Source organism: Rhodopseudomonas sp. AAP120 (genome assembly GCF_001295845.1).
Classification (GTDB): domain Bacteria; phylum Pseudomonadota; class Alphaproteobacteria; order Rhizobiales; family Xanthobacteraceae; genus Rhodopseudomonas.
In genome coordinates this window covers 1-56,413 of the sequence record NZ_LJIC01000018.1, presented here as the reverse complement: position 1 = coordinate 56,413, position 56,413 = coordinate 1, and the positions used below count along the sequence as shown (strand labels likewise).

The window sequence follows — 56,413 nt, the reverse complement described above, 5'->3', positions numbered from 1 at the left end:
CTTCTTGCGCTCCTCCAGCGACGGCGCGTTGCGCTCCTTGTCGAGCACCGCGTCGATCTCCTTGTCGACGATGCCGGTGATGCGCTTCGACGACGAGTGGAAGTGCGTGCGCAGCACGAGGTCGGGCTCCGGCGAACCGGTGCACCAGCCGCAGTCGATCATATTGCCTTCGCCGCCGCCGGGCTTGTCGTACAAAAGGTTGCCCCAAGCCGCGACTTCCAGCGTCTGCAGGTTCACCTTGAAGCCCTGCTCCTGCAGCATGCCGGTGATCAGCTCGGCGTATTCCTTGGTCTTCGGATAGAAGCCGACCGAGGTGTAGTAGGTCAGTTCCGGCAGGCCGGCGCCCTTCGGGAAGCCGGCTTCGGCGAGCAGCTTCTGCGCCTTGTCCGGATCGTATTCCGGATAGTCCGCGACCTCGGCATAGCCGAACTTCACCGGCGAGATGTGCGCCTTGGAATAGGTGCCCGAGACGCCGAGGATCTCCAGGATCTGCTTGCGGTCGATCGAGTGGCAGGCGGCGAGCCGGATGCGCGGATCGTCGAACGGTTTCTTCGAGCAGCGGAAGAACAGATATTTGTTCTCGACCGAGATCGCTTTGTGGATGTTGAAGCGCTTGTCCTTGGCGATGGTCTCGACCTGCTCCTGCTCGAGTCGCTCGATGATGTCGGCCTCGCCGTTGAGCAGCGAGAGGGTGCGGGTCGTGGTGTCGCCGACGAACTTGTACTCGACGCCGGGGATCTTCGGCGCGCCCATGAAGAAGTCCGGATTGGCCTTCAGCACCGTGGTGTCGCCCTTCTGCTCGACATACATGAATGGGCCGGTGCCGTTCATGCGCGCCGAGAGCTGCGCCTTGTTGGCGACGTCCTTGGCCGACATGATCGGCAGGAACGACGACAGGTAGTAGAACAGCGTCGCCGGATAGCCCTGCTCCTTGGTATTGATGCGGCAGGTGAAGTCGTCGACGATGTCGACCTTGACGAGTCCGGGGTACCACTGCGCCGGACGGTCGGGCAGACAGCCGTACTCATAGGTCGCCTTGACGTCGGCGGAGGTGAACGGCGCGCCGTTGTGGAACTTGACGCCCTTGCGCAGCTTCACTTCCATGGTGAACGGATCGATCGGCGTCAGCGACTCGGCGAGTTCGAAGATCAGTTCGTCCGGCTTCTCGGGCTTCATCGGCGCGCGGGTCAGATAGCCGAACACGAAGCCTTCGACGATCAGTTGGCCGAGATTGGTATGCGTGGTCGGATCCCAGTTGCCGGTCAGGGCTTCGGCGCCGAGGAAGCGCAGCGTGCGCCCTTCCGCCGCGAAGGCGGAGTTGAACAGGAAGTTGGGATCGACGCGGCCGAATCCCAGCGCGGCCGCCCCCGCGGCGCCGCCCAGCAACAGGTTTCTGCGATTGATCATGGTGCCCTTTCCCCTCGGGGTGCTAATCAGGTGACGCCGAATGCCGCGAACCGCGGTCAGTCGCTTCGCTCGCAGAGCAAGGACACCGGGGCGGCATCGTCCCCGTGACAATGTGAAGCCTAGACCAACTGCCTGCGCGGCCTGATACCCGCTGCTCCACGATTCCGTTGCTCACGCTTCTCCCGCAGGCATTGCTTGGAATCCGGGCTATATCGGTTGCTGCAGTGCGGCTCATTGCACGCGCACACCGCCTTTCCGGCGGGCAGAACATGAACGGTGCATGGGCAGAAATGGCCTGACCGACGGCCCTCGCCTATCGTCCCGGGGATCATGAGCAGAAGGAGACTCGACTTGGCTGTGGCCGGCGACGACAAACGGGCGATCCGGGGCATCATCTCGGATCTCGACGGGGTGCTGTATCGCGGCGATCAGCCGATCGCGGAGTCGGTGGAAGCCTTCAAGGCCTGGCACGCGCGCGGCGTGCCCTACGCCTTCGTCACCAACAACGCGACTAAATCCGCCGCACAGTTCGCCGCAAAGCTCGAACGCATGGGCGTGCCGACCACGGCCGCGCAGGTGTTCAACGCCGTATCTGCCACCGCCAGCCTGATGCAGCAGCGCTGGCAGAATGGGACGCGCGTTTTCGCGATCGGCGAAGCGCCTCTGTTCGAAGCGATCGAAGCGAGCGGCTTCACGCTCGCGGGCGACGATGCCGAGGTCGTCGTGCTCGGCTTCGACTACGCACTGAGTTACGACAAACTACGCACTGCAGTGCGCGCGGCGCTGAACGGCGCCAGCGTCGTCGTCACCAACCCCGACCTGCTAACTCCCGCCGACGACGGCTTCGAACCCTGCGTCGGCGTGCTGGCCGCTGCCGTGACCGCCGCGGTGCCGGCGGTCGTGCCGATCGTGGTCGGCAAGCCGCAGCCGTTCATGGTCGAGGCCGCGCTGGCGCATGTCGGGACAGACGCATCCGAGACGATCATGATCGGCGATCAGGTCGCAACTGACATCATCGCCGGCCAGCGCGCCGGCCTGCGCGCGTTTCTCGTCACAACCGGCATGGCCCATGTGGCGGTCGACGGTGTGACGCCGGACCGGGTGATCGACAGCCTGAGCGAGTTGGTCCACGAAGTGAGCGCCTGGTAGCCCGACGGGACGCTAACGCATCAGGTGCTGATAGATCCGCGGCAGCGCCGACGGCAGCCGCTCGACTTGGCCGACGATCGCGTAGCCGGCGCGGCCGAACAGCGGTGCGAAATAATCCTGCGCGTCGACATCGATGGTGACGCCGAACACCGCGACGCTGCTGCGCCGCGCCTCCTGCACCGCCTTGCGGCTGTCTTCGAGCGCGAAGCGGCCCTCATAGTGATCGATATCGTTGGGCTTGCCGTCAGTGAGCAGCAGCACCAGCTTTTTGTGCTGCGGCTGTGCGGCGAGTTCGGCCGTCGCGTGGCGCAGCGCGGCACCGATCCGCGTATAGTAGCCGGGCCGCAGCGCTGCGATGCGTTGCTCCACCAATGCGCCCATCGGCTCGCCGAACGCCTTCACGGTTTCCACCCGCACCCAGTCTCGGCGGCGCGACGTAAAGGTCAGGATGCTATGCGCATCGCCGCAAGCGGAAAGACCATGCGCCAACACCGTCAGCGCCTCCTTCTCGACGTCGAGCACGCGGCGATTGTCGATCCACGCATCGGTGGACAAAGACACGTCGACCAACAGCGTCACAGCCAGATCGCGCGCCTGCGGCCGCGCGGCGAGATGCAGCCGCTCCGAACCGGCCCTGCCGGCGGACAGATCGCAGCGCGCCCGAACCAGGGCATCGAGATCGAGATCGTGGCCCTCGGGCTGCGCGCGCAGCAGCTCGTGGCGCGGCCGCAGCGTTTCGAATTGCCGCTTCACGCGCTTGATCAACGCGCGCGTAGCCTCGCTACATTGCCAGGCTTCGCCCGTGGCCGAGGCCGGCGCAGCGTGAACGCGGCAATGATCCGGCAGATAGGCGCCGCGCTTGTAGTCCCACTCCGGATACAGCTTCCCGGTCGAGAGCCGCCCGGCTTCGACCGCCTGCGGCGGCAGGTCGAGGTCGAACCGGAACTTGCTCGACGGCTTCTTGCTGGATTTGCCGAGCGTGATCTCGTCGAGATCGTCGGCGGCCTTGTCGGCGTGCTCGTCGTCGTCTTCGTCGGTCGGACGATCGACGTCAACCATCTCGGCCATCGCCAGGATCTTCTCGAACCGATTGAGCGCCAGCGGATCACGCTGCGGACCGTCGTTCGATTTGCGCTTGGCGGACTTGCGACGCGCTTGGGAGGTTTGGCGCGAGGCGACATCGCTCGGTTCGTCGGCCTCGCCGCGCGCGGCGCCCTCCGAACGAGCCCACACCTCGCCCCACAGCGGGCACGGTAGAAACGTCTGATAACCGGGCGGTGCCTTGGGCGGCAAGTCCGCGTCGCCGACGATGATCCGCCACAATGCAGGATCTGGTCGCGCGTCAGCGCCGAGCAGCGCCAGGATCAGCGTTTCGATATCGCGCTCGGAGCGAGACAGCGAGCGCCGGGGCCGCGCTCGGGCAAGCGCTCCGCCAAGCTTAGCGTGCGCGGCAGCGAGGCCGGGAAACTTCGCCAGCACTGCACGCGTCGTTCGCTCCGCCCGACGCAGCGTGAATAAGTCCCGACGCAACGGATCGCTCTCGCTGATCGCCCCGTCCGACGCCACGGCGAACCAGGCCGCAAGCCAGCGATACAGCGCGCGATTGAGCGCCGCGTCAGCAAACAGCGCGATCCGCTCGGGCAGGAACAGTGTCGCTTCGTCTCGCACAGGCTGTGCCAGCCGCTCCTCACCAAGGCCGATGCGTTGCTTCCAGCCGAGACTGTGGCCGGAGGTCCTTGCGCCGGCCGGCGCGATCTGCACGCCGACTTCGCCACCGAGCCCGCGATACATCACGCCCAGCGCGGTGCGCTCGTTGCTCAACAACGCGGCCGCCTCCGGATAGTCCGGATAGCTCGCCGCCCGTCCGACCATACGGTGCCACGCGCGGCCGACGGTTTCTTCGAGTTCGAGGATGTCGAGCATGGTTGGCCTCTCACGCAAGTTGGAATCAGACCATCGCCCCGTCCTTGCGAGGAGCGGAGCGACGAAGCAATCCAACGCCATGCGCCGGGCTGGATTGCTTCGCTGCGCTCGCAATGACGAGGAGAGACATCACCCGATCACCGCGTTGGCCACTTCGATCAGCGCCGCCTTGACGTCGGCATCGTCCGTCAGCGGCTCGATCATTGCCGCCAGCACGGCGTCGCGCAGCGGCAGGCCTTCGGCGATCAGGCTCGCGCAGTACACCAAGAGACGCGTCGAGACGCCCTCTTCGAGATCGTGGCCCTTGAGCTTGCGCAGCCGCGTAGCCAGCGTCACCAGAGGAGCGACCCGTTCGGGCGACAGCCCGCTCTCGGCTGCGACGACAGCGACCTCCTGGTCGTGCGGCAGGAAACCGAATTCGATCGCAGCGAAGCGCTGCCGCGTCGATGGCTTCAGCGTCTTGAGCAGGCTCTGGTAGCCGGGATTGTACGATACCACGAGCATGAAATGTGGCGGCGCGGCGAGTTCCTCGCCGGTGCGCTCCAGCGGCAGCACGCGGCGATCGTCGGCGAGCGGATGCAGCACCACGGCAACATCCTTACGAGCCTCGACCACCTCGTCGAGATAGCAGATGCCGCCCTGCCGCACCGCGCGGGTCAGCGGGCCGTCGACCCACACCGTTTCGCCGCCCTTGAGCAGATAGCGGCCGGTGAGATCGGCGGCGGTGAGATCGTCGTGGCACGACACGGTGAACAGCGGCAGGCCGAGCTTGGCCGCCATATGAGCGACAAAGCGCGTCTTGCCGCAGCCGGTCGGACCTTTGACCAAGAGCGGCACGCGGCGCTTCCAGGCCTGTTCGAACAGCGCGCATTCGTGGCCGGCCGGCGCGTAGTAAGGCGGCGGCGGGACGACGGCTTCGACGGCATGCAGAGCGGGCTTCATGGCGGTGTCTCCCAAGGAGGAAAAGGCTGGCGGCCACGGCGTCATCGTGGCCGCCAGTTGGGCCTATTCGGCCGGCTGCAGGGCGCTGCCGAGGGCAGCCTGCTTGGTGCGCCCGGGGACCAGGATCGCCCAGACGAACATCAGTGCGGAGATCAGCACGCAGACCCCGGAGCCGAGCCGCACCCAGTAGAACAGCGCAAGCTGATCCTGCACATCGATGAAGCTCTGGCCGAGCACGCGCTGCAGGTGTACCTGGATGACGCCCGCGAACGTCAGCGCGAAGGTCATGACGCTCATCGCGGTGCACATCAGCCAGAACGAGGCGATCGACAGCATCTGGTTGTACGGCGCGCGGCCGCGCAACTGCGGGATCGCGTAGGTCATCATCGCCAAATTCAGCATCACATAGGCGCCGAAGAAGGCGAGATGGCCGTGCGCCGCGGTGACCTGGGTGCCGTGGGTGTAGTAGTTCACGCTGGACAGCGTGTGCAGGAAGCCCCAGACGCCGGCGCCGAAGAAGGCCATCACCGAGCAGCCGACCGACCACAACAGCGCGGCGCGATTCTCGTGCTTGCGGCCGGCCTTCCAGGTCATCTGCACGGTGAAGATCACCATGGTGAAGAACGGCGCAACTTCCAGCGTCGAAAACAGCGAGCCGATCCACTGCCAATAGCTCGGCGCGCCGATCCAGTAATAGTGATGGCCGGTGCCGAGGATGCCGGAGAACAGCGCCAGGCCGATGATGACGTAGAGCCACTTCTCGACCACTTCGCGATCGATGCCGTTGAGCTTGATCATCAGGAAGGCGAGCACCGACGCCATGATCAGCTCCCAGACGCCCTCGACCCAGAGATGGACGACGTACCACCAGTACATCTTGTCCAGCCCGAGATTGGCCGGGTTGTAGAACGAGAATAGAAAGAAGATCGCGACGCCCCACAGCCCGAACAGCAGGATGTTGGTGACGGTGGTCTTGCGCCCCTTCAGCACCGTCATGGTGATGTTGAACAGGAACATCAGGCAGACCACGACGATGCCGATCTTGATCACGAACGGCTGCTCGAGGAATTCGCGACCCTCGTGATAATGGAACAAATAGCCGACCACCGCAGCGCCGGCCGCACCGAAGAACAGCCAGAACTGCAGCTTGGCGAGAAACGGACTGAACAGCTCGTTTTCGCTTTCTTCCGGCACCAGATAGTAAGTGCAGCCCATGAAGCCCATCAGCAGCCACACGATCAGCGCGTTGGTGTGGATCATGCGGACGATGTTGAAGGGCAGAAGCTCGGACAATGTGTTGGGCAGCACGTAGATCGTGCCGGCCAGCACGCCGAACGAGACCTGGGCGAGAAACAGCGTCAGCGCGCCGTAAAAATACAGCAGCGCGACCTTCTGGGTTTGGTATTTGATCATGATGGTGTTTCCGATGACGGGCGTTTAATGGCGATCAACCGGCGCTATTCGGCGGCCACGACTGGGTCTTGATCCGACTGGTCCATTCCAGGAAATCGGCGAGGTCGTTGACCTCCTGATCGCTCAGATGGAATTGCGGCATCTGGCGGCGGCCCTCCACGCCGGAGGGCTGTGACGCCATCCAGGATTTCAGCATCTCGCGCGCCTGCGCCGGGTCCTTGTCGCCGCCCCACCGCACCCAGACGTTGCCGACCTCGGGCGCGTAGTAGGCGCCCTCGCCGAGCAGGGTGTGGCAGTTGATGCAGGAGTTCTTTTCCCAGACGTGCTTGCCGCGCGCCACGGAGGCGGTCAGCGTCGAAGCGTCGGTCGACCGCGTCGCGATGTAGTAATGGCTGTGTGCGGTGAGGCCGACGAAGATCGCGAAGAAGAAGGCCGAGCCGCCGAAGAAGACGTTGCGGGCGGCGGACTTGGTGAGGCGCTCAGCCATCACGTGGTTCCTTTCGATGCGGGAGGATGCGGAGCTTGCAGCTTCGCAACCGATGCTATCAAAGGCGGTCAAAGCGACGTTGTGCTGGCACAACGTTCAGGGCGATCAGCGCAGCAGTTGCGCGGCACCGGGGATCAACGCGGCGAACGTCACGAAGCCGATCCACGCGAACAGGATTGCACGCCACGGGCCGGCGGAGTGCCGCAGCCCGAAGTAATCGAGCACGAGCAGACGGGCCTTGAGGGCCGCGATGGTGATCAGCAGCGCGCCGCCGGCGAATGCGGCGGCCGAACCACGGCTGAGCGTTATGGTCGCAGCGGTGAGGATCAGCAGCAGCAGCGCGGCACGGTCACGGCGATGAATCGGCCCGGTCATATTTTCACCGGATCAGATAGATGATCGGCACCAGCATCAGCCACACCAGGTCGACCATGTGCCAGAACGCGGCGCCGGTCTCGACGCCCTCCGCATCGGCGCGCCAAGCCACGACGGCGAGAATGACGAGGCCGAGCACGACGTGCAACAGATGGAAGCCGGTGAGCAGGAAGTAGAGCGTGAAGAAGGTGCTGGTCTCGAGATCCAGACCGCGGCCGATCTCGTCGGCATATTCAAACAACTTCAGCCCCACGAAGACGAGGCCGAGTACGGCTGCGCCGGTGAGCCAGCTCCGCGCGGCGGCGCGTGCACCCCATGCCGCCGAGGCGCTGGCGCGAGCGGCGCACCAGCCGCTGCTGACCAGGCAGATCGTATTGACGGCCGCGATCAGTGGATCGAGCTGCGCCTGCCCGGCCGCGAACGTCGCAGGATCGAGCGCCCGCGCTACCGAGAATGCCGCCAGCAGCGCACCGAACGCGGCGAGTTCACTGAAGATCAGCAGCCAGATCATTGGATGGCCGGGCAGCGAATCCAGCACAGACGCTTCGGGATCGACGGACCGAAGGGCATCGACCGTCGCAGCAGAAGGATTGGTCATGCCGCACCCTAAAGGGCGCCAGGCGGCGCCGTTTGTCGGGGCACAACCTCACGGCACTTTCTGCCGATCGCCACGAAGGTTGTGCTGCGGCAATCATGGCGCGGAAGCGGTCGCTATCGTCAGGGCATGTCAGACCGAGGGGAGACCGCCATGACCGAAGCGCAATGGGGGTTGATCGTCGTCACCGCCATCATCATCGTGTTCACGGTGGCGATGCGTTCGGTCGGCGCATTGCGGACCGCCAGCACCGCGACGGCAATCGTCGTCACGGTGGTGATCGCAGCATCGCTGCTCCTGACGCAGTGACGGCGCGACTACGCGCCGATCCGCACCACCATCTTGCCAAGCGCCGCGCGCGTCGTCATCGCCGTGAAGGCATCGCGAAATTCCGCGAACGGGAATACCTTGCCGACAACCGGCACAAGCGCGCGATCGCGCAGCCAGGCAAAGAGCTGCCGCATCGCCTCGTCGCGTATCGCGGGCTCGCGGCGGCCGATCTGCGCGAGATCGACGCCGAGCAATGCGCCCCCCTTGAGCAGCGGCAGGTTGAACGGCAGCGCCGGGATGGTGCCGGCCGCAAAGCCGACCACGAGATGGCGGCCGTTCCAGGCGATCGAGCGGAAAGCCTGCAGGCTCACCTCACCGCCGACCGGATCGTAAATCACATCGGGACCGTGCCCCGCCGTGAGCTCTTTGAGTTGATCGCGCCAGTCGGCGCTGGTGTAGTCGACAGCCTCATCGGCACCGTGCTTCAGCGCGAACTGGCGCTTCTCCTCGCTCGAAGCCGCGGCGATGACGCGTGCACCGAGCAGCTTGCCGATCTGAACGGCCGCAATGCCAACGCCACCGGCGGCGCCGAGGACCAGCAGGATGTCTCCGGCCCGCAGTTGCGCCCGATAGCGCAGCGCATACAGCCCGGTCAGATAGTTGGCGAAGAACGAGGCGCCGATCTCCGGCGCCAGTCCATCCGGCGCCACCATCAGATCCGTCACCGGCACGCAGATGTATTCGGCCAGAGCCCCATTCCGCGCCATGCCGATCACCGGCGTGCCCGGCGCGGGCGCCTCGACTCCGTCCGCCACCTCTTCGACGACGCCGGCGAACTCCGATCCTGGCGTGAACGGCAGCGGATCCTTGGTCTGATACAGGCCCTGAACCTTCAGGCCGTCGACGAAGCCCACCGCGGCCGCCTGGATACGCACCCGCGCCATGCCGGGGCCTGGCGAAGGCTCCGGCGCCTCCCTGATGTTGATGTTCTCGATGCGGCTAAAATCGTCGACCACGACTGCTTTCATGACATCCTCTTCGCGAGACCTGACACTGCATAGCCCGAAAACGGCACGCGTGCACAGGTTGGAAGAGCAGGTGGCATGACAACACGAACAGGCCGTCACCGCGGCCGAAAACCGGGAGCGAGGAGCCGCCTGCGTCCGTGGCTCGCCGTCGGACGCAGGCTTCGGTGAGGTGACACACACCGGCGCTTGGCGGATCTCAATCCAGCCGTTTGAACTGCAGATTGAGGAAGTCCCCTCGGGGATCGAGTGTGACGCCGGAGTACGGCTCGCTGAGGTTGCTCGGCACCCTCAGATTGCGCGGCGGCGATGCGAACACGCGATCCGTCACGGCGGCGAAATCGACGACCGACGCATCGACGGGAGTTGGAGCGTGATCCCACCACACGAGCCAGTCTGCGGTCGCCGAAAACACTGCGGCGTCGAGCGGCGTCCCATCCCTCTGGATATTTCGGACGATTGCGGCGAGGCCCTGCAGATAAGCCTCGGCCGTCAACGACGGCTTTCGCGTTCCGATATAGAGCCTGCTGCTCCCGACCTGCCAATCGACCGAACGTTCGAACAGATGATAAGGCTGATCGGCGGCGATCGTGTCGGTGGCAAGCAATTGCGGGAATCCGCTGTGGCTTTGGGCCATGTCGAACGCCAATTCGTGCATCTCGCTGTAGGCGCGCCCGCCGATGCATCGCTTGGCCTCGTGATAGCAATCCTGCGTGCGATAAAAGACGAGCGCGACCTCGTCCGGAAGCGTGCTGCCAGCTGCGACCGGCACGACGGCAGGCAGATATGCGCTCAATCCGTAGAGCCGCTGGACCTGGATCGTCATCGGCATGAAGACCTCGCCGAGCCGATGGACGAATCCTTCGCGTCCACTCTCGGCTTTCTTTCGCCCCCGGAAGACGCGGACTGCATCAGCCGGCACCGGCCGCACGCGCGCGGTCGATTTGGCCGGACGCAGCTGAGGCTCCGCGGCGCTCCCGGTTTCTCCCCATAACTTGCGCCAGCCTTCGACAAGCAAGCTGTCCAGCGCCGGAAGTCCGACATCGGCGCCAGCCGGATGATCGGCCAACTCCACCGCGGCGGCGGCGAGGGCGGCGGAGAGCTTTGCATCACGCTCCAACAGACGGCTCGCCAGGAAGCCTGCCTGAACGATCGCATGGATGCGCCGCACGCCCTCTTCGGTCGGCTTGCTTTCTGCCGGAAGGCGCGGATCGCGTTCGAACGGCGCGGTGACTGCCACCTTGGTGGCTGTGCTCGACGTACTGAAGATTCCGAACACCCGGCGGCGGGCGAGTTCGAAGGCCTGGCGCGCGGTGATCCCGCCGGACCACAGCACGTTCACGCCCAGCGTCCGGCCGTAATCGCGCAAGGCTGCGATCTGATCGACGGTAAGCACGCCGCCGGAACTGTCCGGCGACTGGACCAGCTTACGCGGCGTAACACGGTCCGGTGCATCGAACAGAACCGTGGTCGCACCGGCGCCGCGCGCCGCCTTCAGCCAGCGCCGGGCCGCCGCTTCGCACTGATTGACCTCGAAGACCTCGGTCGCAGTCACGAGCGGCGTATCGACATAGAATGCCGGGATCGCGCTCCACCCGGTCGTCCAGCGCGTGATCAACTCGATCACCTGTACCTGCTCTTCCAAAGTGAGCGGGAGGAGCCCGTATTTGCCGGCATCGAACCCTCCGGTGCGGGCCGATTGAAGGCCCGTCCAGATCGTCCGTGCGGCGGACTCGACGTCGACCAGATAGCGCGGAGCGAGTCGGACGCCGCGGGCTGTCGCCGCCTTCAGCAGCCGGTTGGCCGCAGCTACCCCGAGAACGTTGAGCAGGCCCTGCCCGCCCCAGCGCCGGCGCGCATAAGGCAACATCTCCCCGTCGACGGCGACCTCTGGGATAGCGAGATCGGCTGCCGCAGCGATCACCCGCTCGATCTCCGTAAGCTGTGCTTCGCTCTCGATCTCGGCGTTGAAGGCGACCAAGATCGAAAGCCGGTGCACGGCCGACGGTCCAATGCGGCCGTCGCGGCGCGCATTCTCGAGACGGGCGACAAGCGCGGCAAGCGGCGCGGTGTCCGCCCCCGGCGGCTGCAGCAGGCGAACCGTCAGCGGCCGCGGTCGGCGGTCCGGCGTGTCGAGAAACGGCTGAAAGGCGGCCACGATTGCATCCGCCGATGCTTCCACGGCGGCGAACTCCGGAAGCTGTCCGGTCAGCCGGACGTTGACGCGCGTCCCGACATTGGTGGTGAGCAGCAGCCGTCCCGCCGCCGCGTCGCGGAGCGCAGCGTATTCGGGCGGCCCGATCGGGACCTCGCCGGCGCTGGTCATTCGCTCGCCGTCGAGCACGACACCGAGCGCGAGACGTTGGGTCGCGCCCGCGATGGCTTTGGCGGAGGCGAAGGCGGCATCCACCACGACTCCGCCTGCGCTGCCGTCGTCGCTGACCGCAAAAAGCGGACCGTTCAGTTCGCTGTCGTAATCCGCCAAGAGCAGGCCGCTGACCGACCCGTGAGACTCCCAATTCGTCATCTCTGCCCCTCCAGCGCAAGGCGGTCGGGTCGGGGCTCCCGGCCCATGGAGCGTCGAATTGGACCGAAACCGTCAAGCGCGAGTCTGTGTGGTTCGGATTAGGCCTGTGGTCGCGGCGGATACTAACGCTTGCAGAATCGGCATTTCAACTATAAATTGATATTGCGTTCATTGACAACCATTATCATTTTCAGCTGAGTAATTCCAATAGGTTGAAGGTATCCGGCAACGCTGAATTGAGAGTGGTGCGCTCAATCGGATTGCCCCGCGCCTGGGGGAGCAGGCGCACGGCGTCTAACCGCGAGGGGTGCCTCATGAAGAAGCCGAAGCTTGGCCCGCCCAACCTGCTGCGTGATGCGCGCGTTTATCTTTCCGGACCGATGGACTTTGTCGCCTCGCGCGAGGACGAGAAGCGGTTCGGCTGGCGCAATCGCGTCAGTGAATTTCTCCGCGTGTTCGGCGTCACCGTCTTCGACCCGTGGTTCAAACCGCAGATCCGAGGGGTCGCCGAATATGGACGCGAGGACGAGACGACCGCCAAGGTCCGCACCCAGTGGAGCTTCGCGCAGGGCGCCGAAGGAGCAATGGCTCGAGCGAACTGCGCCGAGCATTTCTGGCCGGCTCTGCACATCGATCTGCGGATGGTCGATACCAGCGACTTTCTGGTCGCGTTCGTGCCGACCAATGTCTACAGCGTCGGAACGCCGCACGAGATCATCATGGCCCGCCAGCAGCGGAAGCCGGTGCTGTTCGTCAGTCCGCCGGTTGAATTCCCGACGCTGACGCAACTACGCGATCATCTCGCCAGCCGCGGCGACGGCGAGGGACAACGGCTTCTTACTGCGCTCGAAGCCGAGGTTCCGATCAAGCCGAATCCGACCGGCTCTCCCAGTCTCTGGTACATGCCGCTGATCGGCGGCGAGCACTTCTTCGACGGCTTCGGCTTCGGCCAGTATGCCAAATTGTTCGGATGGCCTCGCTCCGCGCTCGACGAGCGCGAGAGTAGAACGCCGCCGCAGAAGCCGCTGCTGCCATTCCTCGAAAGCCTCAACACCAAGCTGCCGCAGAAGTGGGACCGTGCCCGGAAGCAGTTCGGCCCCAACGACGATTGGCTGCTCTGGCAGTTGGAAGGCGGCACCGACGAGGGCGCGACCGTCAAGGGCGTCAATCTCGAAGCCGCGAAGCCGTGAGGTGCAGTGGCGCCCACTGAGTTTGGTTGATTGCGTTGCCGGCGTTCTGGAGTGATTGGGAGATCAGGCCATGCGCGTACGTCAAGCATCCGGTCCGTTGAGCGTCCATGCCATCGCGGGCGGCTACGTCATTCTGCTGGGCATCGACATGGAAGAGCAGGCCAGCAAAGGCCTGCTCGGCTTCGCCATCGAGCGGATCGAGCACGGACACGGCGACGCACGCGCCTGGCTACAGGCGCTCAAGGTCTTCGAGAACGTTGCGGTTCAGCCCGGCCCGGTTTCCACCGAGCAGCATCCGATCCAGGGCTTCTTCTGGGGCGACTACACCGTCCGCTACGGCCACGACTACACTTATCGGGTCGTCGCGATGCGAGGCGCTCCGGGCGCGCTTCAACCGGCCGAAACCGTGGAGGTTCGCATCGCCACGGAGGTGGAAGACGCCGGGACTCACGCGGTCTACTTCAACCGCGGCGTCGCAGGGTCACAGGCATACACCCGAAAATTCGGCGACAAGCGGCCGGACGAGGTCCCGAACCGTGAAGCGTACCGCTGGCTTTCGCGCGGACTGTTCCGCGCGATGCTGGATTTCATTCATCGCGCCGACAGCGCCGACTGGGGACTGCGCGTCGCCGCTTACGAATTTCAGCAAGGCGCCGTCCTCGCCGCCCTGAAAGGCGCCGCCGATGCCGGTGCCGACGTCAAGATCGTGTACGACGCCCGCGAAAAGGCCAACGGGCCTGCGCAGGCCAATCGGGACGCAATCGAGGCTGCCGGGCTCGCGGATCTCACGATCCCGCGCACCGCCAGTCCGAGCGCCATCTCGCATAACAAGTTCATCGTCCTGCTGCACAAGGACGAGCCGATCGAGGTCTGGACCGGCTCGACCAACTTCACCGACGGGGGCATCTTCGGACACTCCAATGTCGGCCATGTGGTGCGCGATGCCGCGGTTGCCCGCTCCTATCTCGACTATTGGAGCGCGCTCGCCGAGGACCCGGACATGAAGGATCTGCGGCCGCACGACGAGGAGGCGTTCCAGGTGCCCGAGGGTGCGCCGCCGATCGGGACCAACGCCGTGTTCAGCCCGCGCAGCAATCTGGATATGCTGCGCTGGTACGCCGAGCGGATGGACGCGGCCGGCAGTGCGGTGTTTTTCACCGCCGCCTTCGGTGTCAACGACCTGTTCGAGGAAGTCCTCGACCACAAGAAACCGTATCTGCGCTACGTGCTGCTCGAAAGCGCCGACCGCGACATGGAGCGGCTCGACCGCGACCACCTCAACCAGGTCGCCGTCGCGAACATCCTGCCGAGAAACGAATTCGAGCGCTGGCTCGAGGAACACCTGACCGGCCTCAACAGTCACGTCAAATACGTGCACACGAAATACATGCTGATCGATCCGCTTGGCCCCGATCCGCTGGTGATCACGGGCTCGGCGAATTTCAGCGACGCCTCCACCCGCAAGAACGACGAGAACATGCTGTTGATCCGCGGCGATGCACGCGTGGCGGATCTGTATCTGACAGAGTTCATGCGTCTGTTCGCTCACTTCCAGTTCCGCGGGCTGGCTCATGCCCGCGCCGCAGCCGAGCCGCAAAAGGCTCGTTCGTTCCTCAAACCGGACGACAGCTGGCGGCTGCGCTACTACGAGCCCGGTTCGCCGAAATGCCTCGAGCGTCAATACTTCGCCGGATGATGGGCCATGTCGCGTGAACAAACGATCCGGCAGGCGGCCGACAGGCTGCTCGGCTATCTGGAAAGCGAATTCGAACACAATGGCAGCTCGCGCAGCGCGCCGGGCGACGTGCAATTCTACTACAAGATGCCCGCCGTCTTTGCCCTCGGCGGCCGACGCGCGCTTGCCCATCGGACGCTGGCGCAGCTCACGAGCCGCTTCATGCCGAACGGCGTCTTCGACCTCTCGGCCGATCCCGTCGCGCACCCATGGACGCCGTATCTCGGTGGCTGGGCCGCGTGGGGGGCAGCGGCGCTCGGGCGTTTCGACATTGCCCGCCAGATCATGCGATCGGTGATCGCATTTCGTGATCCGGGCACGGGCGGCTACGGTTTCTCCGGACCGCAGGGCAAGACACTGCTCGACCTGGAGCGCAGCGGCGCCGCGCTGATGGGTGCCGTCTGGTCCGGCGATCTCGTCGAAGCCCACAGCGCCGCCCACTTCCTGCGCCGCGCCTTGGCTCACCAGCCCGAGCTCGACAAGGCATTCTATGCCTATCTCGATACGCACGGGCACGTCGTTCCTGACGCCTCCGACCGCAACGCCTATTTTGACCTGACGGATCCGTTCGCCCGGCCCGCGATGTTTGCGACCGGAATTGCCGGGCTGGTCTGGTTCGCGCGTGCCAGCGGTGATCCCGCCATCCTGGATCTGGCCGAGAACTATCTGCGCTTCGTGATGGCATATCACGGCGACGTCGCAGCGCTCCCGCTGTCGACCAAGCTGGGGTGGTCGGCCTTGATGCTGCACGCCCACCGGCCCGATCCGCGGCTGTCCGACCTGGCTCAACGGTCTGCTGACGACCTCATCGAACGTCAGAAGCCCGACGGCTCAATAGACTTCGACGCGCTGCCGGACGTTCCGAAACCGATCGAGAAGGTCTGGCTGGTCGGTTGGGGCTGCGACTGCGCCCTCACCCTAATGGCGGTCGCCGACGACGCGGCATGATCATTCTTTGGAGGACGACATGACCAACATGAAGCAAGGACCGTGGACGCGAATCCGCCCCCTGCAGATCGACGAGGTCGACGACAACACGGCTGCGGCGCTCAAGGCGGGCGAACTGACGTGGGGGCATTTTCCCAACAATCTCATCAAGGTGATGGCGTACTGTCCACGCCTTGCTCAGACCGAGGTCGAGTACTGCAACTCGTTCATCTTCGATCCGGTCACGACCTATGGAGACCTGCAGACGGCGGGCTTCAACGACCGCTTCCTCAAAGAACTGGTCATCTCACGGACTTCGCTGATCAACCGCTCGCGCTACTCGGTCACGCATCATTCCTTCATCGGCATGAAGCTCTACTCCGACGCCGGCCGGCGCGACGAAGCACACAGCAAGTATCTGCACCTGCACGAACACGAAAAACACCCGCAGGTGTACACCGAGCGGGAGCGCATCGTCCTCGACTATACGGCCAACGTCGCCCGGGACGCGCATCTCGTCGACGACAAGCAATTCTCCGACCTTCGCCGCGTACTTGCCGCGCACAACAAGGCCGATCCGCGCACCAGCACCTTGACGGAGACGGCGGCGGCTCGATTCGTCGACACTCAGATTGTCGAGCTGACCTGGCTGATCGGCCATTTCTGCCTGCTGAACCGATGGTTCACTGCGCTGCAGGTGCCGGACGAAGGCCCGGACGACGAGGCGAATTTCCAGGCCAGCTACGAGGAGATCGTCCCGCAGGATATCCGCGATCGTAACAGCAGAATTCTCGCAGGCGAGTTCTGATCGTGCGCGAGGAGACCTGCCGCAGGTCGCCGCGCTCGCGGCTGCGAGCAGCGTCTTAAAGTTTTCGACGGGCGGCGACTTCCGGTGGGCGGTCGCTGCCGCCCTTGGGGGCGGCAGACCGGCTTTGCAAAAAGACAACTCCAGCAGAAGGACGCGCGAGCAAGAGGTCGCGTAAGCAAACGGATACGTGAGTCGGGAGCTTCGGCATCTTCGCCGTTTCGCCGGCCATCACCTCCGCCCGGCGGTGACACAGCAGCGAACGGGCTTTGCGACTCCCAACTATCGCCTCGCCGCCCGCAGCAATTCCGCTCGGCTGTCGCGGTGCGAGAAGCGGGTCAGATGCTGAGCCACACCTCGAGTGACTTCGCCGGCCCGGAAGCCTTCGTGGCGCGGACGCTGCTGCGTCCAAGAGCTCGTAGATCGGCAGCGAGCACCTCGGCAGCGCGGCGATCCTCTTCGTTATCGGGATAGCGGACTTCGTTGAAGCCGCCGGCCAGCGCGGTTCGATCTTCGGCAGCGATGTCCCACCCGAGCATCTTCAGTTTGTCGTCGGTCGCTTTGACGTCGTTCCGGCGCAGACCTGCGAATCTCACCAGTATCGTCCGGCCGGATGCGAGGGACCAGTCGAGCTTCGGCTTCAGTCCGGCCATGAGCGTGCACGCTTGCGAAGTGTCTGCGCACCCGCCCAGCGCTGCCGCGGCGTCGGCGAGCGCACGCCGGGCGGTGGCTTTGATGTCGATCCAGCTCTCGCTGTCCCATCGCGTCTTGGGAATGGCGGCGAGCAGAGTGAGCATGTTGATCTGCGCTTCCGGACCAAGAGAAGCGAACGACTTCGCGATCGACGGAATGGCGTCCGCCAGCGGCCTCAGATCGCTCTCATGTCCCTGGAGATCGCGGATCGCCGCCATCAATTGTGTCATCGCCGATGCCCGCGCCTCCGCGTCGGCACCTTGCGCTTGAACGAGCAGAGCGACGAGATCCTTCCCGGTCTGTGTGGCCGGTATCGCCAACCGTGCCGTGGACGGCGAGGCGATGTCGGCAGCGCGCACCATCTCACCGAAATCGAGCTTGGCGAGCCGCTCGATCGCCGCAAGGCGCGTCCGGTAGGCCTCCGGCGAGAACGGCGCAGGCATGCTGCCGCCGTCCTGCGGAACCACATAACCCTCCACGATCAGACGTCCCGGGCTGGATGGATCGGATGCGATCAGCACCTTCCAGAATTGCTGCGGAACCCGCATCCCGTCGATCGTGGGATCATCGGCCCCGAAGATCGGCCCGGTGAAGATGATGATCCGGTCGGACTTCTCGCTGAACTGCTCGCGGGCATAGCGTTCGAAGCCGACCCAGGGGCCACGATTGAAGGCCGGATAGCGCGGCGTCACATTGGTCATCACATTCGTGACGCCAAAGGCGATCCGGCCGGCGCTTTCCGGATCGTCGGAGAACGCGTCGCCCCAGGCGATGTCGCGTGCGTTGACGAGGCGCCCACGGTCCAGATCGGTGCCGGCAAAGGCCTCCGGGGAAAGCTGAGCTTGTTCTGGTACTCGCGGGTCGACCTGGAACGTGCCGATCGGCCTCTCAACCGAGACGATCTTCGAGCGCTGCAGGTTGACCGCACTGAACACAGGCATACGCCGGACAGTATCGAGCACTACGCTGAAATTGATAGACGGCAGCGGACGCCCTCCCTCATAGGCGGTTTCGCGCCCCGCCGCCGTCAACGAAGGCAGCGGAATTGTGAATGTGCCGATGGCCCCCGCCTGAGATCTGTTGCGGACCAGCGACGTCTGCAGGAATCCGCTGTCGTAGCCGCGCATGAACTGGTCGACCGCCACCGGCGCAAGCGAGGGCGGTTGGTCGAGGGCGGCGACGAACGGCCTCAGGATCGTGGGGATCTCATCGGCATTGACCTGCCCCTGGTCACGCAGACGATGCAGCAGCTTCGCAACGTCCTGAAGAGCCGCCATTCGGGAATCGAGTTGATCCTGCCGCTCCAGCGCCTCCTTGGCCTGGTCGTTGAGGCTCTCCTGAAGCTGCTTGTTCAGATCATCCTTGGCGTCGGATGTCTCTTGCTCCGCACCGAGCGTCTGCTCGATCTCCCGCTGATTCTCTACGGCCCGGACCAGCAAATAAGTGACCACGCCGGCGAACACCAACAGGACGATCACCAGGGTGCTCAGGATCCCGATCTTGCGACGGCTTCGCTGAGTTTCGGCGATGCGACTCGCATCGACGAGCGCCCGAATGTCGTCGTCGTCGCGAACATATCGCTCGGCCTCGCGCAGAGCGTCTCCCTGCAGCAGCCAGCCGTCGTCGGTGCTCTCGCGCCACTGCCGCGCACTGGCCGAAATACGAACGATGGCGCGACTGCGTACTAGCTCCTCGTCGCTGCCGGCAACGCCGGCGGGCACCTGCTCCCTTGCGTCCGCCGCAGACTCGCGCTTCGGCTCAGCCGACTGGAGTTGCGGCCGCGCAAGCGCCGGAAGCGCCCAGTCGTTCACGCCGCGCGTGATCAGCTCGGCGGTCCAGAAGCGGATGATCTCCTGTGCCTTGCGTCGCTCCCGCGGGTCGATGATGAAGCGGCCGCTCGACGCGGCAGCGTCGAGGAATTCCTTGATCGTCGACGTCGCCACATCGGCAATCGTCGACGCCCCCGAACCTGGGTCAGGAAGCAGGCGCTGATGCTCCTCCTGCAACGCCTTCAGAGACGAAAATCCGCCCGCAATTGTTTCCATGGCATCGATCAGCCTTTTGTCACGACCCGTGCGAGCTCGGCGCAATTGCGCTTCAGCGCGCTGTCGATTTTCAAGAACTGCTGCTGCGTCTCAAATCGGAATTCGTCGAACGGCTCGAGCATCGCGGCCGCGAAACTGTCCTTGTCGCCGCTCCCCGTCGTGGACAAAGTCTTCTCCAGATCGACCAGCGCATTGTCGACGCGGCGGGCCAGCGCTTCCAGCTTGGCCGTGCCGACGCCCGAGTCGGAATCGGTGAGGATCGGAATCTGACGACGCGCGACGCCCCAGCGTCGCGTGAACTTCTTGAAGGCGCTTCCGGTATCCGCGCGGAACGCACGACCGAGTGACGACAGCGAATTGTCGACCTCCTGCCAGCGCGAGTGTTCAAGCACTCGCAGCCGCAGTGCCAGCCGCAGCGCATCCATCGCGTTGACCGCCGCCGGGCCGCCCTGGGCCTGGCGTTCCGCGAGCGCACGACGCAGCTGATCCAGAGGTCCGTCGAGCACACGTTTCGATTTGTCGACGATCAGTTGGTTGAACTCGTCCAGCATCGGATCGATGGTGCGGGCGGTGTCTTCGAGCGCGGCGTCCGCGGCGTCGATGTCGGCGTGCCACAGTGCGGCTTCGATCCGTTTGGCGCAGCCGAGGATCAATGTAATCCCCGGCTGCTGCGCGGTGCGCACCGGATTGTCCGGCGGCAGTTCGTCGAGCGCGTCCTGTAGCCGGCCCGCAGCGGTGTTCAGCAACGCCAGATATTGCCGAAGCTCCTGCTTGAACTCACGCGCCGTGGCAGGATTGTCGTCGTCCGACAGCCGCGGCAGCGGATTGTTCCTGACCTGATGAATCGCTTCGTGAAGACTTTTGTAGCATTTCAACTCCTTCACCGAGACGTCGAGTTGCGCCGCCAACGCCTTGTCGCCCAGCAGGGTGGACACCGCGCCAGCGTTCTGCGCGAGATACTTCGCCGCCGCGTCGACGGTGACTGCGAAAGGGCGGTCACAGACCTGCAATTCCGGAAACATCGCATTGGCCTTCTCACGCAGTTCGGCACTGCACCGGGCGCTCGCGAGCACGAAATGCAGGAACGCCACGGTGAGTTTCTCGCGCTCGACCAGGGCAATGCTCTGCATCGCCAGATCGCGCACCGTGGGAGGCGCATCGCTCGAGGCGGCGTAGAGGTCGAGCAGATCGCCGAAGCATTTCTGTAACGTCGCCTGCAGATCCGAGACTGACAGACAGGCCTCCATGGCGGCCGCCAGGCTCTCTTTCTGCGCTGCGTCCAGCGCGGCAGGATCCTTCGCCTCCCCGGCAGCTTGCGCCGGCTCGGCAACATCCGGCCGAGCCACGCTGGACCGGCGCGGCGTTGTCGCCGCCTCGTCGGCGCACTTGGCGAAGAACGCCGTCGGCTCGCCGAACATCTTGGTCTGAGTCGCCGCATTCCGCAGCCAGATCGCCAGCGGGATCTCCTCCCCCACCCATTCGTCCGTGCTCATCGTCTGCAGATCCGACAACGTTTGGTCGCCAGGGTTGGTCTTGATTGACAACCGGGCCACATATCCTGTCGGGACCCCGAACAGCAGCAGATTGCGTTTCTCGGCAGCGTGAAGTCCGGCCATGATGGCGCGTTGCTGGATTTCCGCGATCTTCTCGGCACCGAAAATCATGACGCACTCTCTCCGTCGCTACGCTCCCATGCTCGCCGCCACGCGCCCGAGACCCACAGCGGTCGGCTGCGATGACGATCGGCGCGATGCGCTTGCCGTTACACGAAGCGAATCTGCTCGACGGCCATCAATCGGGCCGGGATGCCGACGCTCTCCTCGCCACCTGCCAAAGGATCAAAACCGGCGAGCCGACCGAAGCTGACGCCGCTCCGGGCCTCGATCGAACGGATGGAGACTTGCGTCGCGACATGGAGCTGTGGGGACGAGAACGCCCCGAACACAAACTCCTGCTCGGACTGCAGCGTGCTTTCCTGGCTCATCTCGTAGCCCGTTGCGCACAGCTTGCCGGTCTCATCGTGAATGAATGCGATGACCTTCCAGAATGCCATGGGGATACGCACCCCGTACATCTCCGGATCGTGTTGACCGAAATACGGGCCGGTGAAGACCGAGATCTTCATGTCGTCTTCGCGCGCGTGCTGCAACGCGTAGTCCTCGAGCGCCAGCCAGATCGGCGAATTGAACGCCTGCATCTGCGGCGTCACGTTCGTGACGTGCATGGAGTCCTCGTTGCCGAGTTTGGCTTGATAAGGCTCGCCCCAGCCCGGATCCTCGCGCCGCGTCATGTGGCCACGGCTGAATTTCGGCGGGTTGCCGTAGCACTCCTTCATGATCTGCTGCGACTTCGGAATCCGCGGATCCCATTTCCAGGCGACCCGCGGACTCTTGCGGGATTGCTGGCCATCAATGTTGCACGCGCTGAAGAAGCACATCCGCCGGCTGCTGCTCATCACGACGGTAAAATGCTGATAGCGCAGCTCCGACTGGGTGACGCCTCCGATCTCGAACTGCAGCACGTCGCCGGCGTCACGGGTGACTTCCGGCAGATCGACCGCGAACCTGTCCCCGAGGAACGTCGGCACATAGCCGGCGCGGTCATTGTAGTCGGCGGCCACCGCCTCGGTCTCGGCGATGAATTCTGTCGGTTCAGCAGCACTCCAGGCAGCTTGGTTAGAGGCACGCGGCGTCTGCAACGCGCCGTCGAGCTCGATCGACACTTTCAGGGTCAGCGGAATGCTAAGCGTCGCGGCGCCCGCACCGCCACGCAGCGCCGCGGCCGGCGCCGCGCCGCGCTCATCGGCCCCAAGGCTCCCACCCGCCATCGACGTTCGAACAGGCACCGTTCGCCGCGGCACCGCCCGGCCAGCTCGTACACTGCCGAGAACGCGGCGCACGATGTCGGCCCGTACGGCGTAGTTGGTTGCCAGGAAGGAGCCGCTGAAATGCAGACCGATCGCATTGCCTTTGGCCAGATCGATCAACACCGACCCCGAACTCCCGCCGAGCGTCGTGCAGTTGTGCCAGACCCGCAACGGGTCGACGCGAGTCACGCCACCGGGCGACAATCGTTTTTTGTTGTAGATCTTGCCGTAGATCTGCTCCATCAGGTCCGTCTCGGGGATGCGGCTGTCAAAAGCCGGATAACCAATGGCTGCGGCATCTTCCGTCTCGTTGATCTCCACCGCCAGATCGATCGGTTTCGCCAGTTTGGCGTCTCCTGACAGCATTTCGATCTCGAAGAAGGCCAGGTCGGGGCCGCCGGCCTCCTCGATATGCAGCGGTCTGATCAGATTGAAGACGAGCTGTGCCGGATTGTCGATTTCCTGCAAGAAATCCACCGCGCTACTCATCGGACCGGCGACACCACTACGGAAGGTGAAGCCCTCGCCGCGCTGCGTGGCGAATTCAACAGCGACATGACGATTGGTGACGATGACGTTCTCGGCCACCAACCAGCCGGTGCCGACAAAGCCGAGCGGCGCACCGCGAAGATTGATCCGGCCGACGGCCGGGATCGCCGCATCCAGAACGTCCTTCGACTTCCTCAGCCGTTCACCCCAGATCTCGCTATCCGCCGGATCGACGAACACCAGTTGCGTTACGTTCTCCTTGATGGCCAGAACCGGGCGCTGCTTGCGCATCGCGATGCTTTCCAGCTCGAGCTGGCGTCCGATCTCTTCGGGCGGAGCCGCCGATTCAGTCACCACCGTGCCGCGCGCGACCCCGTCTCGGACCTCTTCTGCGAGTTTCGGATCACGATCCTGAACGGCTCTATTGTAACCTCGTAGAAGCGCTAGCTGTTCGTCCAAACCGCTCATTGCGCTCTCCCGACTCAAACCACGTCGCGATCGAATTAGAAGCTATCAGCGCAGGCATGTAGCTTATCAGTTGAATACTGTTTGTCGAGCACGCATGATGACATCATCATCTGCAGTATCTAATTGCCGCAGCGTTACAGATCGGGGGGAGCGATGCTGCTCACTGTCGACGACGTCTACGACATCCATCAGCAGGGGCTAAAGCTCGGCCTGCAGAACAAACGCGATCAATTGCTGTTCGGCGTCAATATCGAGTACATCGCCAGCCTGCCGACGCTGGGCAATCCGAGCGACCAGTTGCTGTCGGATCTCCAAACCATGAGTAGTGACGACCAGGTCGTCGGCGAGCTGCCGCTGGAGCGCTGGCTTCGTAATGCGGTCTATGCCACGAGCCTTCGACCCGACAAGCAGCAATTTTTTCGAGAACGTGCAGACAAGGTCGCGAAGGTTGCGAAGTTCGGGTCCGGGCCGTTGCCGCCACCGGCCGAACATCCCGAGCGTATCCTGTTCGAGAGCGATCTCTTGCCGTTCGGCTTTCTCGCCGGCGCAGCTCGCACCGGCCGCTCGGTGGCACGGCTGAGCGTGCCCCGTGTCGAAGATGGCCTGCCGAGATCGCTGCCGGCGTCGGGCAATCCCGTGCTCTATTTCGGCACCGGGTGGCTCATCGGCTCCAAATACGTGATTACGAACCACCATGTGATTCTGGCGAGAACGAACGGCGAGGCGCCCGCGAGCCCGGACGATCTGCAGCTTCAGGCGCGTGGCACGATCGTGCAGTTCGACTACGACGACGAGAGCACCGATGGTGACCGGATCGGTGTTGTGGCCCTCGTCGCCGACGACGCGCAACTCGACTATGCGCTGCTCGAACTCGAGCGTCCCCCTGTCGATAGGCGGCCGCTTCCGATCTGGGCGAAGCCGATCAACCTGACAAGCGGAGCAAGGCTGCCGGTCAATATCATCCAGCATCCTGGCGGCCATCCAAAGCAGATTGCAATCCGCAACAATCTTGCCGCAGCGCTCGATGACGGCGAGCTCAGATACTTCACCGATACGGCGGAGGGATCATCAGGCTCGCCGGTCTGCAACGACCAATGGCACGTTCTGGCGCTGCACAAGGCGGCAACCATGTCGTACGGCAAGTACAACTATCAAGGAAAAGACACCGCCTGGATCAACATAGGAACGACCATGGCCCGGATCGTCGATGATCTGCAGGCGAAGGATAAGTGGACCGGACTCGGGGCCGTCATGGTGTGAACGCCGGGATCTCGGAAGGAACAGCCGAGCGAGCTGCAGGACCGGAAACGGCTCATCGGCAGAGAGCCCGGTCCTTGCTTTCGTCGGCCGCCCGCGCGCTGCAGAACGACTCGCGCATATCGATCCGGAAAAGCCGAACCGCAGGCCTTCGGCCTGTTTACGACGCCAGAACGCCGCCGCTCGCCCGAGCGGCCAGACGTCCCGCAAACCATTTGGGGAGATGGAAATCTTGGTCGGAGTGGCAGGATTCGAACCTGCGACCCCTGCGTCCCGAACGCAGTGCTCTACCGGGCTGAGCCACACTCCGACAAGAGGCCCGGCTTATAGCGTCCGCTTTCCGGCTTCGCAAGCGTTCCAGTGTGGATATTGCGAAGGATTTTATCCAGCCGCCGCACTCCGGTCAGAGACGGCGGTTGGATGGGCCCCACTCACCGCAGGCGAGGCGCGAAGCCATAGAGACGGTGCGCGTTTTCAGTCAGAACGCGGTCCCGGGCGGCCGCATCTGGCACCCAATCGGCGAGCAGATCGAGCAGATCGCCGACATTCATCATGTGCTGCCAGGTCGCGACGTGCGGCCAATCGCTGCCCCAGACGCAGCGGTCCGGCGCGGTCTCGTGCAGCAGGCGCGCGAACGGGATCGTGTCCGCATACGGAAAGCCCGCGACCGTGTTGCGATAGGCACCCGACAGCTTGACCCAGGCGCCGTCACGCACCAGCGACACCAGCGCCTGGAAGCCCGGATCGTCGATGCCGCGGGACACCGGGAAATGGCCCCAATGATCGACGATGAAGGGCACCGGCAGCCGCCCGAGTGGCGGCGCCAGCGGCACGAGGTCTTTTGCGTCGATCAGGAACTGCAGATGCCAGCCCAGCTCCCTGGCGAGCGCGGCATATTCGCCGACGCGCTCGAATCCGATGCCGCCGCCGTACAGGATGTTGAGCCGCAGCCCGACGACGCCGAACTCCTTGAGCGCCGCGAGTTCGCTGTCCGGCAGGCCGAGCGGGATCACCGCGATGCCTTTGAGGCGCTCGCGATGAGCGCCCAGCGTCTCCAGCATCAGGCGATTGTCGGTGCCGTGCACGCTGACCTGCACCAGCACGCCGTAGGTCATGCCGGTGGCGTCCAGCATCGCCAGATAGGCGTCCGGGGTCGCCGCCGGCGGCGTGTAGCTGCGTCCCTCGACGAAAGGATAGGCCGGCGGCAGCCCGATGACATGCGCGTGGGTGTCGACGGCGCCCGGCGGCACGACAAAGCGCGTCGGCGGGCGCGGCGACGGATCGGGCCCCGGACACGCCGGAGCCGGATTCGTCGAAGTGCCGGGCTTACTCATCTGCATTCAGCACCGTGCCGCGTGTCTCCGGCAACGCATAGGCGGCGGCGAAGAACAGCACGTAGGCGAACATCGCGAACAGGCAGATCGCATTGGCGAGCGTGGTGACCTGCGACAGATAGCCGACCAGGAAGGGAAACAACGCGCCGACGCCGCGGCCGAAATTATAGCAAAATCCCTGCCCCGAGCCGCGCAGGCTAGTCGGAAACAGCTCGGTCAGAAACGCGCCCATGCCCGAGAAGTAACCCGAGGCGAAGAAACCGAGCGGAAAGCCGAGTACCCACAGCATTTCGTTCGAAAGCGGAAGCTGCGTATAGGCCAGCACCACCACCATCGCGCCGAGCGAGAAGGTGAGGAACAGGCTGCGGCGACCGAACCGATCGGCGAACCACGCGCCGACCAGATAACCGACGAACGAGCCGATGATCAGCGTCGCCAGATAGCCGGTGGAGCCGACGATCGACAGCTTGCGTTCGGTGGTAAGGAAGCGCGGCACCCAGAAGGTGATCGCGTAGTAACCGCCCTGACAGCCGGTGGCGACCAGCGACGCCAGGATGGTGGTTTTCAGAATGCGGCCCTGGAAAATCGCGAGGATCGAACGAGCGCCGCCGGCCGCCGTCACCTTGGCGCGGGCTTCGACGGCGACTTCCGGCTCCTTCACATAGGCGCGCAGGTACAGCACCAGCAGCGCCGGCAGCGCGCCGATCGCGAACATCCAGCGCCATGCCTGTTCGGGCGGCAGCAGCGAGAACAGCGCGGCCTGCGCCAGCACCGCCATGCCCCAGCCGACCGCCCAGCCTGACTGCACCGAACCGACCGCGCGGCCGCGATATTGCGGACGGATCGTCTCGCCGATCAGCACCGCGCCGGCCGCCCATTCGCCGCCGAAACCGAAGCCGAGCAGCGCGCGCAAGATCAGCAATTGCTCGAAATTCTGGGCGAACGCGCAGAGCAGAGAGAACAGCGAAAACCAGATGATGGTGAGCTGCAGCGTGCGGACGCGGCCGATCCGGTCGGCCAGGTAACCTGCCGCCCATCCGCCGACCGCCGATGCCAGCAGCGTCACCGTGCCGGCGAGACCGGCCGAGCCGGCATCGACCTTCCACAGCGCGATGATCGTGCCGATCACCAGCGGGTAGATCATGAAATCCATGCCGTCGAGCGCCCAGCCCGTCGCACACGCCCAGAAGGTGCGCTTCTCGGTGACGGTCATGTCTTTGTAGAAGCCGGTCAGGCTGGTGTCCGTGATCGGCGCGACCGTGCTCGAAGATGTCGTCATACGTATCCTCCCTCGCTCGCCTTCACCGGGCGACCGTCGTGTGCGACAAATTTATCAATCGCGAGAATGCGTCTGCCGAAAAATCGCCAGGCGACCGCCGAGTCCGCAGCTTTCTGTCGAAAAATTACTCGTGGCCGCGCTGCAGTCGGCGATAGCGCGCGGGACTTTCGCCCGTCACCTGGCGGAACGCGACGCCGAAATGCGATTGCGACGAGAAACCGACGCCCAGCGCGATTTCGACGATCGGCAGGTCGGACGTCTCGAGCAGCCGCCGCGCCGCGGCGACGCGCTGTTCCACCACGAACCGATGCGGGGTCATTCCCGTCGACCGCTTGAAGCTGCGGATGAAGTTGGACGGGCTCATGCCGGCGACCGCGGCCATCGCAGCCAAAGTAATCGGAGCGCCGGGATCGGCACGCACGAATTCGGCGATCCGGTCGCGCACCGGCGCGTCCAGCGGCGCAGACTGTTCGGCCACCGCGGCGCGCGAGCCCGAATAGCGATCCGTCAGATGCAGCGCGAGCGTGTAGGCCAGTTGCTCGGCGAGCAGCGCGTTCGGGCGGTCACCGCCTTCGCTGGCTTCGACGAGACGCTTCGCCGAGACTTCGAGCAACGGATCTTCGATGTCCCAGGCCGTATCGCGCAGCGTGATCGCGTCCGCGGAGCCGATCGACGTTCCGACCTCCTTGAGCAGCGGCTCGCCGAGATACAGCAGTAACAGCTTGCCCCATTGGGTGTCCGGCACCGCGTCCACCACCACCCGCCGGCGGGGCTGGCCGATTCGAAACCGCCCCGACCGCACCGGCGCATCGCGCCGGACCTTGCCGTTCTCGATCAGGACGTGACGACGGACGTCGTACAATGTGATCGCGACTGTGGGGACGGGCAGTTCGCCGAACTCATAGAGGTGCGGACCCGTCACTTCGCTCACAGCAGCGGCAAAACCGGTCGTCGACCAAAGATCGATCAGAGCGGATTGCCTGCGGCCGGTGACGCGTTCGGCATGAAGCAGCGGGTTGAGTTGCATCGGGTGAGCGCCTGTGTGAACAGACTATCCTCACTCTATATTGGAATGCGTTGCAAGCCCGTCGCGCAGCGCTGTTCTCGCCTCTTCCGACGGGAATTCTTCGGGTGCGCGAACACTCCCGGTACAACTCGATCGCGACCGCCCCCGCGTGTGATGCAGCGCAGCGCGTCGACTTTGCTACTTCGCATCTGCACGAATTGAGATATGAACCGGGCATGATGCTCGACCCGACCACCGCCAGGCTGACCGCTCAGGACGCGGAGACTGCCGCGCAGACGTTGCGCCGCGGCGGCCTGGTCGCGTTCCCGACCGAGACCGTGTATGGGCTGGGCGCGGATGCAGCCAATGCTGACGCCGTGGCCCGGCTCTACGCCGCCAAGGCACGGCCATCGTTCAACCCGCTGATCGCGCACGTCGCCGATCTCGCTGCGGCCCGCAAGATTGCCCGTTTCGACGACGTGTCCCTCCGATTGGCCGGCGCGTTCTGGCCGGGTCCTCTGACTCTGGTGTTGCCGAAGGCCGCGGATTGTCCGGTGTGCGAACTCGCCACCGCGGGGCTCGACAGCGTGGCGCTGCGCGTGCCGGCCCACCCCGTCGCCCAATCGCTCCTGCGCGCGTTCGGCGGGCCCGTGGTCGCGCCGTCCGCCAACCGCTCCGGCCATGTGTCGCCGACCACGGCGGCGCATGTCGCGGCCGACCTCGATGGCCGCATCGACGCCATCGTCGACGGCGGTCCCGTGATGGTCGGTGTCGAATCCACGATCGTCGGCTGTCTCGGCTCGCCGGTGCTGCTGCGGCCGGGCGGCGTGCCACGCGACTCGATCGAGCAAATGCTGGGGCGCGCTCTGATCGCACCAACGGCTGTTGCCGATGCAGGCAATGCACCGGTCGCGCCAGGGATGCTGGCGTCGCACTACGCGCCGCGTGCTCGCGTCCGTCTCGGCGCGACGCACGTCGTAGCCGGAGAAGCACTGCTGGCCTTCGGATCTGCCCTGCCGCCGGGTGCGGAGGCGGCCGTCGCAGTGCGCAACCTGTCGCTTCGCGGCGATCTCGCTGAGGCAGCGACCCATCTGTTCGGCGCGCTCCGCGAACTCGATGCAGTGGGCGCGGGCGCGATCGCGGTGATGCCGATCCCGCCGCACGGTCTCGGCGAAGCGATCAACGACCGCCTGCGCCGCGCCGCGGCGCCGCGCGCATGAATACTATTCGAACAAACCGTCGCGTTACGGCGACCGTCGCGAAGCAATCTCGAGATTCCTGACCCAAGCTCCTGATCGCTTCGTCGCTCGCCTCCTCGCAACGACAGGGAAGAGGAAACACCATGAACATCGTCAGCCCGCCCACGCCCGTCTCCTTGTCGCCCGAGCTGATCGCGCGTTTCGCCGCGATCGTCGGCGACAAACATGCGTTGACCGATCCGATCGAACTCGAGGCCTACGTCACCGAAGAGCGCAATTTGTATCACGGCCACTCACCGCTGGTGCTGCGCCCCGCATCGACCGACGAAGTTGCTGCAATCTGCAGGCTGGCTCACGAGCAGCGCATTGCCCTCGTGCCGCAAGGTGGCAATACCGGCCTTGTTGGAGGGCAGACACCGCACAATGGCGAGGTCGTGATTTCGCTGAAGCGGATGGACAAGGTGCGCGAGATCGACCTGGCGTCGAACACCATGACGGTCGAAGCCGGCGTCATCCTGCAGACCGCACAGGAGCGGGCTGCGAGCGTCGACCGGCTGTTCCCGCTGTCGCTCGGCGCCCAGGGGAGTTGCACCATCGGCGGCAACCTCGCGACCAATGCCGGCGGCACCGCCGCGCTGGCCTACGGGCTGGCGCGCGACATGGCGCTCGGCGTCGAAGTGGTGCTCGCCGACGGCCGGGTGCTGAACCTGCTGTCGAAGCTGAAGAAGGACAACACCGGCTACGATCTGCGCGACTTGTTCATCGGTGCCGAAGGCACGCTCGGCATCATCACCGCGGCGACGCTGAAGCTGTTTCCGAAGCCGCGCGCGGTCGAGACCGCGTTCGTCGGACTGCAATCACCCGAGGCCGCGCTGCAACTTCTCGGTATCGCTCAGCGAGAGGCCGCAGGCCATCTCACCAGCTTCGAACTGATTGCCGAAATCGCACTCGATTTCTCGGTACGCCACGCCCACAATCGCGATCCGCTGGAAAGCCGCCATCCCTGGTACGTACTGATGGAGCTGTCGTCGATGCGCGACGATGCGCGCGGCGCGCTGGAGGCGATTCTCGAACGTGGTTTTGAGGACGGGATCGTCGACGATGCGGCCCTTGCCGCGTCGCTGCAGCAACAGGAGGCGTTCTGGAAACTGCGGGAGGAGATCTCGCCGGCGCAGAAGCCGGAAGGCGGCTCGATCAAACACGACATCTCGGTGCCGGTCGCGGCGGTCCCGCAGTTCATTGAAGAAGCGAACGCCGCGGTGATCGATCTGATCCCCGGCGCCCGGCCGGTGCCGTTCGGTCATCTCGGCGACGGCAACATCCACTACAACGTCAGCCAGCCTCCTGGTGCCGACAAGGCGGAATTTCTCGCGCGCTGGCACGAGGTCAACAGCGTCGTCTTCGCGATCGTGCTACGCCACGGCGGCTCGATCTCGGCCGAACATGGCATCGGCGTGATGAAGCGCGACGAACTTCCCGGCGTGAAGGACGCCACGGCAATGGAGCTGATGCGCTCCATCAAGTCGCTGCTCGATCCGCATGGCATTATGAACCCGGGCAAGGTGGTATGAGGGCGCCAGCTAGCCGACCGAATGAGCTGTTAGAGCACGACGAATTGTAGACTAACCACGTAGATAGTATATGACCCATGTGTCGTCCACGTATATCACTTTGATTTCTTATAATGACCATTGTGACAACTTTGAAGGTTTTTAGGGAGGAGGCCATGAACAGACTCGCCATTTTATCGATAGCAATCCCTCTGGTACTTATCTCCATCGGCTTTCTGTTATTGGGCATAGTGGGATATGCAATGAGTCCGGAATGGCTGTCGGCACAACAGATTCAAGATTTAGCACGAAAGACCATCGCGGAGCCTGCCTATCCACCCGCCCCCGAAGGAAAACAGATTGTAAAGAGCAGGCCGCGACAAGTTTGCACCAATGTGCCAAAGATAAGCGGCCTGAATATTTCGATGCAAAACTCGTGTGTGACCATCAATGAGTCAGTTACTACAATCGAAGGACCGTCCACTGAAGAAACTAGAAACTGGCAGAGCAATGTAGCCAACCTTAGGGCAAATTACGAATTGGCGGTAAACCAAGAAGCCGCCCGGATCTCTGAGCGTCAGCGAGCCGATCTAAAAACGTATATAAAAGACATGATCCAGATAAGTTCGGGGCTATTAGGTCTTGTCACTGGCATTATCGGCCTCTTTGTTGGTTTCTCTCGCGGCAGAGAGGGTAAGCAAGAGGGGCCCAGCCAATGACCAAGGCAAAAGATCGCACGGCAGAAGCTCCCTATCCTAAGTCAGAATAGTGATCCCTGCCCGCCGTCCTCCACAGACTTGGCTGCCCGTTTTGGTGCCCTAAATTTCGTCACCTCAGGCGAAGCAATTCTCGGCGCCTCAAACGTTTCCTCCGCCGAAATTGGCAGGATCAGTTGTGGGTTGTCGTTGGCGACCCGGTTGACCGCAGTGGACACCGGATGCCAGACGAACAGCGCTTCCGGCGGCGCCCGAAGCAGCACGGTGATGCTTTCGACATCGGTCTCATCCGCGTCAAGCCAGCGTGCGTAGTCCTGCGGCGCGATGGTGACCGGAACGCGGTCGTGAAGCTCGGTCATGCCGCCTGTGGCCGCGGTCGTGAGAATCGCGAGCGTGTCGAGTTCCTCGCCATTCGGCCCGACCCAGGTTTCCCATACGCCGGCAAATCCGACCGGCGCGCCGTCCCGCGGATGGATCAAATACGGCTGCTTGCGTGATCCCATCACTTTCCACTCGTAATAGCCATCGCTCGGCACGAGACAGCGCCGTCTGCGGATCGCGTTACGAAATGCGGGCTTCTCCAGCACAGTCTCGGCACGCGCATTGATGACCAGCGAGAAGGACTTCGGATCCTTCACCCAAGCCGGCAGGAAGCCCCATCGCATCAGCCGGAATCGACGCGCGCCACCGTCCAGGATCACCACGGGAACCGGCTGGGTCGGGGCAATGTTATAGCGCGCCGGGAAGTTGGGTTGGTCCACATAAGCAAACGCTTCGCGGATCGCGGCCGGTGCAGAAGTAATGACAAAGCGTCCGCACATTGCGCGTTTTCCCCAGGTGGATTCTTCAGAGCCTATTAACCCCGGTATCCGAAGAATACCATCGATGGCATCGATGCAAACCAGCCCCTCAACGCGCCCAAGCTCATCGGGTGGCGCAGATGCCGCCGCGCGTGCGGCGGAGCTGTCGGCCGCCAATATCAATCCGAAAACCGGCCTCGCCACCGACTATCTGAATCACTTCAACGAAGCCATCATGCTGCTCGAAATGATCCCCGACATGCCCGAATGTTCGGAGGATTTCCTCGGATGGCAGCCACTGTCCTATGCGGAACACTTCAAGCTCTCGAATTTCAAGGCGCGCGATCTGGCGATCGAAGCGTATGAACATGCCGACGCCGGCATCCGTCAGGACTTCGACGAAGTCACCAGCAACATGACCGCGATTCTATCGGCGATCGGCGACGCGATGCGCGGGGCCAAGCAGGATTCAACGCGCACCAAGCTGGCGGAGGAAGCGGTCGGCTGGATCAAGCCGTTGATCGGCCGCGCCGGCGGCATCATCAACGGCCAGGGCAGCGCCGCCGACGTCGACTTCATCATGTCGCACTGAATGCCCGTGACTGCTGAACCGCCGCGCCATCCCCAGCTCGCCGTGAGCGCATCGATCTTCCGCGACGGCCGCGTGCTGCTGGTTCGCCGCGCGCGATCCCCCGGCAAGGGCTTCTACTCCCTTCCCGGCGGACGGGTCGAGTACGGCGAAACGCTCGAGGCAGCGTTGGCACGTGAGATCGCCGAGGAAACGGCGCTCACCGTGTCGATCTCGGGTCTCGCCGGCTGGCGCGAGGTGATCCCGGCGCCGACGAATGCCGGGCACTATGTGATTCTATCCTTCGCGGCGCGCTGGATCGCCGGCGATCCGGTGCTGAATGACGAACTCGACGAAGCCGTCTGGGTGGCGCCCGAGGCGGTCGGTGATTTCAAGGTGACCGAGGGCCTGCCGGGCATTGTCGCGGCCGCCTATGCGCTGATCGGAAGCTGAACCACCCTCGCTTGCCGCTGCGGCGGAAAAAGCCTATCAGGCCGCGTCGGGATCCCCTCATGCTGAAGCGCCTGCTCGCCCTTTCCCTCGTGGTTGCGACCTGCAGCCTTGCCCCGGCGCGCGCCCAGGACGGCGCCGCGCCGTTCGATGCCGACCTTCAACGCTTTGCCGAGATTCTGGGAACGCTGCATTACCTGCGCGGAATCTGCGGCAGCAACGAGGGGGCCAAGTGGCGCAACGAGATGCAGGCGCTGATCGACGCCGAAACGCCCGCTGGAGACCGCCGGACCCGGCTGATCGCTGGATTCAATCGAGGTTACAACGGGTTCCAGCAGACCTATCGCACCTGCACGCCCGCCGCGAAGGTGGCGATTCGCCGATACCTCGAGGAAGGGTCCAAGATCTCCCGGGATCTGACCGCCCGTTACGCGAACTGAGCCGAACCTCGGGTTTATCCCAGGCCATTAACCTTTCCTAAAGAACTGCCTAGCGGGCGCCCGTGCGCGTGGTAACACTTCGGTATTGCCGGTCCGCAGTGGACCGGGCCCTACCTTGTTGAGATTCATGAGCGTCACGACTTACCCGCCCGAGCGCGACCTGCAGGCTGACCGCGAGCAAAAGCAGACCGCGCTCAGCTATCTCAGCGAAGCCTGGGCCGAAGCCCTGCACGACGGCGTCGACGGCGACTGCCTGGCGCAGGCGAGCCTGTTCACCGCATTTGCGGAACTGGTCGGGACGTATGGCGAGGACGCTGTCGCCAAATTCGTCGAAGGCCTGCCGGGCCGGGTGCGCAACGGCGAGTTCTCGGTCGCGCTGGCGAAGCAATAAGTACGACCAGGCGGCTCAAACGTCCGCCCGCCGCGACGCGCAAGCACGTATCGGGCAATGTGATGCGCTCAGGTCGACGACTCAGTTGCGTGCGAAGGCTTGCAGGCCCTTGAACGTCAGCCGCTTCGGATCCTTGACCCCCGCCAGATAGAAGCGGCGGATGAATTCGGTCACGGCGGCGCGGTCACATCCGGTCAAGGTCACGATGGCATCGACCGCGGTCTTCTGAGCTTCCATCTGGAATCCCCCTCAAGCGTATCGGTCACTCGACGACCCGGCGATCGTTGCGACTGTAGAAGGCTGCGCCGCATTCGTTGATTTGCTGTTAACCAACGACTCGAACCCGATCCGGAGGCGCGACCGAATCGCGTGCCATCATCGCTGAAGACGATCGCGGCGGGGATACGCAGAATCCCCCACCGGAGTTCCCCGGAGGCTCTGACAAAATGACGCAGGTCCTCGCCACCTCGAGCTCAGCGGTCGTTACCGCGCCGGCCCGATCTTCGTCGCGATCAGTTCGGCGGTCGCCGCCGACAGCGTCCAGCCAAGGTGGCCGTGTCGGGTGTTGTAGAACTGGCGTCGTCGCGATCTCGATCGCCACGTCTGCCGAAGACAACGACAGATCCATGCCGGCAAAGTTGCCGGTGGTGACGGGCTGCCACGCAAGTTCGCGGGACGACGCCCGCAAGGACGAGATCGTGTTCTACTCGACCGGCCTCCATCGCGCCGATCTCGTGGTTTTCAACACCACGATCGACGTGCCGGGCTAAGGCTTCTGGCGGTTTTCTCCACGCCAAGTCCTCATCCCGAGGAGCCTTGGCGCCGCCCGCAGGGCGAAGCCAAGGCGTCTCGAAGGATGAAGCCACACGGTGCCCGGAGCTCATGGTTCGAGACACCCAGCTACGCTACGCTCCGCCGGGCTCCTCACCATGAGGACGTACTTGGAGGAAGCGACTAAGCCTTCAGTGTCTCCAGAAACCGCACCGGCTCGCCGCGCGACGGCGTGGTTAGTTCACCCTGCCACATCACCTTGGCGCCGCGCACGAAGGTGCCGACAGGCCAGCCGGTGACGCGGACGCCGTCATAGGGTGTCCAGCCTGCGCGCGAGGCGACCCACTCGTTGGTGATGGTTTCGCTGCGCTTGAGATCGACCACCGTGAAGTCGGCGTCGAAGCCGGCGGCGATGCGGCCCTTGCAGGCGATGTTGAACAACCGCGCCGGGCCGGCGCTGGTGAGATCGACGAAGCGCGCCAGCGACAGCCGGCCGGCATTGACGTGATCCAGCATGGTCGGCACCAGCGTCTGCACGCCGGTCATGCCCGAAGGCGACGCCGGATAGGTCTTGGCTTTCTCTTCAAGCGTATGCGGCGCGTGGTCGGAGCCGAGCACGTCGACCACGCCCTGCGCCAGGCCGTGCCAGATGCCGTCGCGGTGCCAGGCGTCGCGCACCGGCGGATTCATCTGCGCCTTGGTGCCGAGCCGCTCGTAACACTCCGGCGCCACCAGTGTCAGGTGATGCGGCGTGACTTCGACCGACGCCACATCCTTGTGGTCGCGCAGAAACTCCATCTCCTGCCGGGTGGAGATGTGCAGCACGTGGATGCGCTTGCCGGTCTCGCGCGCGATCGCCACCAACCGCTGCGTCGCCTGCAGGGCGGCGACGTCGTCGCGCCACACCGGATGCGAACGCGGATCGCCCTCGATCCGCTCGCCCTTGCGGTCGTTGAGCCGATACTCATCCTCGGCATGAAACGCCGCGCGGCGCTGGATCACCGACAGGATGCGTTTCAGGCTCGGGTCGTCCTCGACCAAGAGGCTCCCGGTCGACGAGCCGATGAAGACTTTCACCCCGGCGCAGCCGCGGGCGCGCTCGAGCTTGGGCAGCTCTTCGACATTGTCGCGGGTGCCGCCGATGAAGAACGCGAAGTCGCAATGCATGCGATGCTCGGCGCGCTTCACCTTGTCGGTGAAGGTTTCTTCGGTGATCGTCAGCGGATTGGTGTTCGGCATTTCGAACACCGCGGTGACGCCGCCCATCACCGCGCTGCGCGAGCCGGTCTCCAGATCTTCCTTATGGGTCAGGCCGGGCTCGCGGAAATGCACCTGGGTGTCGATCACGCCGGGCAGCACATGCAGGCCGCGGCAATCGATCGTCTCGCCGGCCTGCGACGCATCGAACGACCCCAGCACGGCGATCCTGCCGTCCTTGATGCCGATATCGCCGACGCCCTCGCCGTCCTGGTTGACGATGGTGCCGCCCTTCAGAATCGTGTCGAATGTGCCGGTCATGGTTCCTCGAAAGCCTCTCGGCGGTGCGCGTCTTGCAAGGCTTGTCGACCGAGCCTTGTTCGAGCGAGCCTTGTTGCGCACGGTTCGTCCGCCTATTTTGGCAGTCATAGCCGGACGGGGCGTCGCCGAAAAGGACGTTCCTGGACGGCATTTCGATAGAATTCGATCGGGAATTTGATGAAGGCGACATTTCTCCCCGACCGCGGCGTGCTCAAGATCAGCGGTCCCGACGCTCGGCACCTGCTCAACGGCCTGGTCACCACCGACCTGACGAAGCTCGTTCCCGGGCAGGGGCGGTTCGGTGCGCTGCTGACGCCGCAGGGCAAGATCGTCAGCGATTTCTTCATCACAGAACTGTCCCCGGAAGACGACGGCGGCCTGCTGCTCGATTGCCCGAAGGTGCTGGCGGAGCCGCTCGCCACCAAGCTGAAATTCTACAAGCTGCGCGCCAAGGTGCTGATCGAAAACCTGTCCGATCGCCTGGGCGTGCTGGCGCTATGGGACGGCACGCCGTTGCAGCCGCCCGAGATGGGGTTTGTCGATCCGCGCGCCGCTCAGCTCGGCTGGCGGATCGTCGTTCCGGACTTGCTGGCGGCGGCGACTGCGGATGCGCTCGGGGCGACGCTGGTAGCAGTGAGCGACTATGAGGCGCACCGGATCGCCTGCGGTGTGCCGAGCGGCGGGATCGACTTCGCCTATGCGGACGCTTTCCCGCACGAGGCCAATATGGACCGGCTGCACGGTGTCGATTTCAGCAAGGGCTGCTACATCGGCCAGGAGGTGGTGTCGCGCATGCATCATCGCGGCACCGCACGCACCCGGATCGTGCGCGTGACCTTCGAGGGCCCGGCACCGCAGCCCGGAAGCGAGATCACCGCGGGCGACAAAACTGTCGGCACCATGGGCTCGTCGACGATCGACCGTGGATTGGCGCAGCTGCGCATCGACCGGGTCGCCGACGCGCGCGAGGCTGGACTGACGCTCGCTGCGGGCGGCATCGCATTGACGATCGCAGATCCGGACGAATTGACACCGGCGCAACGCAGGACCGGAACATGAGCCGCGGCCCCCTTCTTGGCGCCGACGGGCTGAAACGATGCCCGTGGCCGGGCGACGATCCTTTGTACATCGCCTATCACGACACCGAATGGGGCGTGCCGGAATACGACGACCGCGCGCTGTTCGAAAAGCTGATCCTCGATGGGTTCCAGGCCGGCCTGTCGTGGATCACCATCCTGCGCAAGCGCGACAATTTCCGCCGCGCCTTCGATGATTTCGATCCGGCCAAGATCGCCCGCTACGATGCGGACAAGATCGCCGCGCTGATGAACGACGTCGGCATCGTGCGCAACCGCGCCAAGATTGAAGGCGCGATCGGCAGCGCCAAAGCGTGGCTGAAGATCCAGGACGAAGGCCCAGGCTTTTCCAAATTGCTGTGGGATTTCGTCGGCGGCGCGCCGAAGGTCAACGCGTTCAAGACCACCGCGGGGGTACCGGCCTCGACACCGCTGTCGGTGAAGATTTCTAAGGATCTGTCGGCGCGCGGATTTAAATTCGTCGGGCCGACCATCGTGTACGCCTTCATGCAGGCGGTCGGCATGGTCAACGATCACCTGGTCGACTGTCACTGCCACGCACGCTGCGGCAGCATGACGAAACCACCGCGCCGCACGGCGACCAAGCTGCCGAACCGGATTGCGCGTCAGCGCTGATCGACGGTGCGCCGCAACACTATCTCGGACAGCGTCACCACCAGCTTCTTCAGCGACTCGTTTTCCTGCTGGAGCGATTCGAGCGTCGGCTCCGGCGCATGGGCATCACGCGCGCCGTCGGACGCCGATCGCTTCACTTCGGGGCGGGCAGACTGTCCGGCCATTTAATTCAACTCCCCCAGAACACAGATTAACTCAAACGAGCGGCGAATCTCTCGATTTAATTTACTCTTTCTTATTTAATTTTGGCGGATCGCTCAATGTCTCAGGCAGACCGTGCAGAACTTCGGCGGCATGGTGGCCGAGATCGGGCAGGCGATGTGTTTCGCACGGAACTGCAACCGCGGATTGTCGTCGATATGGCCGGCGAATCGCACTACTGACGATGCCGCATGAGCAAAGCTGCCCCGTCCCCACAATCTGCCGACCGCGTCTGGCAACGCATGTTGTCGGGTCGCCGTCTCGACCTGCTCGATCCATCGCCGCTCGATATCGAAATCGCCGATATCGCCCACGGCCTCGCGCGGGTGGCGCGGTGGAACGGCCAGACCAGCGGCACGCACATCTTTTCGGTGGCGCAACATACGTTGCTGGTCGAAGCGGTGATGCGCGAGAAAAGCCCGCGGATCGACGATAAGTTGCGCCTCGCCGCGCTACTACACGACGCGCCCGAATACGTGATCGGCGACATGATCTCGCCGTTCAAGGCGGTGATTGGCGCGTCTTACAAGAGCGTGGAGAAGCGGTTGTTGGGAGCGATTCACATCCGCTTCGGATTGCCGGCGGAACTCGACCCAGCGATCGAGCGGCAAATCAAGGCGGCCGACCGCGGCGCCGCTTACCTCGAGGCAACCTGCTTGGCCGGCTTCACAAAAGCCGAGGCGAAGCGGCTGTTCGGCAACGATCCGGGGCTGCCGGCAGGCGTGCAGGACGATTATCTGACGCCGTGGTCGGCCGGAAAGGCTGAAAAGCGCTTCCTGGCCCGCTTCGAAACACTATGCGGCAAACTTGGGGCAGCGGCCGGCTAGCGCTCCTTGCTGCGATGCGTTGGCATCTGCCACCTCCGCAGCCGTCCCCAGTTGGCAATCGCTCGCGTCATCGCGCTTTCACCGCCCCCGGCGCAGGATTAAGATCGTCCGTAACACCGGAAAGGCTCCATGATTCACGTCTGCTCGCTCGCAGCCCTGCACCCGACCGTCGCGGCGACCGGCGCCAGCCATATTCTGTCGGTGATGGCCAATGTCGACCAGGTGCAGCGCCCCGCTTCGGTGCTCGAGGTCAATCACCTCCGCATCTCGATGGATGATATCACCGAGCACATGGACGGCTTCGTCGCGCCGAACGAAACCCATGTCGCCGATCTGCTCGACTTCGTTCGCGGCTGGGACCGCGCGGCGCCGCTGGTGGTGCATTGCTATGCGGGCATCAGCCGCTCGACCGCGAGCGCGTTCGCGGCCGCCTGCGCGCTCAATCCGCATCGCGACGAACTGACGATCGCGCGGCAGATCCGCGACGCCTCGCCGAGCGCCTACCCCAACCGGCTGATCGTGACGCTGGCCGACCGCGCGCTCGGCCGCGACGGGCGGATGCTGCGGGCGCTGGAGGCGATCGGGCCGGGCGATCTCGGCGTCGAGGGGCAGCCGTTCCGCGTCGATCTCGAATGACGACCGCGACCGTATGAGCGACAAGCTTTCGAGCAGCGACAAGCTTGCAGGTGATGGCCCGCCGATCCCGATCGAGATCGGCCTCACCGCCGCGATCGTCGCGCTCGAGAACAACGAGCCGCTGATCCTGACCGCCTCCGGCGGCAATGCCGGCATCGGCCTGCCCTATGGGCCGTTCGACGCGATCTCGCATCGCACGCTGGAGATCGGCCTGCGCGCCTGGGTGGAGGAGCAGACCGGCCTGCGGCTCGGCTATGTCGAGCAGCTCTACACCTTCGGCGATCGCGGCCGTCACGCCCGGATCGGCGACACCGACGTTCACGTCGCCTCGATCGGCTATCTGGCGCTGACCCGCGCGGCCGACAACGCGGCGCGCGCCGACGGCGCGACCTTCGAGCCGTGGTACCGGTTCTTCCCCTGGGAAGACTGGCGCGAAAGCCGCCCCGAGATCATCGAGCGCAGCATCATTCCCGAACTGGCGACCTGGGCCAATCAGGCCGAGCAGCCGGACACGGCGCGGGCGCTGGCGCGCAGGGATCGCGTGCGACTGTATTTCGGCATCGACGGCGCGCAGTGGGACGAAGAACGCGTGCTCGACCGCTACGAGTTGCTCTACGAAGCCGGCCTGATCGAAGAGGCGCGGCGCGACGGCCGGCCCGCCGCACTGGCCCGCGCCAAGCTGCCGCCGCTCGGCGCGGCGATGCGGTTCGATCACCGCCGCATCCTCGCCACCGCGATCGCACGGTTGCGCGCCAAGCTGAAATATCGCCCGGTGGTGTTCGAATTGATGCCGCCGGAATTCACGCTGACGGAATTGCAGCACACCGTCGAGGCGATCTCGGGCCGGCATCTGCACAAGCAGAACTTCCGCCGGCTGGTCGAGGCCGGCGCGCTGGTCGAACCAACCGGCGAGATGTCGACACGAACAGGCGGACGTCCCGCCGCGCTGTTTCGTTTCCGCCGCGAAGTGCTGCAGGAGCGCCCCGCCCCCGGGCTGCGCGTGCGCGGCCGGCGCTGATCCCTTAACATCCGCGACAAGCCCCGAATCCGGGCGCCGCGCCTGGAGACACAATGCTCGAACTGCTGTCGATCATCATCGCCATCGTCGCCCTGGCGCTGGCACGCAAGGCGAACCGCCGCTCCCTGGAGTTGCAGACGCGGCTCGACGCGCTGCAGGCCGGCCAGCCGCTGACCGCGAAGCCGAGCGTCGCCACTGCGGCGGCTGCGGCGGCTGCGCCTCCGGCGCCCATCGTCAGTGACGCCCCGCTCGCGCCGGAGCTTCAGCCCGAGGACGTCACCACGACTGCGGCGGAGCCGGCCGAACCACCACTCGCCACGACCGAACAACCGGCCCCTGCGGCCGCGCCGCCCGAGGCGGCGAGCGCGCCGGTGGCCAAGCCCGGCTTCGAAGAACGCATCGGCACCCGCTGGGTGGTGTGGGTCGGCGGACTGACGCTGGCACTCGGCGGCTTCTTCATGGTGCGCTACTCGATCGAGCAGGGCCTGCTCGGCCCCGGCGTGCGCGTGCTGCTCGGCGGCCTGTTCGCGCTGGCGCTGCTCGGCGCCGGCGAATGGACGCGGCGCAAGGAGGACATCACCAATATCCGCGCGCTGCCGATCGCCAACATTCCGGCGATCCTCACCGCGGCCGGCACCGCGGTGGCGTTCGCCACCGTGTACGCCGCCTACGCGCTGTATGATTTCCTCGCGCCCGCCAGCGCCTTCATCCTGCTCGGCCTGGTAGCGCTCGGCACCCTCGCCGCCGCGCTGCTGCACGGCCCGGCGCTGGCCGGGCTCGGCGTCGTCGCCGGCTTCGTCACGCCGATCCTGGTGTCGTCGGACAAGCCGGACTACTGGGCGCTGTACATCTATCTCGCCGTGATCACCGCGGCGTCGTTCGGCCTCGCGCGCATCCGGCTGTGGCGCTGGCTGGCGCTGACGACGATCGCGCTGGCTTTCATGTGGACGCTGCCGGGGCTCGACATCGTGGCGCAGTCGCTGGCGCCGCCGGCCTTCCACGTCGTGGTCAGTTTCGCGCTCGCCGCGCTGCTGGTGGTCGGCGGCTTCCTGTTCGGACCGTCGCAGGACGACGGCCGGATCGAGCCGGTCTCGTCCAGCTCGCTGGCGACCTTCCTGCTCGCGGCCGCGCTGATCGTGGTCGATTGCGGCCATAGCGACGCGGCGATGATCGTGTTCGCGCTGCTGGTCGCGGCGACGCTCGGCGTCGCCTGGCGCGCGGCGTCCGCGACTGCGGCCGTCGCCGCCGCCGCGGTGCTGGCTGCGCTGGTGTTCCTGCTGTGGGTGGTGCAAACGACGCCCGAACTGCTGGTGCTGCAGGGCGCGCCGCTGCCCGGCATCGACGCCGATCCACGCGCCGGCGCGGTGACGACGCATCTGATCGTGGCAGCGCTGTTCGCGCTCGGCTTCGGCGGCGCCGGCCTGCTGGCGCAGGGCCGCGGCGCCAACGCCGCGGTGCCGGTGGTGTGGGCCGCCGCGGGCGTGTTCGCGCCGCTGGCGTTGCTGATCGCGCTGTATGCACGGATCGCCCATCTCGATCGCTCGATCCCGTTCGCGATCGCGGCGGTGCTGCTGGCCGCCGCGTTCGGTGCCGCGACCGAAGCGCTGAGCAAGCGCGCGCAGCGGCCGGGCCTTGCGATCTCGACCGCGCTGTACGCCACTGGCACGCTCGGCGCGCTGGCGCTGGCGCTGACCTTCGCGCTGGAAAAGGGCTGGCTGACCATCGCGCTGGCGCTGATGAGCGCCGCCACCGCGTGGATCTCGCTGCAGCGGCCGATCCCGTTCCTGCGCTGGCTCGCCGCGATCCTCGCCGCCATCGTGGTCGCGCGGATCGGCTGGGAGCCGCGCATCGTCGGCGATGCGGTCGGCACCACGCCGATCTTCAACTGGCTGCTGTGGGGATATGGCGTGCCGGCGGCGTCGTTCTGGCTGGGCAGCATCTGGCTGCGCCGGCGCGGCGACGACGTGCCGCTCCGCATGATCGAATCCGCCGCGATCCTGTTCACCGTGCTGCTGGCGTTCCTGGAGATCCGCCACGCGGTGAACGGCGGTGACGTGTACAGCGACAACGCCGGACTCACCGAGGTCGCACTGCAGGTCTGCGTGTCGCTGGCGATGGCGATCGGGCTGGAGCGGCTGCGCCGCCGCAGCGGCAGCATCGTCCACAACGTCGCCGCGGTGTTACTCGCGGTGTTCGCCGCGCTGGCCAGCCTCGGCGGATTGCTGCTGCTGGAAAACCCGCTGTTCTGGTCGGCCTATATCGGCGGCGTCGTCCTCAATCAGCTGCTGCTCGCTTACGCCGCCCCGGCGCTGCTGGCGCTGCTGCTGTCCTACGCGGTCGCGGGCCTGCGCCGCCCCTCCTACGCCAACAGCTTCGCCGCCCTCGCGCTGCTGATGGGCCTCGCTTACGTCTCGCTGGAAATCCGGCGGCTGTATCAAGGCCCGGTGCTGTCGATCGGCGACACCAGCGATGCCGAGCAATACACCTACTCGCTGGCCTGGCTCGGCTGCGGCGTACTGCTGCTCGGCGCCGGCCTCGTGTTCGACTCGCAACGCGCCCGCCTCGCCTCGGCGGTGGTGATCGGCCTGACGATCTGCAAAGCCTTCCTGATCGACATGTCGACGCTGACCGGCGTGTTCCGCGCGCTGTCGTTCATGGGGCTCGGCCTGGTGCTGGTGGCGATCGGCTGGCTGTATCAGCGCATTCTGTTCAGAACGCCGGGTGCTGCGGTCGCGCCCCCTCAGGCTGCACCGTCGGGGGACTCGCCGCCGAAATGATCGATCGACGACGAGAGCTTTCCGGTTCTGATCTCATCAGAACCGGGGCTCGAGATCCTCGTGCCGTGCATCCACGTCTGTGCAGCCGGCTCGGCGCAACAGGCGTGGGTCGTCAGACAAGCCCGGCCATGAACATGCTCGCGCCGCTCGAAAGACTTAGGTCGATCGCTCGGAGGCAGCCGTGAGGCCGATCTTGACGCGCCTGTTGCGTCGCCCCTTCTTCTCGACGCTCGTCACCGCGAGGCCCGCGATCTCGCCTGTCGATCGCACATGCGTGCCGCCGCACGGCTGCCGGTCGACGTCGCCGATGCTCACCAAACGAAGCTGCCTATCGGTGCGAGGCGGCGGCGCTTGAACCGTCCGCACCAGCGATGGCTCGGCCGACATCTCCTCTGCGGTCCGGTACTGGATTTCGACCGGCAGATCTCTTCGGATGAGCGCGTTGAGGCTGTCGGTCAGACGCTGACGATCGAGCGTCGCCTCGATATCGAAATCAAGCCGACCATATTCGGGATAGATCGCGCATCCCGTCACCGGCGCATCGACGAGACTGCACAGCAAGTGCAGGGATGTGTGGAGACACATCAGCCGATATCGCCTCTCCCAATCGATCCGGGCCAGCACCTTGGCGCCGATCAAGCACCGGTCGGGCGGCGCCGCGAGGCGATGAGCGACCCGGAGACGGCCCGGAATATACTGCGTATTCGTGACGAGCAGCGGCACGCCGTCATTCAGGACCAGTTCGCCGATATCCCCGGGCTGGCCGCCGCTTTCAGCATAGAAGATCGTTGTCTCGAGACATACCCCGTCCTCGGACTGATCGACAATGGTGGTCTCCAATTCGCGAACGTAAGCGTCGGATTCGAACAATTTAATCGTTGGGACGATAGTCATGGCGCCTCGGCTGCGGACGAAGGGCACGCGCTGTGCGGAGATGAAGGCGGTCTATTCTTGCAACGTTGCAAAACCGACCGATCAGTCGAACCACATCAATCCGACCGACCGCGGTCAAATCGCATCGAGGTAGTCGGACACATGATCGTAGGCCATGCACAAGATTCGTGTGTCGGGTCCGGACGTAGCGGCGATCTTGAGACAACCCGCAATATTCGCGCCGCTGGACAGTCCAACCCCGATCCCTTCGTATTGCATCAGCAGGCGAACACTTGCGAGAGCTTCCTCATCAAGGACGCCGACGTAGTGGTCGACAATACCAAGATCGAGGTTCTTTGGAACGAGCCCGATCGCGGTCGCCTGAATGCGATGCGGGCGGAAGACATTGGCGCGGAAGTCGCACCCCTCGGGCTGAATGAGGCAGATCGTGACGTTCGGCCAAACCTCCTTCAGGACGCGGCCAATCCCCGTGATATGTCCGCCCGACCCCGCGCCGGCAACAAAGACATCGATGGGGGTTTTCCTGAAGGCCGCCACAATCTCCCGGCCGGTCGATTCGTAGTGGGCCTGGATGTTGACCGGATTGGCGAGCTGATCCGGCATGAACCAATCCGGATTACGGTCGAGCAGCTCTCGAGCCAACCTGAAATGGCTGTCGCGCCCCAGACGCGAATCGGAGAGCCGTACGTCCGCTCCATAGGCTCGGAGGAGCTTGATCTTATCTTTGCTGTAGTTGTCAGGAACGGCGAGGACAAGCCGATAGCCGAGCAGATTCGCCGCGATCGCAAGTCCAATGCCGGTATTTCCGCCGGTGCCCTCGACGATGGTTTGGCCGCTGCCGCGCTTGAGTAATCCCCGCTTCTCGGCATCGATCACCATGCCGAGAGCAATGCGCGCCTTGTGGCTTCCGCCGGGATTTAGATATTCCAGCTTCATGAACACTGCGGCATCCAAACCACGACTCGCTGCCAGCCGATCGAGCCGGACCGTCGGCGTATTGCCGAGAAGCCCCGCAATGCTGTCGACGACGGCGGGTGTGCGAAGGCAGTGAGCAGCCGATAATTCCAACATTGTCCCGTTCACTCCAGCTACCACTCCTGCAGCGCATGCATCCTACGGCGGCTACGCTGTCATTTCGGTTGCGCGTTCGCACGTCGAGGCTCGCGCATTGATCCGGGGTTGAACCGCTTACTCCAGTCTTTGACTGTCGCCTCCCAGTTTTTCCCCCTGCCACCACATCGCCGATGGCCGAACCGCATTCTCGTGCATCCAGTCCGTCTCGTGCTGGTCCGCAGGCGACAACGGCGCATTGATGGTGTCGGCTGACATCGGCTCCGGACGTTGAAGCCGGTGCGCGTCCAATACGAGTACGCGTTTGCCACCATCCTGGAGCAGCAGGTGAGCCCGCGGCACCTGGCGCAGCGCGGCATCAAGACCGCGCGCGTCGGCGGACCACACGAGGAGGCCGCCATCGCGGCCGATCTGATGGATCGGCAGCGACATCAGCCGCTCGTCATCCTCCGTGACCACGAACAGCGCGGGCTTCGCTGCACCGTGAGTCTGCAACACAAGATTGTTCCCGTAGCGGACGACGCCGCGAACTACGAGCGCATCCGCGGGCTTAGCTCTGACATGCGGATGATCCGGCTTGTGCTGACATATCTGCAGCTGATTGATGATGACCACTTTCGAGTTACTTGGAATATCCTGCGTTACGCTTGAATACGGAGCGATGAAGCAATCGTCCCCGATCGTGACATCGCCCAAAATTCTCGCGTGGCCACCGACCTCGACGCGGTTGCCGAGAGTGGGATGGCGCTTGCCGGACGCGTTGTTGGCGATGCCACGGGCGCCCAGAATAGCGCAGCCCAGCAGATAACAATCCTGACCGATGATCGTGGTTTCGCCGATCACGGTCCCCCAGCCGTGATCGAGCACAAATCGTGGTCCGATGCTGGCGGCCGGATGGATGTCGATCCCCGTTTCGAGGAATGCGGCCGACGCCAGTTTCTCGGCCAGTTCGCGCGACCGCGGAAACAGGGCGTGCGCGATCCGATGAAACATGATGCATTTGAACGATGGGCGGCTGGTCATGATGACGTTGAGGCGGCCGCGAGATGCCGGATCCTTCGCCTCGTACGCCAACACGTCCTCGACGATAAGACCGAGGACCTCCTCGCGTCGTGCGGGCTCGTTGGCCAGCGCGGCGAATGCCGACGGCCCGGCGACGAGGCCGACTTCCCTCTCTGCGATCTCGTTCACCGCCTTGAGCAAATGGTCATGCATGATCTACCTCATTTCTGGCCGAGTTTCGCGACATAGAGCCCCGTCAGGCAGACGGCGACACCGAGGAGCTCGACAGGTCCCATGGTCTCGCCGAACAATGGCCAGGCGTAGAGCGCCGCCACGATCGGCTGCATCAACACCAGCACCGAAGACAGACCGGCAGGAATGTAGCGGAGGCACGCGGCAAGCAGCCCCTGTCCGCCGAGATGCGCCAACAGCGCCAGTCCGATCAGCGGCCACAGCTCGAACAAGGAGACGGGAAGCAGCCGGCGCTCGAAGATCAATGCCAGCGGAACAAGAACCGACAGGCTGCCGAAACTCGTCAAGTACATGATCCGGCCGGAGGCGATCGTGCGCCGCAAGCCGGTGACCAGCAGCAGATAGGAGCCGTAGAACAACGCTGTCATCAGGGCGAGCGCATCGCCGAACAAAGAGCCGGCGCCGGCGCCGAGCTTGGGGGACAGCAGAATGGTGACTCCGCACAGAGCGACCACGAAGCCGAGAGCAAACAGCCGGGTGATGGTCTCGCGGTAGACCAGCCACGCCGCGGGCACCACGACCAGCGGAACGAGATTGGCCAGCAGATTGGCGTTGGCCACGGTGGTGTAGTGGAAGGAGACGTTCCAGAGCGCGAGATCGAGACCGAGGCACGCCCCCGCCAGCCACAGCAACAGCAGCTGTCTGGCGTCGAGGGGGCGCACCGCGGCCCGGTCGCGTCGTCGCTCCAGTGTCTGCCACAGATAGGCGAACGGGAGGGCAAGACCGATGCGCCATGCGCCGGTCGCGATCGGGTCGAGAGCGCTGAGCTTGACGAAGATGCCGCCGGTCGCGAGGCAGCACACCGCAACGACGAGACCAGCGAATGCGAGTGCGACACGAGACCTTGCCGCCTCGGTCCGTATGCCGGTGATGGTTGCGGAAGCGGTCTCGAACAGGGTCATGGCCAGCCATCGGAGCGAAGAGTGGTGGATCGAAGAGTGGTCGGATCGCCTGAGGTGGTGGCGGTCCGGCTTGTTGCATTCAGGCCGGTCCCGGGAAGGAACCGGCTCGGCGTGATCGGCCCACCCGGTGGTCCCCGGGGCAAGCGACAGCCTTGCTCTGGCGAGGGCGCACAGTGCGGCCACCGCCGGAGGTAAATCGTGCTCCGAATATCGTTGCGCTCAGAGAGGTCGTGTCAGAAGCAGGTCAGACCAGGACGATCCCCGGAGACTCCGCGATGCTGACATGCGGATCCCCTCAGAAGACGGCCAGGATGTTGCCATGCGACCTCTTGCTTGTCGGCTTCGCCACAACCCTTCCCTCATGGCCGAACTAACAAGACGACCAGAGGTTGATCGGCATCATCAGCAGGCGCATTGTTTGGGTCAATCGAAACATTGTACGGCAAACAATGTGGACGCCCGACCTTACCGGCAGGAATCCCACTCGCTACGTCGCTATCGTCGAAGCTCTGGCCGAAGCGATCGCAACCGGGGCGTTGCGGCCGGGTGACCGGCTCCCCACTCATCGTGACCTCGCCTGGTGCCTCAAGGTCAATGTCAGCACGGTCTCGCGAGCCTACGCCGAGGCGACCCGGCGACATCTGATTTCCGGCGAGGTCGGCCGCGGGACCTATGTGTTGTCGGAGAGCCGGGAAGCCGCCCTGTTCGCGTTGAAGGAAGCGAACGACAACTCCGCTCTTCGAGTCATCGACCTCTCAACCAATATTCCGGCAATCGACCCGGCGGGTACCGACCTCGATTCGACTCTGCTGGAGATTGCCCGCAGCGGACGACTTGCCGCCGCGCTCGATCATCCGACACCGGCGTTGATCGCGCGCATCCGCGCGACTGCGGCCAGTTGGATCGCTGCGCGCGGCCTCGAATTGCGTCCCACCGACATCGTGCCGACCGCAGGCGCGCAGCAGGCCCTGCTCGCCGTGCTGCTGACGGTCTGCAATACCGGCGAACCGGTGCTGGTGGAAGAGCTGACCTTTCCTGGTATCAAGGCGTTGGCCCGTCAGCTCGGCCTGCCGCTGCATGGCGTCGCGATGGACGCTCAGGGAATGATGCCGGAGGCGCTCGACCGGGTGGCACGGGCGACATCGGCGCGCGTTGTCGTGCTGGTTCCGGCGCTGCAGAATCCGACCGGCGCGACCATGAGCGAGGCGCGACGCGCCGGGCTGGCCGAAGTCGCCGAGCGCCGCGACCTGCAGATCATCGAGGACGACGTGTACGGCACGCTGGCGGCGACGCCGCCCATGGCCATGCTGCTGCCCAACCGCTGCACGCTGGTAACGAGTTTCTCGAAGTCCGTCGCTGCGGGTTTGCGCTTCGGGTTGATTGCGGGTGCCGGACCGGCTGCGCGGGCTGTTGCGGCCGAGCCGCAGACGACACTCTGGCCGTTGGCGCCGCTGATGGCGGAGATCGCCTGCCGGTGGATCGAGGACGGGACGGCGCTGCGCCGCGCCAAATGGCAGCGTGATGAGGTGGCCGTTCGACACCGGCTCGCCTGCCGACTGTTACCGAATGGTCGGACGGTGCCGTCGAAGCCGTCGCCGCACGCGTGGCTTGCCGTGCCGCCGGAGATGGCGGATCCGATCGCGGCATGCCGTGCTGTCGGTGTCGATGTCGTCTCAGCTACGACCTTCGCGGTCACCCGCGAGGCTCCTGCGCGGATTCGGATCAGCCTGACGGCAGCGGAGACGCGCGCCGAACTCGGCCGCGCATTGGAGCGGCTTGCCGCCATCGGAGTTACGTGGCCGGCGATTTCCGAAATGTGACGCAGACGGTGCGCGGCGCGCGCTGATCAGTCCGTCGAACGCCGCAGCTCCGACGCCGCCTCGACCTTGGCGGCTTCCCTGGGCGCTTCGAGGCGGGCTGCCTCGACGCGCGGGGTCGGGACGCTGGCGACGACGTCCTTCGGCGTGGCGTCGGCCGAGCGGGCCGGGCGCGGGGCGCGCGGCTGACGGGCGAGCGCGCGGGCCATCATCATCTGGCCCGTGCCCTGATGGCGGAAATCGCAATAGGCGAAGCCCATGCCCGACACCGAGCCGCGGAAGCTGCGCTCGCTGGTCTTGTCGAGGTTGAAGCAGGGATCGAACGGGATGCCCTTGATGGATGCGCAGATGGACTGACCGCGCACCTGAAGCGTATTGCCCGGCAGCCGCATGAAGCGGTTCGGCCCGGAGCCGGAGAACTGCACCGAGCCGGCGGCGCCGCCGTCGTCGAACACGCGGCCGGCGCCGCGCGTTCCGTCGAAGCAGGTGAAGGCGAACACCTTGCCGGAGACAAACTTGCGGGCTTCGTCTGCGTTCATCGATCCTGCCATCGCCGGCAGAACGGTCGCGCCAGCCATCAGGGCTCCGTAAACGAAACGCACGAACATGCCTGAACTCCTACTGGCGCGGGGTTTCTTCCGTTAACCCGCTCCTTACCATACAAACTGCGGCAACATTGGCGCAGCTTGGTTGGTAAAGTCTGAACGCTACGCAATTTTCACCACGATTCGACCGCGCACTTGCCCCGCCAGAACTTTGGCGCCGGTGTCGATGACCTGATCGAGACCGATTTCCTGGGTCATCTGCCCGAGTTTGGTGCGATCGAGGTCGGTGGCGAGCCGGCTCCAGGCCTGCTGCCGCTCAGCAAGCGGGCACATCACCGAGTCGATGCCGTAAAGACACACCCCACGCAAAATAAACGGGGCGACCGACGCCGGCAGGTCCATACCGGCCGCGAGCCCGCAGGCCGCGATGGCGCCGCGGTATTTGGTCATCGCCAGCAGATTGGCCAGCGTGGTCGACCCGACGCTGTCGATGCCGCCGGCCCAGCGCTCCTTGCCGAGCGGCTTGCCGGGCGCCGAGAGCTCGTTGCGGTCGATGATTTCGGCGGCGCCTAGTTCACGCAGATAGGCTTCCTCGGAGGTGCGGCCGGTCGAGGCGATGACGTGGTAGCCGAGCTTGGACAGTAGCGCGATCGCCACCGAGCCGACGCCGCCGGCCGCGCCGGTGACGACGATGGGGCCATCCTTCGGCGTCAGGCCGTGCTTCTCCAGCGCCAGCACGCTGAGCATCGCGGTGTAGCCCGCGGTGCCGATCGCCATCGCGTCGCGCGCGCTGATGCCGTCGGGCAGCCGGACCAGCCAGTCGCCCTTCACGCGGGCCTTCTCCGCATAGGCGCCGAGATGCGTCTCGCCCATGCCCCAGCCGTTGCACACGACCTTGTCGCCGGCCTTCCACGACGGATGGCTCGACTCCAGAACGGTGCCGGCCAAATCGATGCCGGCGATCATCGGGAAGCGGCGGACGACAGGCGACTTGCCGGTGACGGCGAGGCCATCCTTGTAGTTCACGGCGGACCACTCGACCGCGACGGTGACGTCGCCGTCCATCAGTTCGGCTTCGTCGAACTGCGTCAGCGCTGCGGTGGTGCCCTTCTCCGCCTTGTCGATGCGGATCGCCTTGAACGTCGCCATGTCGTTTCCTCTGTGGTGTTCTTGAAAACTGTCGGCGTGAGTTAGAGAAAGCCGCGCCCCGCTGTAAAGATCGCTGCGCTGCAGCGATGCAATTCTGGCGTTCTGCTGTGACGATTTGGTCCTTTGGGCGACTGGCGGAACCTAAACCTGCGTGCTATATTAGATTTGCTCCTAATGAGGATAAGTCATCCTCGCTGAGCGCTCCCGGCGACACCATCCCGGGGCAATGAATCGTTTGATACCGGCCCTTCGCGGCCGGATTTCTCAAACCCGGAATATGCTCAGATTGAGCATTTCGGAGCGCAACAGGAGGCCGGGATGCCGCTTGCTGAATTGTACGGGCCGGAGAATTTCGGCCAGCCGGCACACGACCGGGCGGCGCCGCTGCCGCGCACCACTCCGACCTCCTCCGAAAAGGCGCGCGCGTTGCCGATGCCGTCTTTGCAGTGGACTCCGGAGGTCGAGGCCGCGACCGCGCATCTCTATGCGCGCGTGCAGACCGTGATCCCGCCGGTCGAGTGGCCGTTCATGGCGCCCTACGTCAAGGCGATCAACGAGCTGAAGCGCGAGCGCGACGCCGTGATCCTGGCGCACAACTATCAGACGCCGGAGATCTTTCACTGCGTTTCCGACATCGTCGGCGACTCGCTGCAGCTGGCGATCGAGGCCACCAAGGTGAAGGCCTCGACGATCATCCAGTGCGGCGTGCACTTCATGGCCGAGACCTCGAAGATCCTCAGCCCGGAAAAGCGCGTGCTGATCCCGGACTCCCGCGCCGGCTGCTCGCTGGCGTCGTCCATCACCGGCGCGGATGTGCGTTTGCTGCGCGAGAAATTCCCCGGCGTGCCGGTCGTCGCCTATGTCAACACCTCGGCGGAGGTGAAGGCCGAGGTCGATATCTGCTGCACCTCGTCCAACGCCGTGCAGGTGGTCGAAAGCCTCGGCGTCGAGCGCGTCATCATGCTGCCGGACCAGTATCTGGCGCGCTACGTCGCGTCGCAGACGGCGGTGAAGATCATTGCCTGGAAGGGCGCCTGCGAAGTGCACGAGCGCTTCACCGGCGACGAGCTGCGCGTCTATCGCGAGGCCGATCCGAGCGTGAAGATCATCGCGCATCCGGAGTGTCCGCCGGACGTGCTGGCCGAGGCCGACTTCACCGGCTCGACCGCGCATATGATCAACTGGGTCAAGAGCAAGCATCCGAAGCGCGTGGTGATGATCACCGAGTGCTCGATGGCCGACAACGTCCAGGCCGAACTGCCGGACGTCGAGATGGTGCGGCCGTGCAATCTCTGCCCGCACATGAAGCGGATCACGCTGGCGAAGATCCTCGACAGCCTGGTGTACTTGCGCGAGGAAGTGACGGTCGATCCCGCGCTGATCGCGCCGGCGCGCCGCTCGGTGGAGCGGATGATCAACCTGAAAAACTGACGCCGCAGTTTGCGGCGAAGCGGACGACGGCGCCTCTGTGCGATCTCCGGCCGTCGTCTGCGCCAAGGCATTCGCGAGACAGCGTGTGAGAGTTGGATCGCCGATGAGCACCACCCCCGATTTGGAATCGCTCGGCCGCCACGGCGACATCGTCATCGTCGGCGGCGGGCTCGCCGGGCTGTTCTGCGCGCTGAAGCTGGCGCCGCGGCCCGTGACGGTGATCACCGCCGCGCCGCTCGGCGAAGGCGCTTCGACCGCCTGGGCCCAAGGCGGCATCGCGGCTGCCGTCGGCGAAGGCGACACGGCTGAATCGCATGCCGCCGACACCATCGCGGTCGGCGCCGGCATCGTCGATGAAGCCGTCGCGCTGGGGCTGGCGCGCGAGGCCGCGCCGCGCATTCACGATCTGCTCGCCTATGGCGTGCCGTTCGACCGCGACCTCGAAGGCCGGCTCGCGGTGGCGCGCGAGGCGGCGCACTCGGCGCGCCGCATCGTCCACGTCCGCGGCGACATGGCCGGCCAGGCGATCATTACCGCGCTGACCCAGGCGGTGCGCGCGACGCCGTCGATCCGCGTGCTTGAAGGCTGGAGCGCCGAAGCACTGCTCACCGACGGCGGTGCTGTCTGTGGCCTGCAGCTCCGAAAGGTCGGTGCCCCCTCCGCGCCGGTGCTGATCGCGACCTCCGCCGTGGTGCTGGCCACCGGCGGCATCGGCCATCTTTATGCGGTGACGACCAACCCGGCAGAAGCGTCCGGCCAGGGGCTGGCGATCGCGGCGCGCGCCGGCGCGCTGATCGCCGATCCGGAGTTCGTGCAGTTTCATCCGACCGCCATCATGGTCGGCCGCGATCCGGCGCCGCTCGCCACCGAGGCGCTGCGCGGCGAAGGCGCGACGCTGATCAACGGTGCCGGGGAGCGCTTCATGCCGGCGCTGCATCCGCTCGCCGAACTGGCGCCGCGCGACATCGTCGCCCGCGGCGTGTTCGCCGAAGTCGCCGCCGGCCGCGGCGCGTTCCTCGACGCCACGCAGGCGCTCGGCCCCAAGTTCGCGCACGAATTCCCAACCGTGTATCAGAGCTGCATCTCGGCCGGCATCGATCCGGCCAAGCAGCCGATCCCGATCGCGCCGGCGGCGCACTACCACATGGGCGGCATCGCGGTGGATCGTCACGGCCGCAGTTCGCTGGCCGGCCTGTGGGCGGCAGGTGAAGTGTCCTCGACCGGCGCGCACGGCGCCAACCGCCTCGCCTCCAACTCGCTGCTGGAAGCCGTGGTGTATGCGGCGCGGATCGCCGAGGATATTGCCAGCCGCGACCTCGCACCGAGCAGCGGCCGCGTCGACCCGGCGGAGCATGCGCGCAACGGCGCGTTTGATAGCGCCGAGGAGCAAAGCCTGCGGATGCTGATGTCCGCCAAGGTCGGCGTGATCCGCGACCGGGCCGGGCTCAGCGAAGCGGTGCGGACCCTCGCTGAGCTGGAACGCGATGCCGCCTCCCCTGCGCTGGCCAACAGCGCGGCCGCCGCGCTGCTGGTGGCGACCGCCGCGCTGGCCCGCACCGAGAGCCGCGGCGCGCATTATCGCGCCGACTATCCCGACGAAAATCCCGCACAGGCGAAACGCACGCTGACGACGCTGGCCGAGGCCCGCGACCGCGCCGCCGCGCTGATGCGCGACAGCGCCGTCATCCTGCCGTTTCCCACCCAGCCGCAGACCGCGCTGGTCTGACATCTCATTCGCCTCTTCAGGAGCAGCCTTCATGATCCCGACCGCCTTGCTGCATCCCGACGCCTTCCTGTCGCCACTGGCCATTGCCGACGCGGTGCGCCGTGCGCTCGACGAAGACCTCGGCCGCGCCGGCGATATCACGTCGCTCGCCACCATTCCCGAGACCACGCAGGCGCACGCCATCATGGTGGCGCGGCAGGCGGGCGCGATCGCCGGACTGCCGCTGGCGATCGAAGCGCTCAATCAGTTGTCGGCCGACATCCACATCACCGCGCACGCCCGCGACGGCGACGCGGTGGCGGCCGGCGTGCATCTGCTGACGCTATCGGGGCCGGCGCGCGCCATCCTCACCGCCGAGCGCACCGCGCTGAATTTCGTCGGCCGCCTGTCCGGCATCGCGACGCTGACGGCCGACTATGTCCGCCACACCGCCGGCACCAAGCTGCGGGTCTGCTGCACCCGCAAAACCACGCCCGGCCTGCGCGCGCTGGAGAAATACGCGGTGCGCTGCGGCGGCGGCTTCAACCATCGCTTCGGGCTCGATGACGCGGTGCTGATCAAGGACAACCACATCGCGGTGGCCGGCGGCATCCGCGCGGTGCTGGAAGCCGCGCGGGCGAGGATCGGCCATCTGGTCAAGGTCGAGATCGAAGTCGATACGCTCGAGCAATTACAGCAGGTGCTCGACACCGGCCTCGCCGATGTCGTGCTGCTCGACAACATGGACCTCGATACGCTGAAGCAGGCGGTGGCGATGAGTGCCGGCCGCGTCGTGCTCGAGGCCTCCGGCGGCGTCACGCTGCAATCGATCCGCGCCATCGCCGACACCGGCGTCGACTACGTCTCGTCCGGCGCGCTGACGCATTCGGCGCCGAACTTCGACGTCGCGCTCGACATCGACGCGTAGTCCTTTCCGCGCTGTCGGCCGGCAAGTTCTGCCGATCCCTGCGGATGTTGCCGGGCCTCTCGGCAGGCGGGCAACGAAAACGTGTGTCATTTCAGAGTTTCCACTGCGGCCCGGATTTTGCGTTCGTCCTGATCAGGTAACGAGTGCAGAGATGGGGGCCGCAACATGGTCACAGGTGTGGGCGCAACGACGTCCTATTACGCATACAGGACGTCGGCTTCGGGCTCCGTGCAGACGACGACATCGAGCGACGCGTCGGCCGCCACCGAAGGCGCCACGCAACAAGCAGCGAGTGCGTATCGCGTCGACATCTCGCAGGTCAAACCGCTGCCCGCCGCAACGCCGATCTCGGCGATCGACGATCCGACGCTCCGCGACCTGCTGGCGACGGCCTGGCTGACGATGCACAGAGCACAAGACGTGCCGGCCGGACCGGCGGACAACGCGCCGGAAAATACGTACGCGCGCATCAAGATCGGCGGCAAGGTCGTGGCGACGGTCTACAATAGCGGCGTGTCGGAGATGTCGAACGCGGCCGCCGGGGAGCTCGGCGATCTGCAGGATCCGCCGAATCTGCTCGGCCCGAACCTGGCGCAATGGCGCGCCGAGAATTACGCCCGCGTCCTCGGCGGCACGGTGGAGAAAGCCTCCACGGCGATCACGCAGGATCAGTGGACGCCGCGAGAGAGCACGGATCGAACCTACACCCGCGAACAACTCGACGCCGCCTTCGAGGCGATGGTCGCCGAAGGCCAGCGCGCGACCGCGCAGAGCGCCGCGTCGTATCAGCAGCCAGCGTCGCCGCAAGGACAGCAGGCCGATCTGAGCGCCTGATCACGGCGCTTAGTCACCGCACTCTCTTTGCTGATCGCAGGCGCACTGCCCGCGTCGCCCTCACCCCAGCCCTCTCCCGCAAGCGGGAGAGGGGGCGCGCTG

General features: G+C 65.1%; 51 protein-coding genes and 1 tRNA gene (1 of these 52 cut by a window edge). 26 read left to right on the top strand and 26 right to left on the bottom strand.

Annotated elements, in window-relative coordinates; translation table 11 throughout:
* Window positions 1-1,407: the 5' portion of an ABC transporter substrate-binding protein gene (locus IP86_RS04135; protein ID WP_054161253.1), read on the bottom strand. Its footprint begins 156 nt before the window's first position; only the first 1,407 of its 1,563 coding nucleotides appear in the window; its start codon is at window positions 1,405-1,407; its stop codon lies beyond the left edge, outside the window.
* 357 nt (window positions 1,408-1,764) lie between these two features.
* Here IP86_RS04135 and IP86_RS04130 point away from each other — a divergent pair, with 357 nt between their 5' ends.
* On the top strand, window positions 1,765-2,556 hold the full coding sequence (locus tag IP86_RS04130) for an HAD-IIA family hydrolase (RefSeq protein ID WP_245290531.1): 792 nt from the start codon (window positions 1,765-1,767) through the stop codon (window positions 2,554-2,556).
* Between the two features lie 12 nt (window positions 2,557-2,568).
* Here the strand turns inward: IP86_RS04130 and IP86_RS04125 are convergent, their stop codons facing one another.
* From IP86_RS04125 to IP86_RS04100, 6 genes are all read right to left on the bottom strand, one after another.
* Window positions 2,569-4,479: a nitric oxide reductase activation protein NorD gene (locus tag IP86_RS04125; protein ID WP_054161251.1), complete on the bottom strand. Its 1,911-nt coding sequence runs from the start codon at window positions 4,477-4,479 to the stop codon at window positions 2,569-2,571.
* A 129-nt stretch (window positions 4,480-4,608) separates the two neighbouring features.
* Window positions 4,609-5,421: a CbbQ/NirQ/NorQ/GpvN family protein gene (locus tag IP86_RS04120; protein WP_054161250.1), complete on the bottom strand. Its 813-nt coding sequence runs from the start codon at window positions 5,419-5,421 to the stop codon at window positions 4,609-4,611.
* Window positions 5,422-5,484: 63 nt separating this feature from the next.
* Window positions 5,485-6,831, bottom strand: a complete 1,347-nt coding sequence (locus IP86_RS04115; protein ID WP_054161292.1) for a cbb3-type cytochrome c oxidase subunit I — start codon at window positions 6,829-6,831, stop codon at window positions 5,485-5,487.
* Between the two features lie 37 nt (window positions 6,832-6,868).
* Window positions 6,869-7,321, bottom strand: coding sequence for a c-type cytochrome (locus tag IP86_RS04110; protein WP_054161249.1), 453 nt, complete (start codon window positions 7,319-7,321; stop codon window positions 6,869-6,871).
* A gap of 105 nt (window positions 7,322-7,426) precedes the next feature.
* Complete coding sequence (locus IP86_RS04105; RefSeq protein WP_054161248.1) at window positions 7,427-7,696, bottom strand: cytochrome C oxidase subunit IV family protein; 270 nt, start codon at window positions 7,694-7,696, stop codon at window positions 7,427-7,429.
* A 4-nt stretch (window positions 7,697-7,700) separates the two neighbouring features.
* Window positions 7,701-8,294, bottom strand: a complete 594-nt coding sequence (locus tag IP86_RS04100; RefSeq protein WP_054161247.1) for a cytochrome c oxidase subunit 3 — start codon at window positions 8,292-8,294, stop codon at window positions 7,701-7,703.
* 150 nt (window positions 8,295-8,444) lie between these two features.
* Between IP86_RS04100 and IP86_RS28975 the strand changes: the two genes are divergently transcribed.
* Window positions 8,445-8,600 carry a hypothetical protein gene (locus IP86_RS28975; RefSeq protein WP_197279626.1) on the top strand — a complete coding sequence of 52 codons (156 nt, stop codon included), beginning with the start codon at window positions 8,445-8,447 and terminating at the stop codon, window positions 8,598-8,600.
* Between the two features lie 8 nt (window positions 8,601-8,608).
* On the opposite strand, the gene IP86_RS04095 is transcribed toward IP86_RS28975, so the two are convergent.
* Together IP86_RS04095 and IP86_RS04090 are read right to left on the bottom strand one after the other, a co-directional pair.
* Window positions 8,609-9,589: an NADPH:quinone oxidoreductase family protein gene (locus IP86_RS04095; RefSeq protein ID WP_054161246.1), complete on the bottom strand. Its 981-nt coding sequence runs from the start codon at window positions 9,587-9,589 to the stop codon at window positions 8,609-8,611.
* Between the two features lie 196 nt (window positions 9,590-9,785).
* On the bottom strand, window positions 9,786-12,113 hold the full coding sequence (locus IP86_RS04090) for a hypothetical protein (RefSeq protein ID WP_156332391.1): 2,328 nt from the start codon (window positions 12,111-12,113) through the stop codon (window positions 9,786-9,788).
* A 314-nt stretch (window positions 12,114-12,427) separates the two neighbouring features.
* Between IP86_RS04090 and IP86_RS04085 the strand changes: the two genes are divergently transcribed.
* From IP86_RS04085 to IP86_RS04070, 4 genes are all read left to right on the top strand, one after another.
* Window positions 12,428-13,303 carry a hypothetical protein gene (locus IP86_RS04085; protein ID WP_197279624.1) on the top strand — a complete coding sequence of 292 codons (876 nt, stop codon included), beginning with the start codon at window positions 12,428-12,430 and terminating at the stop codon, window positions 13,301-13,303.
* A gap of 70 nt (window positions 13,304-13,373) precedes the next feature.
* Window positions 13,374-14,999, top strand: a complete 1,626-nt coding sequence (locus tag IP86_RS04080; RefSeq protein WP_082363830.1) for a phospholipase D-like domain-containing protein — start codon at window positions 13,374-13,376, stop codon at window positions 14,997-14,999.
* 6 nt (window positions 15,000-15,005) lie between these two features.
* Window positions 15,006-15,986 (top strand): hypothetical protein, encoded by a 981-nt coding sequence (locus tag IP86_RS04075; RefSeq protein ID WP_054161243.1) that lies wholly within the window; start codon window positions 15,006-15,008, stop codon window positions 15,984-15,986.
* A gap of 19 nt (window positions 15,987-16,005) precedes the next feature.
* A complete protein-coding gene (locus IP86_RS04070) occupies window positions 16,006-16,773 on the top strand; it encodes a carboxymuconolactone decarboxylase family protein (RefSeq protein ID WP_156332390.1) in 768 nt (255 codons plus the stop codon).
* A 335-nt stretch (window positions 16,774-17,108) separates the two neighbouring features.
* Here the strand turns inward: IP86_RS04070 and IP86_RS04065 are convergent, their stop codons facing one another.
* The 3 genes from IP86_RS04065 to IP86_RS04055 all read right to left on the bottom strand — a co-directional run bounded on the left by IP86_RS04065 (window position 17,109) and on the right by IP86_RS04055 (window position 23,331).
* A complete protein-coding gene (locus tag IP86_RS04065) occupies window positions 17,109-19,508 on the bottom strand; it encodes a DNA/RNA non-specific endonuclease (RefSeq protein ID WP_082363828.1) in 2,400 nt (799 codons plus the stop codon).
* Window positions 19,509-19,516: 8 nt separating this feature from the next.
* A complete protein-coding gene (locus tag IP86_RS04060; RefSeq protein WP_054161240.1) occupies window positions 19,517-21,172 on the bottom strand; it encodes a hypothetical protein in 1,656 nt (551 codons plus the stop codon).
* A 98-nt stretch (window positions 21,173-21,270) separates the two neighbouring features.
* Window positions 21,271-23,331 carry a DNA/RNA non-specific endonuclease gene (locus tag IP86_RS04055; RefSeq protein ID WP_082363827.1) on the bottom strand — a complete coding sequence of 687 codons (2,061 nt, stop codon included), beginning with the start codon at window positions 23,329-23,331 and terminating at the stop codon, window positions 21,271-21,273.
* A gap of 153 nt (window positions 23,332-23,484) precedes the next feature.
* On the opposite strand from IP86_RS04055, the gene IP86_RS04050 reads away from it, so the two are divergent.
* Window positions 23,485-24,591, top strand: coding sequence for a trypsin-like peptidase domain-containing protein (locus IP86_RS04050; protein ID WP_054161238.1), 1,107 nt, complete (start codon window positions 23,485-23,487; stop codon window positions 24,589-24,591).
* 230 nt (window positions 24,592-24,821) lie between these two features.
* Here the strand turns inward: IP86_RS04050 and IP86_RS04045 are convergent.
* From IP86_RS04045 to IP86_RS04030, 4 genes are all read right to left on the bottom strand, one after another.
* Window positions 24,822-24,898: transfer RNA gene (locus tag IP86_RS04045), tRNA-Pro, on the bottom strand.
* Between the two features lie 121 nt (window positions 24,899-25,019).
* Entirely contained in the window at window positions 25,020-25,922 is a 903-nt protein-coding gene (locus IP86_RS04040) for an amidohydrolase family protein (protein ID WP_054161237.1), read from the bottom strand.
* Window positions 25,915-27,201, bottom strand: a complete 1,287-nt coding sequence (locus IP86_RS04035) for an MFS transporter (RefSeq protein WP_054161236.1) — start codon at window positions 27,199-27,201, stop codon at window positions 25,915-25,917. Before IP86_RS04035 ends, IP86_RS04040 begins: the two co-directional genes overlap by 8 nt.
* 124 nt (window positions 27,202-27,325) lie before the next feature.
* Entirely contained in the window at window positions 27,326-28,228 is a 903-nt protein-coding gene (locus IP86_RS04030) for a helix-turn-helix domain-containing protein (protein ID WP_054161235.1), read from the bottom strand.
* Between the two features lie 215 nt (window positions 28,229-28,443).
* Here IP86_RS04030 and IP86_RS04025 point away from each other — a divergent pair, with 215 nt between their 5' ends.
* The 3 genes from IP86_RS04025 to IP86_RS28525 all read left to right on the top strand — a co-directional run bounded on the left by IP86_RS04025 (window position 28,444) and on the right by IP86_RS28525 (window position 31,675).
* Window positions 28,444-29,427 (top strand): L-threonylcarbamoyladenylate synthase, encoded by a 984-nt coding sequence (locus IP86_RS04025; protein ID WP_054161234.1) that lies wholly within the window; start codon window positions 28,444-28,446, stop codon window positions 29,425-29,427.
* A gap of 122 nt (window positions 29,428-29,549) precedes the next feature.
* Window positions 29,550-30,977: an FAD-binding oxidoreductase gene (locus tag IP86_RS04020; protein ID WP_054161233.1), complete on the top strand. Its 1,428-nt coding sequence runs from the start codon at window positions 29,550-29,552 to the stop codon at window positions 30,975-30,977.
* A gap of 155 nt (window positions 30,978-31,132) precedes the next feature.
* Window positions 31,133-31,675, top strand: a complete 543-nt coding sequence (locus IP86_RS28525) for a hypothetical protein (RefSeq protein WP_156332389.1) — start codon at window positions 31,133-31,135, stop codon at window positions 31,673-31,675.
* 41 nt (window positions 31,676-31,716) lie between these two features.
* Here IP86_RS28525 and IP86_RS04015 read toward each other — a convergent pair whose 3' ends face one another.
* Window positions 31,717-32,493 carry an SOS response-associated peptidase gene (locus IP86_RS04015; protein WP_054161232.1) on the bottom strand — a complete coding sequence of 259 codons (777 nt, stop codon included), beginning with the start codon at window positions 32,491-32,493 and terminating at the stop codon, window positions 31,717-31,719.
* A 64-nt stretch (window positions 32,494-32,557) separates the two neighbouring features.
* Between IP86_RS04015 and IP86_RS04010 the strand changes: the two genes are divergently transcribed.
* The 4 genes from IP86_RS04010 to IP86_RS03995 all read left to right on the top strand — a co-directional run bounded on the left by IP86_RS04010 (window position 32,558) and on the right by IP86_RS03995 (window position 34,321).
* The gene (locus IP86_RS04010) at window positions 32,558-33,064 is read left to right on the top strand and encodes a hypothetical protein (protein ID WP_054161231.1); all 507 of its coding nucleotides are present in this window, start codon (window positions 32,558-32,560) and stop codon (window positions 33,062-33,064) included.
* Window positions 33,065-33,493, top strand: a complete 429-nt coding sequence (locus IP86_RS04005; RefSeq protein ID WP_054161230.1) for an NUDIX hydrolase — start codon at window positions 33,065-33,067, stop codon at window positions 33,491-33,493.
* Window positions 33,494-33,552: 59 nt separating this feature from the next.
* Complete coding sequence (locus IP86_RS04000) at window positions 33,553-33,930, top strand: TIGR02301 family protein (RefSeq protein WP_054161229.1); 378 nt, start codon at window positions 33,553-33,555, stop codon at window positions 33,928-33,930.
* Between the two features lie 127 nt (window positions 33,931-34,057).
* Window positions 34,058-34,321: a hypothetical protein gene (locus IP86_RS03995; protein WP_054161228.1), complete on the top strand. Its 264-nt coding sequence runs from the start codon at window positions 34,058-34,060 to the stop codon at window positions 34,319-34,321.
* Window positions 34,322-34,402: 81 nt separating this feature from the next.
* Here IP86_RS03995 and IP86_RS28970 read toward each other — a convergent pair whose 3' ends face one another.
* Window positions 34,403-34,558, bottom strand: coding sequence for a hypothetical protein (locus IP86_RS28970; RefSeq protein WP_197279623.1), 156 nt, complete (start codon window positions 34,556-34,558; stop codon window positions 34,403-34,405).
* Between the two features lie 389 nt (window positions 34,559-34,947).
* On the opposite strand from IP86_RS28970, the gene IP86_RS28515 reads away from it, so the two are divergent.
* Window positions 34,948-35,091 carry a hypothetical protein gene (locus IP86_RS28515; protein ID WP_156332387.1) on the top strand — a complete coding sequence of 48 codons (144 nt, stop codon included), beginning with the start codon at window positions 34,948-34,950 and terminating at the stop codon, window positions 35,089-35,091.
* 184 nt (window positions 35,092-35,275) lie between these two features.
* Here the strand turns inward: IP86_RS28515 and IP86_RS03990 are convergent, their stop codons facing one another.
* Window positions 35,276-36,610 carry a dihydroorotase gene (locus IP86_RS03990; protein WP_054161227.1) on the bottom strand — a complete coding sequence of 445 codons (1,335 nt, stop codon included), beginning with the start codon at window positions 36,608-36,610 and terminating at the stop codon, window positions 35,276-35,278.
* 177 nt (window positions 36,611-36,787) lie between these two features.
* Here IP86_RS03990 and ygfZ point away from each other — a divergent pair, with 177 nt between their 5' ends.
* Window positions 36,788-37,669 carry a CAF17-like 4Fe-4S cluster assembly/insertion protein YgfZ gene (gene ygfZ / locus IP86_RS03985; protein ID WP_054161226.1) on the top strand — a complete coding sequence of 294 codons (882 nt, stop codon included), beginning with the start codon at window positions 36,788-36,790 and terminating at the stop codon, window positions 37,667-37,669.
* Entirely contained in the window at window positions 37,666-38,322 is a 657-nt protein-coding gene (locus IP86_RS03980; protein WP_054161225.1) for a DNA-3-methyladenine glycosylase I, read from the top strand. The genes ygfZ and IP86_RS03980 overlap by 4 nt, the downstream gene beginning before the upstream one ends.
* Here the strand turns inward: IP86_RS03980 and IP86_RS28965 are convergent.
* A complete protein-coding gene (locus IP86_RS28965) occupies window positions 38,313-38,486 on the bottom strand; it encodes a hypothetical protein (protein WP_197279621.1) in 174 nt (57 codons plus the stop codon). The two genes, IP86_RS03980 and IP86_RS28965, sit on opposite strands and share 10 nt — an antisense overlap.
* 228 nt (window positions 38,487-38,714) lie before the next feature.
* Between IP86_RS28965 and IP86_RS03975 the strand changes: the two genes are divergently transcribed.
* From IP86_RS03975 to IP86_RS03960, 4 genes are all read left to right on the top strand, one after another.
* A complete protein-coding gene (locus IP86_RS03975; RefSeq protein WP_054161224.1) occupies window positions 38,715-39,350 on the top strand; it encodes a YfbR-like 5'-deoxynucleotidase in 636 nt (211 codons plus the stop codon).
* A gap of 129 nt (window positions 39,351-39,479) precedes the next feature.
* A complete protein-coding gene (locus IP86_RS03970; protein WP_054161223.1) occupies window positions 39,480-39,986 on the top strand; it encodes a tyrosine phosphatase family protein in 507 nt (168 codons plus the stop codon).
* A gap of 13 nt (window positions 39,987-39,999) precedes the next feature.
* Window positions 40,000-41,004, top strand: a complete 1,005-nt coding sequence (locus tag IP86_RS03965; protein ID WP_054161222.1) for an NUDIX hydrolase — start codon at window positions 40,000-40,002, stop codon at window positions 41,002-41,004.
* Between the two features lie 53 nt (window positions 41,005-41,057).
* Window positions 41,058-43,781, top strand: a complete 2,724-nt coding sequence (locus IP86_RS03960; protein ID WP_054161221.1) for a DUF2339 domain-containing protein — start codon at window positions 41,058-41,060, stop codon at window positions 43,779-43,781.
* Window positions 43,782-43,937: 156 nt separating this feature from the next.
* On the opposite strand, the gene IP86_RS03955 is transcribed toward IP86_RS03960, so the two are convergent.
* The 4 genes from IP86_RS03955 to IP86_RS03940 all read right to left on the bottom strand — a co-directional run bounded on the left by IP86_RS03955 (window position 43,938) and on the right by IP86_RS03940 (window position 47,902).
* On the bottom strand, window positions 43,938-44,651 hold the full coding sequence (locus IP86_RS03955; RefSeq protein ID WP_245290527.1) for an alanyl-tRNA editing protein: 714 nt from the start codon (window positions 44,649-44,651) through the stop codon (window positions 43,938-43,940).
* A 138-nt stretch (window positions 44,652-44,789) separates the two neighbouring features.
* The gene (locus IP86_RS03950) at window positions 44,790-45,746 is read right to left on the bottom strand and encodes a PLP-dependent cysteine synthase family protein (RefSeq protein ID WP_054161219.1); all 957 of its coding nucleotides are present in this window, start codon (window positions 45,744-45,746) and stop codon (window positions 44,790-44,792) included.
* A 117-nt stretch (window positions 45,747-45,863) separates the two neighbouring features.
* The gene (locus IP86_RS03945; protein WP_082363825.1) at window positions 45,864-46,961 is read right to left on the bottom strand and encodes a serine O-acetyltransferase; all 1,098 of its coding nucleotides are present in this window, start codon (window positions 46,959-46,961) and stop codon (window positions 45,864-45,866) included.
* An 8-nt stretch (window positions 46,962-46,969) separates the two neighbouring features.
* Entirely contained in the window at window positions 46,970-47,902 is a 933-nt protein-coding gene (locus IP86_RS03940) for a DMT family transporter (RefSeq protein WP_054161217.1), read from the bottom strand.
* A 389-nt stretch (window positions 47,903-48,291) separates the two neighbouring features.
* Here IP86_RS03940 and IP86_RS03935 point away from each other — a divergent pair, with 389 nt between their 5' ends.
* Complete coding sequence (locus tag IP86_RS03935) at window positions 48,292-49,722, top strand: aminotransferase-like domain-containing protein (protein ID WP_245290526.1); 1,431 nt, start codon at window positions 48,292-48,294, stop codon at window positions 49,720-49,722.
* Window positions 49,723-49,748: 26 nt separating this feature from the next.
* On the opposite strand, the gene IP86_RS03930 is transcribed toward IP86_RS03935, so the two are convergent.
* Window positions 49,749-50,327 (bottom strand): hypothetical protein, encoded by a 579-nt coding sequence (locus IP86_RS03930; protein ID WP_054161215.1) that lies wholly within the window; start codon window positions 50,325-50,327, stop codon window positions 49,749-49,751.
* A gap of 99 nt (window positions 50,328-50,426) precedes the next feature.
* Entirely contained in the window at window positions 50,427-51,413 is a 987-nt protein-coding gene (gene acuI, locus IP86_RS03925; RefSeq protein WP_054161214.1) for an acrylyl-CoA reductase (NADPH), read from the bottom strand.
* 318 nt (window positions 51,414-51,731) lie between these two features.
* Here acuI and nadA point away from each other — a divergent pair, with 318 nt between their 5' ends.
* The 4 genes from nadA (at window position 51,732) to IP86_RS03905 (ending at window position 56,311) form a co-directional block, all read left to right on the top strand.
* Window positions 51,732-52,844 (top strand): quinolinate synthase NadA, encoded by a 1,113-nt coding sequence (gene nadA / locus IP86_RS03920; protein ID WP_054161213.1) that lies wholly within the window; start codon window positions 51,732-51,734, stop codon window positions 52,842-52,844.
* Window positions 52,845-52,947: 103 nt separating this feature from the next.
* Window positions 52,948-54,570, top strand: a complete 1,623-nt coding sequence (locus tag IP86_RS03915) for an L-aspartate oxidase (protein ID WP_054161212.1) — start codon at window positions 52,948-52,950, stop codon at window positions 54,568-54,570.
* A gap of 31 nt (window positions 54,571-54,601) precedes the next feature.
* Complete coding sequence (gene nadC, locus IP86_RS03910) at window positions 54,602-55,477, top strand: carboxylating nicotinate-nucleotide diphosphorylase (RefSeq protein WP_054161211.1); 876 nt, start codon at window positions 54,602-54,604, stop codon at window positions 55,475-55,477.
* A 165-nt stretch (window positions 55,478-55,642) separates the two neighbouring features.
* The gene (locus IP86_RS03905; RefSeq protein ID WP_054161210.1) at window positions 55,643-56,311 is read left to right on the top strand and encodes a hypothetical protein; all 669 of its coding nucleotides are present in this window, start codon (window positions 55,643-55,645) and stop codon (window positions 56,309-56,311) included.
* Window positions 56,312-56,413 lie beyond the last annotated feature (102 nt).

What these genes read in the sequence shown, in the direction of transcription:
- IP86_RS04125 (WP_054161251.1), bottom strand. Translation starts at nt 4,479, where the DNA reads ATGCTCGACATCCTCGAACTCGAAGAAACCGTCGGCCGCGCGTGGCAC.
- IP86_RS04120 (WP_054161250.1), bottom strand. Translation starts at nt 5,421, where the DNA reads ATGAAGCCCGCTCTGCATGCCGTCGAAGCCGTCGTCCCGCCGCCGCCT.
- IP86_RS04110 (WP_054161249.1), bottom strand. Translation starts at nt 7,321, where the DNA reads ATGGCTGAGCGCCTCACCAAGTCCGCCGCCCGCAACGTCTTCTTCGGC.
- IP86_RS04105 (WP_054161248.1), bottom strand. Translation starts at nt 7,696, where the DNA reads ATGACCGGGCCGATTCATCGCCGTGACCGTGCCGCGCTGCTGCTGCTG.
- IP86_RS04100 (WP_054161247.1), bottom strand. Translation starts at nt 8,294, where the DNA reads ATGACCAATCCTTCTGCTGCGACGGTCGATGCCCTTCGGTCCGTCGAT.
- IP86_RS28975 (WP_197279626.1), top strand. Translation starts at nt 8,445, where the DNA reads ATGACCGAAGCGCAATGGGGGTTGATCGTCGTCACCGCCATCATCATC.
- IP86_RS04095 (WP_054161246.1), bottom strand. Translation starts at nt 9,589, where the DNA reads ATGAAAGCAGTCGTGGTCGACGATTTTAGCCGCATCGAGAACATCAAC.
- IP86_RS04090 (WP_156332391.1), bottom strand. Translation starts at nt 12,113, where the DNA reads ATGACGAATTGGGAGTCTCACGGGTCGGTCAGCGGCCTGCTCTTGGCG.
- IP86_RS04085 (WP_197279624.1), top strand. Translation starts at nt 12,428, where the DNA reads ATGAAGAAGCCGAAGCTTGGCCCGCCCAACCTGCTGCGTGATGCGCGC.
- IP86_RS04080 (WP_082363830.1), top strand. Translation starts at nt 13,374, where the DNA reads ATGCGCGTACGTCAAGCATCCGGTCCGTTGAGCGTCCATGCCATCGCG.
- IP86_RS04075 (WP_054161243.1), top strand. Translation starts at nt 15,006, where the DNA reads ATGTCGCGTGAACAAACGATCCGGCAGGCGGCCGACAGGCTGCTCGGC.
- IP86_RS04070 (WP_156332390.1), top strand. Translation starts at nt 16,006, where the DNA reads ATGACCAACATGAAGCAAGGACCGTGGACGCGAATCCGCCCCCTGCAG.
- IP86_RS04065 (WP_082363828.1), bottom strand. Translation starts at nt 19,508, where the DNA reads ATGGAAACAATTGCGGGCGGATTTTCGTCTCTGAAGGCGTTGCAGGAG.
- IP86_RS04060 (WP_054161240.1), bottom strand. Translation starts at nt 21,172, where the DNA reads ATGATTTTCGGTGCCGAGAAGATCGCGGAAATCCAGCAACGCGCCATC.
- IP86_RS04055 (WP_082363827.1), bottom strand. Translation starts at nt 23,331, where the DNA reads ATGAGCGGTTTGGACGAACAGCTAGCGCTTCTACGAGGTTACAATAGA.
- IP86_RS04050 (WP_054161238.1), top strand. Translation starts at nt 23,485, where the DNA reads ATGCTGCTCACTGTCGACGACGTCTACGACATCCATCAGCAGGGGCTA.
- IP86_RS04040 (WP_054161237.1), bottom strand. Translation starts at nt 25,922, where the DNA reads ATGAGTAAGCCCGGCACTTCGACGAATCCGGCTCCGGCGTGTCCGGGG.
- IP86_RS04035 (WP_054161236.1), bottom strand. Translation starts at nt 27,201, where the DNA reads ATGACGACATCTTCGAGCACGGTCGCGCCGATCACGGACACCAGCCTG.
- IP86_RS04030 (WP_054161235.1), bottom strand. Translation starts at nt 28,228, where the DNA reads ATGCAACTCAACCCGCTGCTTCATGCCGAACGCGTCACCGGCCGCAGG.
- IP86_RS04025 (WP_054161234.1), top strand. Translation starts at nt 28,444, where the DNA reads ATGATGCTCGACCCGACCACCGCCAGGCTGACCGCTCAGGACGCGGAG.
- IP86_RS04020 (WP_054161233.1), top strand. Translation starts at nt 29,550, where the DNA reads ATGAACATCGTCAGCCCGCCCACGCCCGTCTCCTTGTCGCCCGAGCTG.
- IP86_RS28525 (WP_156332389.1), top strand. Translation starts at nt 31,133, where the DNA reads ATGAACAGACTCGCCATTTTATCGATAGCAATCCCTCTGGTACTTATC.
- IP86_RS04015 (WP_054161232.1), bottom strand. Translation starts at nt 32,493, where the DNA reads ATGTGCGGACGCTTTGTCATTACTTCTGCACCGGCCGCGATCCGCGAA.
- IP86_RS04010 (WP_054161231.1), top strand. Translation starts at nt 32,558, where the DNA reads ATGGCATCGATGCAAACCAGCCCCTCAACGCGCCCAAGCTCATCGGGT.
- IP86_RS04005 (WP_054161230.1), top strand. Translation starts at nt 33,065, where the DNA reads ATGCCCGTGACTGCTGAACCGCCGCGCCATCCCCAGCTCGCCGTGAGC.
- IP86_RS04000 (WP_054161229.1), top strand. Translation starts at nt 33,553, where the DNA reads ATGCTGAAGCGCCTGCTCGCCCTTTCCCTCGTGGTTGCGACCTGCAGC.
- IP86_RS03995 (WP_054161228.1), top strand. Translation starts at nt 34,058, where the DNA reads ATGAGCGTCACGACTTACCCGCCCGAGCGCGACCTGCAGGCTGACCGC.
- IP86_RS28970 (WP_197279623.1), bottom strand. Translation starts at nt 34,558, where the DNA reads ATGGAAGCTCAGAAGACCGCGGTCGATGCCATCGTGACCTTGACCGGA.
- IP86_RS28515 (WP_156332387.1), top strand. Translation starts at nt 34,948, where the DNA reads ATGCCGGCAAAGTTGCCGGTGGTGACGGGCTGCCACGCAAGTTCGCGG.
- IP86_RS03990 (WP_054161227.1), bottom strand. Translation starts at nt 36,610, where the DNA reads ATGACCGGCACATTCGACACGATTCTGAAGGGCGGCACCATCGTCAAC.
- ygfZ (WP_054161226.1), top strand. Translation starts at nt 36,788, where the DNA reads ATGAAGGCGACATTTCTCCCCGACCGCGGCGTGCTCAAGATCAGCGGT.
- IP86_RS03980 (WP_054161225.1), top strand. Translation starts at nt 37,666, where the DNA reads ATGAGCCGCGGCCCCCTTCTTGGCGCCGACGGGCTGAAACGATGCCCG.
- IP86_RS28965 (WP_197279621.1), bottom strand. Translation starts at nt 38,486, where the DNA reads ATGGCCGGACAGTCTGCCCGCCCCGAAGTGAAGCGATCGGCGTCCGAC.
- IP86_RS03975 (WP_054161224.1), top strand. Translation starts at nt 38,715, where the DNA reads ATGAGCAAAGCTGCCCCGTCCCCACAATCTGCCGACCGCGTCTGGCAA.
- IP86_RS03970 (WP_054161223.1), top strand. Translation starts at nt 39,480, where the DNA reads ATGATTCACGTCTGCTCGCTCGCAGCCCTGCACCCGACCGTCGCGGCG.
- IP86_RS03965 (WP_054161222.1), top strand. Translation starts at nt 40,000, where the DNA reads ATGAGCGACAAGCTTTCGAGCAGCGACAAGCTTGCAGGTGATGGCCCG.
- IP86_RS03960 (WP_054161221.1), top strand. Translation starts at nt 41,058, where the DNA reads ATGCTCGAACTGCTGTCGATCATCATCGCCATCGTCGCCCTGGCGCTG.
- IP86_RS03950 (WP_054161219.1), bottom strand. Translation starts at nt 45,746, where the DNA reads ATGTTGGAATTATCGGCTGCTCACTGCCTTCGCACACCCGCCGTCGTC.
- IP86_RS03945 (WP_082363825.1), bottom strand. Translation starts at nt 46,961, where the DNA reads ATGCATGACCATTTGCTCAAGGCGGTGAACGAGATCGCAGAGAGGGAA.
- IP86_RS03940 (WP_054161217.1), bottom strand. Translation starts at nt 47,902, where the DNA reads ATGACCCTGTTCGAGACCGCTTCCGCAACCATCACCGGCATACGGACC.
- IP86_RS03930 (WP_054161215.1), bottom strand. Translation starts at nt 50,327, where the DNA reads ATGTTCGTGCGTTTCGTTTACGGAGCCCTGATGGCTGGCGCGACCGTT.
- acuI (WP_054161214.1), bottom strand. Translation starts at nt 51,413, where the DNA reads ATGGCGACGTTCAAGGCGATCCGCATCGACAAGGCGGAGAAGGGCACC.
- nadA (WP_054161213.1), top strand. Translation starts at nt 51,732, where the DNA reads ATGCCGCTTGCTGAATTGTACGGGCCGGAGAATTTCGGCCAGCCGGCA.
- IP86_RS03915 (WP_054161212.1), top strand. Translation starts at nt 52,948, where the DNA reads ATGAGCACCACCCCCGATTTGGAATCGCTCGGCCGCCACGGCGACATC.
- nadC (WP_054161211.1), top strand. Translation starts at nt 54,602, where the DNA reads ATGATCCCGACCGCCTTGCTGCATCCCGACGCCTTCCTGTCGCCACTG.
- IP86_RS03905 (WP_054161210.1), top strand. Translation starts at nt 55,643, where the DNA reads ATGGTCACAGGTGTGGGCGCAACGACGTCCTATTACGCATACAGGACG.